Source organism: Lachnospira eligens, assembly GCF_009680455.1.
GTDB classification, from domain to species: domain Bacteria; phylum Bacillota; class Clostridia; order Lachnospirales; family Lachnospiraceae; genus Lachnospira; species Lachnospira eligens_A.
Window position 1 is genome coordinate 115,344 of sequence record NZ_WKRD01000009.1, and the last position, 57,671, is coordinate 173,014.

Here is a 57,671-nt window from a genome sequence, read left to right on the forward strand (position 1 = left end):
GGAGAATCTGAGCCAGTAAGAAGAGGTGAGGGAACTTCTGTATTTGCAGGAACTGTAGTAGAAGAGGGCGAGATAGTATTCAGAGTTAAGCGTGCCGGAGGCTCAAGCAAATATGACAAGATTGTCAGGATGATTGAAGAATCTGAGAAGTTAAAATCAGGTCTTGAGTCAAAAGCAGAGCATCTTGCAGATAAGCTTGTACCTTATTCACTTGGTGGAACTGCACTTACATATCTGTTAACACGCAATACTACTAAGGCATTGTCAATACTTATGGTCGATTTCTCATGTGCATTGAAACTTGCTATGCCTATTACGGTACTTGCAGCAATAAGACAGGCAAGTCAGGCGAGTGCAACAGTCAAGGGCGGTAAGTTCTTAGAGGCAATTGCTGAAGCGGATACTATCGTATTTGATAAGACAGGTACACTTACAAAGGCCAAGCCAACAGTAAGCAGGGTATATTCATTTAACGGAATGCCGGAAGATGAGCTGTTAAGAATAGCTGCGTGTCTTGAGGAACATTTTCCACATTCAATGGCTAAGGCCGTTGTTAATGAAGCTGGCAGAAGAAACCTTATGCATGAAGAGATGCATTCTAAGGTTGAATATATTGTTGCACATGGAATATCAACATTTATCAATACAAGCAAGGTTATCATAGGAAGCCATCACTTTGTATTTGAGGATGAGGCATGTGTAATTCCAGCGGGAAAGCAGAAGTTATTTGACAGTCTTCCAGATGACTGCTCACATCTTTATATGGCAATTAACGGTCAGCTTGCAGCAGTTATATGCATAATTGATCCATTAAGAGAAGAAGCACCGGAGGTTATTGAAGGGCTTAAGAAGGCTGGAATATCAAAGGTTGTCATGATGACCGGAGACAGTGAAAGAACAGCCGCCTCTATTGCCAGAAAGGTTGGCGTTACTGAATATTATTCAGAAGTTCTTCCAGAAGACAAGGCTAAGTTCGTAGAGAAAGAGCGGGCAGCCGGACGAAAGGTAATTATGATTGGTGATGGAATTAATGACTCACCAGCGCTTTCAGCAGCAGATGTAGGTATTGCCATAAGTGATGGTGCTGAGATTGCAAGAGAGATTGCAGATATCACTGTCGGCGCAGATGATCTTAACCAGATACTTATGCTTAAGAAATTAAGTGACAGTCTGATTAAGAAGATTAACAGAAATTACCGTGTGATTGTCGGATTCAATTCCGCACTTATTGCACTTGGTGTAACGGGCGTCATACAGCCTACAACTTCAGCACTTCTTCATAATACATCAACACTTGTTATAAGTCTTGAGAGTATGAAGAATCTGCCGGTTTAAGACTATGAAACGGACTCATCTTCGGGTGGGTTCGTTTTTTATTTGAAGGCAAAAAGTTCTGAATGGATAAATATATACTATACCCATAAGGCACAATATAAATTAATAATCGCAGGATATTATTTTATTACAACAAAATGAAATTATGTAACAAAAGAAAATTGACTAAGCCGTACGGCTTATATTATAATGCTTTTATCAAAACAAAGCCGCTCGGCTTTATTTATGAGAGAATATGTATAATAGAGCCGTACGGCTTATTTTAATGCTGGAGTGATTATCATGAAAATAACTGATTCAGAAGAACTGGGAAATATAATCAGGAACAGGAGAAAAGAATTAAAGTATACGCAGGCATTTTTGTCAGAATATACTGGTCTTAGTGTAAGTTTTATATCAGATGTAGAAAGAGGTAAAACAACTGTTGAGATTGGCAAAGTAATGCAGTTAATTTCAATTTTGGGACTTGATATTAATATTAATGTAAGGGGGAGATAATGAGAAATTTAGAGGTATATATTGAATGTAATGGAAATATGATTAATGTTGGCAGTATTACAGGGCATAATTCTGACGATGCTGTATTCTAGGACACCAGATAGTTTTATTATTAATCTTAATGATAAAGAAGATGATTTTTTATTTGCAACTGAAAGATATGACAGAAAGATTTTAGATACATCCAAAGAATTAATGGGAAGAAAGTTCCATTAAGACTTCATCAGGAGGATTTTGCACAGGCACTTGGAATTACAGCGTCACAAAAATATGAGAAAAACGGGAAAGATTATTTAGCAGATGCATTTGAACTAATAAAAAATTATATATGATTTATTAAGTACTGTTATATATGACAGCAGCACAGAGAAAATGTCGCTTAACATAGATGGCGAATATGATATAAGGAATATAAATCAGAAGTCGTTTGAGAATGAGGCAAAGAAACTTGGTCTTGGAAAAGGAATAGCAACGCAGCATTTTTTAAGTATGGTTGAAAAATTTGAGATGGCACTTGAACAATCAACATATGAACTTGAGGAGCAGGGATATGGAGTTGCAGTCGATATACAGAAACAAATATTAAAAAAAGCAGGAATTCACAACTTTAAATTGACTAATCCGTAATTTAATTATATCATAAGTAACTAGGGACACTTTGTTTCACTAAAGTATAATGGGAGGAAGTTATATGTATTCATTTGATGAAGTATTAAACTATGATCCAGACCTTGCTAAGGCTATGGATGATGAACTTGGAAGACAGAGAAGCCACATCGAGCTTATCGCTTCTGAGAACCTTGTAAGTAAGGCAGTTATGGCTGCTATGGGAAGCCCTCTTACTAATAAGTATGCAGAAGGATATCCTGGAAAGAGATATTACGGCGGCTGTGAGTATGTCGATGTTGTTGAGACACTTGCAATTGAAAGAGCAAAGAAGCTTTTTGGTTGTGAATATGCAAATGTACAGCCACATTCAGGAGCACAGGCTAACTTAGCTGTATTCTTCGCACTTGTTAATCCTGGAGATACAGTTATGGGTATGAGCCTTGACTGTGGTGGACATTTATCACACGGTTCACCAGTTAATATTTCTGGAAAATACTTTAACATCGTTCCTTATGGTGTTACAGCAGACGGATTTATTGATTATGATGAAGTATTAAGAATTGCCAAGGAATGCAAGCCTAAGATGATTATTGCAGGAGCTTCTGCTTATGCAAGAACAATCGACTTCAAGAAGTTCAGAGAAATCTGTGATGAAGTTGGCGCATTACTTATGGTAGATATGGCACATATTGCAGGTCTTGTAGCCGGTGGTGCACACCCAAGCCCAATTCCATATGCAGATGTTACAACAACAACAACACATAAGACACTCCGTGGACCAAGAGGAGGTATGATTCTTGCTTCAGCAGAGGCAGCAGAGAAGTTCAAGCTTAACAAGGCTGTATTCCCTGGAATCCAGGGCGGACCTCTTATGCATGTTATTGCTGGTAAGGCAGTGTGCTTAAAGGAAGCGCTTGACCCAAGCTTTAAGGTATATGCTGAAAATGTTGTTAAGAATGCATCAGCACTTGCTAACGGACTTATGAACAGAGGTTTTGATATCGTATCTGGTGGAACAGATAACCACCTTATGCTTGTTAACCTCTTAAGCAAGGGAAAGACTGGTAAGGAAGTTGAGAAGCTTCTGGATGCAGCTAACATTACATGTAACAAGAATACAATTCCTAATGACCCGGCTTCTCCATTCGTAACAAGCGGTATCAGACTTGGTACAGCAGCCGTTACAACAAGAGGCTTCAATGAGGCTGATATGGATGTTGTTGCAGAAGCAATTGCTATGCTTGTTGATGATGTAGATGCTAACCAGGCTAAGGCAATGGAGCTTGTTAAGGGACTTACAGATAAGTACCCACTTTATGAATAAAGATTTTTTCTTATAATTACATTAATAATTAAAGAAAAAATGCATATTTTTATTATTGCAATTTCAGGCACTTGGTACTATAGTTAGTGTCGAAGTGCAAAGGGGCACGAAGGTGAAAGCTTTCGTGTCCTTTTTTGTATTCAGGAAACTAAGAAAGGTGCGTGGCGTTATGGGAAAGTTAGAAGGAAAAGTTGCAGTAATTACCGGAGCATCCAAAGGCATCGGTGAAGGAATCGCCAAAGTGTATGCAAAGTATGGCGCAAAATGTGTGCTTGCAGCAAGAGGACCTAAGGTACTTGAACTTGCAGAGCAGTTGAAAAGCGAAGGGTATGAGGCAACAGGTGTTCAGGTTGATGTATCTGATTACAAGAGTGTTGAAAGAATTGTTGAAGTTGCTGAGAAAACATATGGAAAGATTGATGTACTTGTATGTAACGCAGGCGTATGTGTTCTTGAAGACTTTCTTGAAGATGACACATTTGAAAATAGGGACTTACATCTTGATATTAATGTCAAAGGTGCATGGAATGTGGCAAAAGCTGTTATTCCAAGCATGATAGCAAATGGTGGTGGTGCAATCGTAGTTACAAGCTCTGTAACAGGAGATATGGTTGCTGATCCTGGAGAGGTTGCATATGCAACATCTAAGGCGGCACTGGTAGGATTTACGAAGGCACTTGCAAGAGAATTTGCAGATAAGAATATAAGAGTTAATGCAATATGTCCGGGATATGTAAGGACACCGCTTGTTGAAGGAATGGCAAAGCAGTCAGACCCGGAGAATCCGGAGAGAGCAATACAGGCAATTGCAGATGCAGTTCCTTTGAAGAGGCTGGCTGACCCTGAGGAGGTTGGAGAACTTGCAGCATTCCTTGGATGTTATGAATCAAGCTACATAACCGGAACACAGATAGTTATTGATGGCGGAAGCACATTGCCGGAAACAACATCTATGGGACAGTAATTAAATATAAGAAAAGTACAAAGGCGTACATGAATCGGATAGATTTGTGTACGCCTTTTCTGATTGGAGGATAATGACATGGCATTTGAAAATGTTGATTTATTTGATGCGGTTGCAAATGCTTCGCTTGAAAAATACGGATGGCAGGACAGATGTGAGGCGAAACTTATAGTGCTGTCGGAGAATGCAACCTATATGGTCAAGAACAAAGAAACAGGTGAAAAAGAGGGAGTGCTTAGAATAAGCAGACCGGGTTATCACACATTGGATGAGCTTAATTCAGAGATGAAGTGGTTAAGACAGATTAATGACTACACACCGCTTCTTGTAGCTAATCCTATAAAAGGGCTTGATGGTAAGAATATACAGGAGATTACAGGACCGGATGGAAATGTATATTTCTGCGTTATATGTGATTTTCTTCCGGGAGAAGCACCTGATGAGAATAACGAGGAGCAGATGGTAAAGCAGTTCAGATATCTCGGTGAGACAACAGCTTATCTTCACCGTCAGACAGAGATATGGAACGGAACAGACAAGCTTGACCGTATGGTATGGACTTACGACACGATAATAGGTGAACATGCTGCATGGGGTGACTGGAGAGCATTTCCAGAGATGACCCCGGAGGCAGAAAATATATTGTCAGAGGTTTCAAGAATTGTTAAGAGAAGACTTGAAAGATATGGAACTAATGAGAATAATTTTGGACTCATACATGCAGATTTAAGATTAGCTAATCTGCTTATTGAGGGCGACCAGATTAAGGTTATTGATTTTGATGACTGCGGTTTTGGATGGCACTTACATGACCTTGCGTCAGCACTTAGTTTTATTGAGGACAAGCCAATTGTTCCAAAGCTTGTAAATGCATGGCTTGCAGGATATAAGAAGGTTCTTCCGTTCACTGATACGGATTTTGAAGAAATAGACACATTTATAATGATGAGAAGATTACAGCTTACAGCATGGCTTGCATCTCATCAGGAATCAGGTCCGGTAGCAGAATTAAGTGTTGACTGGATGGATGGAACCATGGAATTAGCCGAAAGGTATCTTAGATTATTCGGCTAGGCACATAAGAAATCTTCGTGACAACAAATCATGAACAACAATAAGGGAGGAAGCTATTATGGGCGAAAAGAAAACAAATGCATTATCTAAATCAATGAAGCTGATTTATGTATATGCGATGGCAACGGGAGCAATATTTACATTTATGTGTTACTGGGATGGTATATTCATGTCATATACAGGTCCCGGAACGTTCTTGGCATTTGCACTTATGACACTGGCAGTACTGCCAACAGCATTTGTGTATGCTGAATTCTCGACAATGTTACCAAGTACAGGTTCGTGTCTGGTATTCAATACGGTAGGTATTAACAAGCATGCAGGTTTCTGGTCAGCGTGGCTTATCATGTGTGCATGGATAGCCGTTCCTGCAGCAGGTGTACTTGGAATTATTGAATGGTTAAATCATCAGTTTGGTCTGGGACTTACAGGTGGCAAGGCAGTTATTGTCGGTTCATTAGTACTGTGCTTCTGGTGTGTACTCAGTCTTTATAAAAATGTTGTAGCAGGCAAGGTTCAGTCATTCATGCTTATGGCAGGTATCGCAGGTATTCTTATCTGTTCATTACTTTTCCTGTTCAGTGGACACTGGAGCATTGCTAATTTCGCAGATTTCTTTACAAGCAGCAATGAAAAGCAGTGGGGTGGTAACTTTGCAACCGGTATTGCATGGGTTGTTGGCTGTTCATTTATGATAACACCATATTTCGGATTCGAGACAGTACCGGCAATGGTTGAGGAGGGCGACTTCCCAATTAAGGACCAGAAGAAAGCTATTCTTGGTTCAGTTATAACATGTGGTGCTATATATACAATTTTCTACTTCTGTCTTGCAGGTGCAATGCCTTGGGCAGAGCTTACTAATGGCGGTGACTGCCACCCATTCATCACATTTGAAGCATTACAGTACTGCTTCGGTGATAAGATTGCATGGTTTGTCCTTATAATGGGTATTGTCGGAGTTGTATTCCCAATTGGTACATCAGTACTTGGTTTCTGGTATTCAGGTGTTCGTATGATATACGCTATGGGGCGTCAGAATTTCCTTCCAAAGCAGTTCTCATACACTAATAAGTACAACCAGCCAACACTTCCTAACATACTTATTCTTGTTGTAAGTATTGGATTCATTGCAATGCAGAGCATTACAGCATTCTTTGACCTTATGGCATTCGCGTGTGCATTGTGTTATGTGATTACTTCAATATCTTCACTTGTTCTTTTAAAGAAGCATCCTGAATGGGAGAGACCATACAAATGTGCAACAGGACTTAAGATAGCCTCTCTTATAATTATGGCAATTATCGCATTCTTCTGTACTATCGGTATCGGAAAGGCTAAAATGGAGTACAGTTTATAGTAGTGTATAGCGTGTACCAAGTTATAATTATGGGGTTGAAAATAACAGTATACACAGATAATGTGGAAAAATGTGTATGACGTTTATATAGAAAATAACATTGAAAAAGAAATTCAAGAATGGGTAAATTCATTAAATTTAAAATAGAATAATAATTACATGAGTGACAGAAGATAAGAATCTGAATTCCCTGTCACTTTTATATTATTTGATAAGAAAAAAGAACTGGTTTATATCCGATAAGAATATAGACTGGTTCTTATTTTTAATATGCTATTATATACACAGGGAGTCGGGGAATGTCGAACTATAGCAAGCCGGAAAAGAAAGCATTGATATCGGTATGAAAGAGTTTTGCAAGTGCAACTAATTCAGATGCCTTAATGTTCATGCGATTTGTTTCCAGTTTGGCATAGGTACTTTTGGTGATGGAGATACCCATAAGATTTAATTTTGCAACTACTTGGTCTTGAGTCATATTGTTTTTATATCGAATTGCTTGGATATTTTTACCAATATCCATATCTGGTCTAATCTTTTGCATAATGATGAACTCCCCTTATAAAATAAAAAGATTCGTAATACAGAAATATATATATTGATTCTAAAGAATTTAAATTTTATAATGTTTCGTAATAAGGAATTATTTTTAACAGGAAGAGGTAAAAGTATAATGGATGTGGAGATGGAAAAGAGAAAATTTTTAAATCTATGTGGCAAAAGAGATCGAGCATTATTGTCAGGTGAAAAAAGAATGACATTGGGGGATATGGAACGATTGACATATCTGACAGAATTTTTTGAACTGGAGAACTATGGAATCGCCTTATGGAAAGAATTTGGTGATGATGTAAAAGAGCCATTTGAAGCGATGATGAAAATGTTAGATGAGCCGGAGTGCATAGAAGATCGATGGCTTGATGACGAAGCAAAAGGGGAAAAGTGGTTGTTAGAATTTCAGGAACTGGCATTAACGGAAGAATACAGGGAATGGATTCGAAATTATATCGATAAAAAATATGAAGAAAGAGGATTACCATATCCGACAGGAGCAGACTTCGATTAAGAGGTCTGCTTTTTTCTGGTCTTTTGGGAGGTGATAAGAGGTGGAAGTAAGTATTTATGAACTCTTGGCGGCAGCAAGAGAATCGGCTAAATCTGATTATATAAAAGGGGACAGCATTTTGTGTGAGAAGAGATTTCATCCAGATACCCATTACATGGTAGAAATAGAACTGCTGAAAAATGATAACAAGCTGGGAAAAAAGGGCAATTATATACGGAAGTTTTTGACAGAACCGGAGTATCTTCCCATTTTACAAAAGCAGGAAAAACATCTCATAAAAATAAAAAGACAGGCAATTGTTCAAAAAGGAAACTTGCGATATATCCCTCCCCCGGACAGGCTGGACCGCCGCCGGGAGAGGGATCTTTTATAACCGGCTGGGAAGGAACAGTAGTGTTCCTCTGGCGATAGTGGTATAAAAAAACCAGATTTTCCGCAGGTTTTGGGACGCTGGAACATAGAAAAGTGTTCACGAATGGCACTTTTGCAACGATCCGTTGCAGCAGTGACAACATTTTTGACCTTACGTTAAACAGAAAAAATGAAAGGATGTGATTGCGATAATCATAGGAATTGATCATGGCTATTATGCCATTAAAACAAGACAAGTGTCTTTCCCAAGTGGAATTATTGGGTATGATTACGAGCCGTATACCATGCAGAATGTTCTGCAATATCAAGGAAAGTATTATGTCTGCGGTACGGGAAGACAGACGCTGGTAAAAAATAAAACGTCCAATGATAATTATTATCTGCTGACGTTGGCAGCCATTGCAGAAGAAATCAAGCATCGGAAAGCGGAACGAAAGACAGAGGTAATTCTGGCTGTTGGACTTCCGCTTTCAAGTTTTGGAAGAGAGAAACAGGGATTCAGGGAGTATCTGTTGCGGAAAGAGCAGCCAGTGCGATTTTTATATGAAAGTGAGTTATATGAGATAACAATAAAAGATGTGAAACTGTTCCCACAGGGATACTCTGCGCTTGCTCTGCATCCAGAGTATCTGAAGAATGAACCGTCTGTTCTGCTTGTTGATATTGGTGGCTGGACCGTTGACCTTATGAGGCTGGACAATGCTGTTCCGAATGCAGCAACGTGCAGAAGTCTGGAACTTGGAGTAATCCGATGTATTGATGAGACAGCAGAACAAGTGCGTAGAAATACCGGACTGTCTGTGACAGAAACTCAAATTGAGCGTGTGCTTCGGAGGGAATCTTGCAGTATGGCAGAGGAGGCCAGACGGATCATACAGGAAAACGGACGGAAATATATAGAAAGAATACTGTCTGCGGTGACAGAATCCGGGTTTGATCTCCGGGCAGTACCCACCGTATTTATGGGGGGAGGCTCCGCAATTTTAAAACGCCACGTGACCGCACAGGACGCGATTTGCCGCCCCGTTTTTATAGAGGACGTCCATGCCAACGCAACAGGGTATGAACGGATTGTAGAGCAGATGTGGACGAGATGACACGCCCGGTATATTCGTTCCGCCCGAACCTGAAAAATCCAGAACACCAGAGGGCATGGGAGAAATTTCAAAGTGTTCCAGAAGGGCAGAAAAGCCAGTATCTGGTTCAGGCAATTCTGGAAAAAGAGGATCGGAAATGGATGGAAGAAGTCATTCAAAAGACGATAAAAGAAAGTGTTCGGGAATTAGGAATATGTGGCACTACGGAACAATTGAAAACGAAACCATCATCGGAAGAAATACCAGATCAGATGATGGATTTTCTATCTCAAATGGAAAATTTGTAAAGGGGGTGAGGCCTATGATTGCACGATACATACATTGTTGGATCTGCTAGGGGTAAGGCAAGAAATGCATCGATATCTTTGGTGGGTATTGTGAATAGCTTTCCATGCGGCTTTGGAGTATGTTGTGTGTAGCAAAAGTGAAAGGAGAAAGGTTATGGCAGAGATGAAAAATATCTGCGGAAAGATCCCGATGGACTTACATGAGAAAGTAAGAGAAGAGATTGAACTCACAGAAAGCAGCACACAAAAATTTTTACAACAGGTCATTGAAGAACATTTCAACAGAGTGGAAGGAAAAGGAGAAATAAGCATGGGAGCAGTAAGAACAGTAGCAGTACAGGTATCAGAGGAATTATTCCAGAGATTAAAAGTAGTCATCGGAAAGAAACACATGAAACAGAAAGACTTCTTAATTCAGATTATAGAAGAAGCACTGGAAAAGGTAGAGGTCGAATGGCAAAGCAAAGAGCAGCCTGAAGAATCCGAACAGACAACTGGAGAATTGGGAACAGAAGAAACTCAACCGGAAGAAAGAACTGAGCCGGAAAGGGAAAGTGAACCAGAAGAGGAAGCCGAACCGGATGGAGAAAGTGAACCGAAAGAGGAAAACAAACCAGAAGGGGAAAGTGAACCGGAAGAGGAAACTGAACCAGAAGGAGAGACTGATCCGGAAGAATCCAAAGCAGAAGAACCAACAGAATGGTAACCAATTGATACAGAATAACGAAGGGCGGTATGAGAGATCATGCCGCCTGTTTTTATCAGCAAAAAGGAGGTTGATAGCCGCAACCATTCAATTTTTTGATCTCTTTAGCGGAATCGGGGGATTTCGTGAAGGCTTAAGACGGGCAGGAAACTTTGTCTGTGTCGGACATTGCGAGGTGGATACTTATGCGGATAAGAACTACCGATTGCTGTTTGATACGGAAGGGGAGTGGTATTGTAATGACGCAAGAACAATCGAACCAGAACGAATGCCAGATTTTGATTTACTCTGTGCAGGATTTCCTTGCCAGGCATTCTCTATCGCCGGAAAGCGAGAAGGATTTGCAGATGCAAGAGGAACTCTCTTTTTTGAAATTGCCCGGATTCTTGAAGCTAAAAGACCCTCGTATTTTATCCTTGAAAATGTTCCCGGTTTGTTATCGCATGACAAAGGCCGGACGTTTTGCACCATCCTCAGTACGCTTTCTGAACTGGGGTACCATGTCGAATGGAAAGTGCTTAACAGCAAGGATTTCGGAGTCCCCCAAGCAAGAAAACGGGTGTATATTGTCGGATATTTTGATTTCCGATGTGCCGGAAAAGTATTACCTGAACCAGAAACAAATGGAGCAGCTCTTGTTCAAGTCCGGGCAGGAAGTCAGGGGAAAAGAGTCTACAGTCCCAAAGGACTAAGCTGTACCCTGACATCACAGGCAGGTGGAATGGGCGGCAAGACAGGATTATATGATGTAGGTGTTCCAATCAAAGAGAATACAAAGCTCGGCTACAAACTTGCAAGAGAAGGGGACAGCATCGATCTGGGTTATGCGAATCTCAACAGCAGGAGAGGAAGAGTCGGACACCAGATCGCACATACCCTGACAACAGGTGTTCAACAGGGAACGCTGCACTTTGTCGATCTTTCACCTCCGCCGGTGGTAACGGAAGAATGCAGAAGCCTGAATACCAGACAATGCGGTGTCCACAAATACAAAGGAGAATGTTCTGGTGTATTAGCAGAGGATGGAGCAAGAGCAGTCTTAACACCAGCAAAAGAGAATGTTCGTCAGAACGGCAGACGTATGAAAGAACCCGAAGAACCGATGTTTACAATTACTGCAACCGATCGTCATGGCATCTTGTATCACGGCAGAATAAGAAGGTTAGTTCCGAGGGAATGTCTGCGACTGCAGGGTTATTACGACTGGCAGATTGATAAGATCATAGACAGCACTTCTGACGCACAGCTTTATAAACAGGCTGGAAACGGAGTAACTGTCAATGTTATCGAGGCAATTGGCAGATTGTTACAAAAGGCAGACTCCGAACTTAACACACAGAAAGTGTCTGAGAAAGGAATCCATTAGGCATGATCGGAATAAAAGACCAATACTTTGGCACAGAAATCGAAATGACAGGGATTACCAGACAACGTGCTGCAGAAGTTGTTGCTGAAATGTTTGGAACAGAAGCATATTATGACGGCACTACTTATGGAGTCTGGTCAGTGATAGATCTGGAAGGAAAAAAGTGGAAATTTATGTCTGATGGGAGCATTTATACACAACGGAAAGTATACGGTCGAATTGTAGACGCAGGTGGAGAATATTCAACAGAAATGGTATCACCGAAATTATCCTATGATGAAATGGGAAAGTTACAGGAAGTAGTACGATGTCTGCGACAGCATGGAGGTTTTGTAAATGAGTCCTGTGGTCAGCATGTTCATGTAGATGCATCGAATCATACACCGCAGAGTCTGAAAAATGCACTGACAATTATGTATGCAAAGGAAGATATCCTGTTCAAAGCACTGAAAGTGCAGGAGAGAAGAGCAAATAGTTATTGTCAGAGGGTGCGACCGGAGGTATTGGAGAAAATCCGAAAAATACCAAATAAATCAATCACAATGGACCGAGTAAGAAATGTCTGGTATGGAGGCAGGGATGGAAGTCATACCCATTATGATCATACCCGTTATTATGCTCTGAATCTTCATGCTGTGTTTTCCAAGGGAACTTTGGAATGGCGTTGTTTTGAAAGCACACTACATGCAGGAAAGGTGAGAGCAAATATTACACTGGCATTAGCCATTTCCGCACAGGCAATCAATCAGAGATCGACACAGATGAAAAAGACACTGATATCAGAAAACCCGGCATTTACATTTCGTACATTTTTATTGAGACTTGGGTTAATTGGAGACGAATATAAAAATGTTCGAAAACATCTGCTGGCAAATCTGGATGGTGATCTTGCGTGGAGATATGATAAAAGCACGTATGAGTGTCTGAAGAAAAATCAAAGGACAGAAGGAGTCAGATAGAGGTGAGAAAAAATGAAAGATAGATATTACTTCGCTTATGGCAGCAACATGAATCTGGAGCAGATGAAGTACAGGTGTCCGGCTGCGGAAGTTGTGGAAAACGTCCGGCTTGAAAATTATCGGCTGGCATTTCGGGGAAGGGCTCCGGGCAATGGGGTAGCAACGGTTCTGCCGGAAAAAGGAAGCTATGTCGAAGGAGTCTTATGGAAAATCACAGAAGCGTGTGAGAAGAGTCTGGATTTTTATGAAGGATTCCCAAGTTTTTATGGGAAAGAATCGATTCGGGTAAAAAATCAGGATGGTGTGGAGAAAGAAGTGTTTGTATATATGATGAACGCTCCGCACAAAGATGTTCCGGCAAAGCCATCGAAATTTTATCTGGATGGAATTCTGGAAGGATGTAAGGATAACCAGATTCCAACGGAGTCTGTCATGGAAGCGGTAAAACGTACCAGACAGGAAGTAAAAAAAGAAAAAAATCGATATGCAAGATAAAACGTACCGCAGAGGAAACATCTTCTGCGGTATTTTACTGAAAAAATCTATTTATAATAGGAAGGAAAAGCACATGAAGGTTAGAAAATTAAAGACCAGAATTGCTGCTTTTGGACTGGCTGTCCTGATGGGCATCAGTACCTTGAGCAGTGCGAATGCGTTTGCGGCCGAACAGACAGGCTCGGAACAGCAGACGGAAGTACAGGCATCTGAACAGGCGGTAACAAGCCAGAAAGATACATCAGTTACAGCAGATGATATCACAAAAGCAGTTTCAGATGATACATTTGCAGTGGAAACCAGTATGGAAGGAATCCATTATGATGCAGAAAAAGAAGATGTTACGCTTGTAAGTATCAAAGATGAGAATGGTGGAGAGTATCATTCAGACAAAGCAGGAACATATATTGCCACTTATATGGTCGTTCCAAAAGATAAGAGTGACAGCTATACCATCACCCGTAAAATGACTCTGACGGATACCGAAGGACAGGCACATTCCGAAGAAAATGGTGGAGAGAAACAGAAGTCAGATACAGAATCTGAAGATGATTCGGATTCGCCTGTGCAGAACTACACAGATGTAGAAATTGAAACATCCGAAGAAGATGCATCTGCACAGGCAATCAAAGAACTGAAAGAGGACATCGAAGAGGGAAATGTCATGGTACTGTCTGCGGCTGAAAGAGCCACAAGCAGCGGTTCCACAGTTACATTGACAAAGGGGCGAACCATTTATTATCCAAGCTATATTGGAAATTATCTTACTTGCCTGTTCACAGTCAATGGAAAGATCGCATACTGTCTCCAGTCCCAGAAAGCATCCCCACCGAGTGGAAGCTATGTAGCACAGGTACTGGACAGCAATAAAAATTTGCAGAAAGTTCTTTATTATGGTTATGGCGGGGCAGGAGATCTGACAGGAAGTTATCTGGCTGGAAAAACGGAAGATGAAAAGTATGTGTATACACACATTGCAGCCAGCTACGCTTATGCAGGAGAAGCCGGATTTACCGGATGTAATTATAATGACCTTGTAAATGCAGGGGTGATCGCATATATCAATTACCTGTTCGGACAGGAAGAACCGCCAAAAGGGGAACTGAGCCTTTCCAGTACGAAACTGAATGCAGTAAGAGATGGAAATCTTCAGAAAACACCGAATATCACATTGTCCGGAGATCACAGAAATTATGTGACACTGAGTGTACCGGAAAATGTCACCGCACATGACCTGACCAAAGGAACAAGTGTAACAAATGGAAAGATCCAGATTTATGGTGGCGATACCTTTTATCTGTCGGCAGATCTGTTGCTGACAGGCAGTTATGCTTCCGGCAACTTATACGGTTCAGTCGGAAAGACATGGAGAACGCTGGTGCTGACGACCGGAGATTCCAAACAGGATATCGGTGTATTTGAAAGCGAAACAGCAGCTCCGGTAAGCTTCAGCGTACAGTGGCTGAACATGACACGTATTGAGTTGACGAAGAAAGATATCAATACACAGAACCCACTATCTGGAGCAGTTTACGGTATTTACACCGATAAGAAGTGCGAAAATCTGCTGATGACAATGACTGCAACCGGAACAGACGGAAAAGCAGTCAGTGATTATTTTGATGCCGCACTCAAAATTGTGTATGTAAAAGAAGTGACTGCACCGACCGGATATAAATGGAATCAGGAAGTCTATCAAGTGGACGTTGCAGCCGGAAAGACATTGACGCTAACAGCAACGGATGAGAGGGTCACCGGAAAAGTAAAGATCGCAAAGATTGATAAGGAAACACTTGCATTCCAGCCACAGGGAGACGGCGCTCTTCGAGGTGCGGTGTATGGTCTGTATGCCAAAGAAGACATCGTGCATCCGGATGGAACAACAGGAGTTCTGTATAAACAGGACAGCCTGATCGCGCAGGGAGTCATCGGAGATGATGGAACACTGGAGTTCTCAGAATTATACCTTGGAGAAATGTATGTAAAAGAGATCACTCCACCGGAAGGATATACACTGGATACTACAAAATATGAAGTATCCGTAACTTATGAAGGTCAGGATGTTGCAGAAGTGACAAGAGACCTTACGGTAAAAGAGCAGGTAAAAAAACAGGCATTCCAGTTAATCAAGATCAGTGAAGATGGAGAGCAGACAGAAACAGACCTGGTCGCAGGAGCAGGATTTCAGGTATATCTGATCAGCAGCCTGTCACAGGTGAAAAATGGAAAGCTGAAACCGGCCAATGGAGAAAGCTATACGGCAAGTGATTTCAAAAATTATGATTTCAGTAACGAGAAGGTGGCAGTCACCTATGAGAATGGAACAGCCGTACCAGTGCCGGAACTGATCACAGATACAAAAGGATACGCAGTCAGCCCGGAACTGCCGTATGGAAGTTATGTTGTAGTGGAAAGCACTACCCCGGAGAATCTGAAAACCATTGATCCATTTGTTGTAAATGTGGAAAATGACAGCAGAGAACCTATGCAGTGGAGAGTGTTTGATGACCGTCCGTTTGAATTCTTGTTGAAAATTGTAAAGAAGGATGCACAGACTGGAAATACGGTTTTAAAGGCTGGTGCTTCTTATAAGATTTACGATGTGACAAATAAGAAATATGTGGAACAGGTTGTTCAGTATCCGAAGAAAGAAAAGATCAGTGTATTCGAAACAAACGAGGAAGGATATCTGATCACACCGCAGGAACTGAAGTGCTCTACCTATCGAATCGAAGAAGTGAAAGCACCGGAAGGATTTGTAAGACAGGGAAGCGAAGAGTCCCTGTATGATGGAACAACGATTATTTCACCATTAGAGCAGACTACAAAAGGAACATATAAAGAAAATCCACAGAGCGGTATTGTAATTACAGTATCCTCAAACACTGCACATCAGATTGATCCAGATACAGGAGCAGCGATTGTAGAGGTAGAACAGAAAAACGATGAACAGGTAGGAAGCCTGCTCCTGACGAAAAAGGGAGAACAGCTTACCGAAGTAACCGGAGATTCTGTTCTGGCAAAAGTAAAGACGCTTGTGTCAAAGGTAAAAAATGCGGTATCCGGGAAAGAAGAAACAGGTATCTATAAAGATTTTAAATATGAAGAAACCGGAGTAGAAGGTGCCCAGTTTGAAGTATATGCCAAGGATACCATTTATTCACCGGATGGGGCAAAGGACGAGGAAGGAAATCTGCTTGTCCGTTACGAGAAAAATGACCTGGTAGCCAAACTGACTACAGACGAAAAGGGAATGGCAGTCCTTAACAATCTGCCACTGGGAACTTATTATCTGAAAGAAGTTGTGGCAGGAGAGAATTTTGTCCTGAATACCGAGCAGAAAGAATTTACCCTGACAGCCGAGGATGATACACAGGCAGTTGTTTATGAAGGAGTTACTTACAAAAACGAGAGACAGAAGGTGTCCGTATCGGTAGAAAAGAAGGATTCTGTTACAGGAGAAAAGCTGGAAGGAGTCATCTTCGGACTGTATGCCGGGGAAGATATTGTTTCTAATCAGGGAGAAGTTCTTGTAGAGAAGGATACTCTGCTGGAAAAGAAAGCAACTGATAAGAATGGGAATCTGACTTTTGACAGTGACCTTCCACATGGAAAATATTATGTCAAAGAGGAAGTCAGAAAAGACGGATATCTTCCGAACGAGGAAGTATGGAAAGTAGATGCATCCTACGAAAACCAGAATCTTGAAAAGATTGTACTGAGTAAAGAAGTTGAGAATCAGCCGACCGAGACACGGATCACCAAGACAGATGCGACTATCGGAAAAGAGATGGAGGGAGCAAAACTTCAGGTGATCGACAAAGACGGAAATGTCGTGGAAGAATGGACCAGTACCAAAGAAGATCATGTGATTTATGGTCTGCCGGAAGGAACTTATACTTTGCATGAAGAACTGGCTCCTTATGAAGACGGCTATGTGTCTGCCAGCGATGTGACCTTTGAAGTCAAAGAAGATGGAAGTGTGACAAAGGTTGAAATGAAAGACGAATATTCCAAAGTGGAAATTTCCAAAACAGACATTACCACAGGGAAAGAACTGGAAGGGGCGAAACTTCAGGTCATCCGAAAAGACGGAACTGTTCTGGAAGAGTGGATCACGGACGGAAAGCCGCATTCTGTTGCGAAGCTTCCGGTCAATGAGGAACTTACCTTGCGTGAGATCACAGCACCGGATGGTTATGAGATTGCCGAAGATGTTACATTTACATTGAAAGATACGATGGAAGTGCAGAAAGTGGAAATGAAAGATGCCAGAACACCGGAGAAAACAACCGAAAAGACCAATGCACCAAAAACAGGGGATAACCAGAAAGTATGGGGATTTGTCCTGCTTGCACTGGCATCTGCCGGAACAGTTACAGGGATGACTGTGTACCGCAGAAAGAAGTCAAAAATGACGGAAAACAAAGAAGAAACAGAAGAAAAATAAAAGAAGAATAACTGGATAAATCAATCCGGCAGGGCAGGAGATGTGTATCAGGCAGCTCCTGCCCTGTTTATCTTACCATGCATTCGTAAGTAAGGATTTGCCAGTGGCAGGACTTGTAGATATAAGGAGAAGAAAAATGAAACGTTATTATACAGCAGAATCAGTAACAGAAGGACACCCGGATAAAGTATGTGACCAGATCGCAGACGCAATCTTAGACGAATGTCTGAAACATGATCCGTCTTCAAGGGTTGCATGTGAAGTGCTTGCGACAAGAGGAAATGTGTTTGTGGCTGGAGAAATCAGCAGTGGATATGAGCCGCCAGTGTTTGATGTGATCCGAAAGGTTCTGGGAGAATGCGGATATTGTACGGATGGAATAGAAATGGATACGTTTGTACACCAGCAGAGTCCGGATATCGCAAAAGCAGTGAGTGTATCAAAAGAATTCCGGGACAACAATGGAAAAAAGGGAAGAGACAGAAGCAGGGGAGCTGGAGATCAGGGCGTTATGGTCGGTTATGCGTGTGATGAAACCGCACAGCTTATGCCAATGCCTATCGTTTTGGCACACCGGATCACCCGTGAACTTTCGGCTTGCAGAAGAAGCGGATATATCAAAGATATCTTTTCGGATGGGAAAGCACAGGTAACCGTAGAATATGAAGATGGAAAACCAGTGAGACTGGAAAGTGTTGTTGTTTCCTGCCAGCATGGTGCAGAAAAGAGCCTGAAGAAGTTAGATGCCGAAATCAGAGAGAAAGTGCTTCGTTCAGCACTCAGATTACTGCCGCCGGATGAGGATACGAAGATTCTGATTAATCCGTCAGGAAAATTTGTGTGTGGAGGGTTTGATGCAGATACCGGACTGACGGGAAGAAAGCTGATGGTGGATACTTATGGCAGTATGATTCCGCATGGCGGCGGTGCATTTTCGGGAAAGGACTGTTCGAAAGTAGACCGTTCGGCGGCTTATATGGCAAGGTATATCGCCAAAAATATAGTAGCTGCTGAGTTTGCAAGCAAGTGTCAGGTGTCTCTGGCTTATGCAATCGGAGTAGCAGAACCGGTTATGATTGAGGTAGATACCTTTGGTACAGGAAAAGTGTGTGCAGATGATTGTCTGGCGGCAGCAATCCCACTGGTGTTTGGAGTGACACCCGTTCAGATCATGGAATCCCTTCGACTGAATCGTCCGATTTTTCGGCAGACGGCAGTTTTTGGTCATTTTGGAAGAAAGGAGTTTCCTTGGGAGCGGACAGATAAGGTACTGGCTCTTCAGGATGCGATTCTGTAATGCCTTGGGTAACGGAAGAAGAGATTCAGGCGGCAAAAAATATGACTGCGTATGAGTATTTGCGAACGCATCAGGCACAGCGGCTGCAAAAGACAAGGACCAGAAATGAATGGCAGTTGACGGACCATGACAGTTTTAAAATCAATGAACTGTCCAGTAAATGGCATTGGAAATCCAGAGATATCGGTGGCGTGTCCGCATTACGGTTCTTGATTGAAGTAGATGGAATGAAATTTACAGATGCCGTAAAACTGCTGTGCGAAGAGAGTCCGTCTTTTATTCCGACACAGTCTGTGGAAAGGGAAAAACTGCCATTTAAGCTGCCGGAGAGGTATTGTAATTGCAGACGAATCAGGGCTTATTTAAACCACAGAGGAATCAGCGATGAAGTGATCACGTATTGTATTTTGCATGAAATCCTTTATGAAAGTGTCCCGTATCATAACGCTGTTTTTGTTGGGAAAGATGAATCCGGAAAAGCCAGATATGCATTCTTGCGAGGAATCTATGAAAAAAACGGGAAGGGATTCAAGATGGAGCAGACCGGGAGTGAAAAAAAGTACAGCTTTTGTATTCCACCTGAAAGAGAAACAAAACGAGTTGCCGTATATGAAGCGTGTATTGATGCACTGGCACACATGACACTGGAAGAAGGAAAGAGGGATAAATATCGTCTTTCCCTTGGGGGAATCGCTGCTCCGAAAGAAAACGCACAGATACAGAGTGAACGTTTTAAAAAGCCGCCGGATGCACTGGAAGAGTTTTTGAAGAACCATCCGGAAATCAAAGAAATTGAAATCTGTACCGATAATGACTTTGCAGGAAGATGGGCGAAAGAACAGATGAAAAAACATTATGAGGGAACGTATCAGATTATTTGCAATCTGCCGGAAAAAGAAGGGGCAGATTATGCAGACCTTGCGAAAGAAAAAAAGCAGGCAAATAAATGCAGGGATAGACCATTGGAAAGAAGGTGATAGAGAATGGAAGAAAAAGGAACGATGCACGTACATCTGTTGACGGAGCTGACTGGAAATCTTTATTCAGAAGAATCCGAATGGGAAGAAGATTGGTCGGAGAGTGATGAATATGGAATGCCGTTAGATGGAACAGAACTTGCCGATTATGAAGAAGTCATCCGAGAAGAACTGAAACGCTATGGGGAAGATGACCTCATGCAGTATTTTGATGGAAGTGAGTCCATTCAGGGAAAGATACAAAGTGCAGTTGTTACGATAGAAAACAAAGACGGAATCCTGTACGGATGTACCAAACTGGAATTAAATGAACTTTTAAGTCAGGAAGAACTACAGGAATTCACTGAATACATTACAGGACAGTACAGTGACGGTTGGGGTGAAGGATTTGAGCAGAGGGATATAAAGGTAGATGGTGGAACGCTGAATGTGCATTTTTGGCATCCTAATATGGAACAGCCGAAAATGTATGAAAAGAAAACAGAGCAGATTCCGACAAAGCCTGAGAAACAACGTCCCAAGTTACAGCTCCTTGGACATGATGGGAATATTTTTTCCATTATGGGCGATGCCTCAACTCTTTTGAAAAAGAATAAACAGACAGCAGAAGCAAAAGAAATGTGTAAAAGGGTATTGGAAAGTGGGGACTATTACAAAGCACTTTTGATTATCAGCGAATATGTAGAAACTGAGTTGAGTCCGCCGCCCAAAGAAAATAAAAAGACAAAGAAGAAAAATCAGCCGGAACGCTGAGAAAAGAAAGGATGATGCCTATGACAAATGGCCTGAGTTTGGAAGAACTTATGAAAGAGGGAACATATCCGGAGGAATATGCTGAAGGGGAAAAATGGAAAATATTACATGGAGATACATTAAAACTGGTCAAAGCATTCCAGCCGGGAATCTTTGATGCAGTCATTACCGATCCACCGTATGCGTCCGGTGGAACAAAACAGAATGAAAGAAATCGTACTACAAATCAGAAATACAGCAGTATGAGTGCTGCAAATGCACTTCCGGATTTTGATGGGGACAATAAAGATCAGAGATCATGGACTCACTGGATGGCTGAGTGGCTTTATGATGTGCGGAAAGCCTGTAAGAAAGGTGCTCCGATCTGCCTGTTTATTGACTGGAGACAGTATCCATCCATTACGGATGCCCTGCAGTGGCAGGCTGGATCTGGAGAGGAACTGCAGTGTGGGATAAAGGAAACTCCCGTCCGCAGAAAGGGCGTTTCCGCCAGCAGGCTGAATATATCGTGTGGGGCAGTAACGGACCGATGCCGATCAACCGCCCGGTCTCCTGTCTGCCGGGTGTTTTCCGATATGGAAATCCGCAGAACCGTATCCATGTGACAGAGAAACCATTGCAGCTTATGAAAGATGTGATCCAGATCTGTGAGCCGGGAGGTCTGATCCTGGACCCGTTTGCCGGAGCAGGAACGACTGTCCTTGCAGCGGTTGTGACAGGTTATCGTGCAGTGGGAATTGAGGTAACAGATGCCTACTACAAACTGGGAAGTGACAGAGTGAGAATTGCATTAGAAGCAGAGCAGAAAGAGGATGAAAAGTAGTCGGGATGTCCAATAGGACATCTTGTTTTTATAGAGAAAAAGCAGTGGCATCCAACTGGATGCAGGAAGGAGATGGAGCGTATGGAACAGGCGCTGGCTTATGTGTGCTGTTCAGCAGAAGAAAGCCGGGTAAAAGTGCAGAAATATTGCAGAAAAATCTATGAACTTGGGTATGTACCAATCTGTCCGAGATTTGTATTCTCACCATTCTTGGAAGAGTCCGATGCAGAAGATATGCAGGGATATGGAAGGATGTCTCATATCCTTTTACGGAGATGCCGGATGGTCGTTGTATGCGGAAAAGAAGTGACAGGGACGATGAACACGGAAATCAGCATGGCAGACAGACTCCATATCATTTGTACGACACTCGATGGACTGGTACAGATCAAAGAATCGAAATAAATCAGAGGCGGGTCTGTCGGGTGATACAGAGACTGGCGGTACTCGTTTTGCAAGCATAGCGTTTGGATATCCAAACGCACTTTGGGGAGAACCCCAATCCCCCAGACACAGACGGAAATGGAAAGGAAGGATCAAGTCATGTTAAGAAACGGAGTAATGATTGTAATCGCATTGATGAGCGGAGGATTTATAGGAGTGGTAGTAACCTGTTGCATGGTTGCAGCGAAAAAATCCGATGAGGATCTTGGCGGTATGATGAAAGAGGAAGAGAAAAAAGAAGGGACGGTGATGCAATGCGAAAACGAAACCATGTGATCCCGGTACGGCTTAATGCAAGGGAAGTCAGGGAACTGAATGAGCAGGTCGAAAGAAGCGGTCTGAGCCGGGAAGAGTTTATGCGTTCGTTGATTTTAGGAGCACAGGTACATGCGAAACCCTGTGAGCATCACCCCGAATTGCTCCGAAAGATTGCAGGCTTATGCAACAATGCCAATCAGCTTGCCCATGTTGCTAATGCTTCTGGAATGGCAAGTGAGCAGAGCATTCAGGAAATGCTGCGTCTTACCAAAGAAACATGGTATCTGGTAAAGGAAGAGTGGTAATGCCGGATGGCTTATACAAGTGTTATCCCCGTCCACCGCCTGGACCGTTCCATTGAATATGTGAAAGACAAAGAAAAAACCACACAAAAAGCAGACTCTCTGGAGGCTGCCATCGATTATGCCATGAACCGGACCAAGACGGAACAGGCGGTCTTCGAAGATACCATCGGATGTATCAATGAAAATGCGTATGAAGATATGCTGACAACGAAAAAGAGATTCCATAAGATGGGCGGTGTGGAAGGATACCATCTGGTACAGAGTTTTGCAGAAGGTGAGGTGACACCGGAACTGGCACATCTCATCGGGCAGGAACTGGCAGACCGGCTCTTAAAAGGACAGTTTGAAGTAGTCATAACAACACATCTTAATACCAGACACTATCATAATCATATTGTCTGGAATTCTGTAAGCATGGTGGACGGACATAAGTACCATAGTAATGCTAAGAGTTATTATACGGAGATCCGTAAGATTTCCGATGACCTGTGCAGAAAATATGGTCTGTCTATCATTGAATCCAATCAGAAAAAATCAATCCCTTATGTACAGTGGAAAGCAGAACAGGAAGGAAAACCGACATGGAGAACGGCGATCCGTTTGGATATCAGGGAATCGGTACAGGAAAGCTACTCCTGGTCACAATTCCTAAAAGAGATGGAAAAGCGGGGTTATACATGGAAACTGAACAGGAAATACATTTCTTTAAAAGCTCCGGGAATGGAGCGGTATATCCGTCTGCGTTCTCTTGGAAAAAACTATTCCGAAGAGGAAATACGTGGGCAGATACTACAGCCAAAGGTGAAACGAGTCTATCAAAAGGCAGTGCAGATTCATCCAAAGAAGAAACTGACCGGGATTCAGGCACTGTATTATTCCTATTTATATCAAATGGGGGTACTGCCAAAAAGACCGAAAAGGAGTCCATACGCTGTCAGAGAGGATATCCGGAAACTGGATCGCAGGATTGAACAGATTGAATTTCTAATGAAACATGACATCACAACCAGAGAGCAGCTTGCTGCATACCGAGAACCATTGCAAAAGCAGATTGCGGAACTTATGAAAGAACGCAGAGGATTGTATCGGAATGGGGGAAGCAAGACAGGGGAAGAACGATTGTCCGAAATCAATGAGGAACTGAAGCGACTCCGTAAGGAAGTCCGTATGACCGTTCAGATTGAAAAGCATTCCTTGGAAATCGAAGCGAGACTTCAGGAAGCAGAAGAACAGAGCCAGAATGAAAAACGTGTGGAAGATAAAGAAAGAATGCAGAAAAGTCAGGAGGTGAGATAAGTATGAATTATGGAGCAGAACCGGCTGATCAGGTGGTGCGGTACAGTCTGGAAGGAATGGAATACTCTTTGAAGATTACCGGAAATGTGGCAAAGCATGTGGCAATCTTTATTGCAGCCGCCCTGAAAGATCAGAAAAAGACAAGAGGGAAAACAAGGCTTACCAGAATGTTAAAGGAACAGCGCCCAATGAAATTTTTTACTGTTCCGGGCGACCGTCTGAAAGAATTTGCAAAAGAAGCCAAGGCGAGAGGTATCTTATATGTAGTCATCAAAGATAAGGTGAATCCGGACCAGACAGAGGTCATGGTATTTGCAGATGATGCCGCGAAGATGAACCGGGTATTAGACCGGATGAATCTGGATTTTGTAAAAGCAGAATCAGGTTCTATGGTTACAGAAGCAGTGGAAAAAGAGACTGCACAGGAAAAGACAGAAAACCAGATGGAAAAAGAATCAAGGGAGAATGTACGGACAGAGACCGTTGTCCTGCCGGAAGGCAAGATAGAATTTGAACTGGACGATGCGGAAGAAATGTTCCAGATCGGGGATGAGGCTTTCCCGGAAGGAAATTTTACACAGGCGCAGGAGGGAGAAGAAAAGAATCCATCCGAACCTTTCTCGCGCAACAGAAATACTTCTTCCGATCGGGAAACTAGCTGGAAAGAAAAGAATGAAAAACCATCTGTGCGGAAAGAACTCGGAGATATCCGCAAGGAGCAGGAAGAGAAACGTAAACGGCCGGACAGACGGAAAAATGCCAGAGAGAGCAGGAAGAAACGTAAGAATATGAAAACGAAAGGCAGGTAATGTATATGGATTTAACAGATATGATTTCAGGTGGAACGGAAGAACAGCAGATTCCTGAACAGAAATTGACCAAGGAAGAATATGCAGCCAAGAAGCAGCAGGAAAGAGAAGAAGTATGGGCTGAAGTAGATTCACAGGCACAGGGAGTTTTTCAGGATGGAGAAAAGCTGAAAGGTTTTCTGGACTTTATGGCAGAGTGTAATACACAGAGAACACCGAATCTGCTTTTGATTTACGGACAGCATCCAGATTTTAAGGTAGTAAGGTCTTATGAACGCTGGAGAGAAGAACACCGTTCAGTAAAAGCAGGGGAGCATGGCATTACTTATATGATTTCCACTGAATACGAAAAAGACGGTGAAATGCGGAGAGGGTATACGATCGGAAAAGGATTTGACATCAGTCAGATGTCAGGAAAGCCATTGGAAGAACGCCCTCAGCGAAGTCTGACAGAACTGATAGGAACTGTCTTAAAAGACCAGTCGGTACGTGTGCAGATTGAGGATGATCTGCCAGACAAAGTGCAGGCCCAGTACAATCCGAGATACCGTACCATTTATATCCGCAACGGAATGAGTGAAGTAACGACATTCCATGCACTGAACAGAGAACTGGCGTGTGCAGCACTGGACCAGCATACCGGAACCTACAGCCGACAGAAAGTCAGTGCACAGGCTTATTGTGCAGCCTATGTGATTGCGAAACGTTATGGTGTGGATGTTACCGGATTCAATCTGGAGTATATTGCACAGAGGAATGAATGCGGAAAGAAAGATCCGCAGGAACTGAGAGACTTTTTAAATGATGTCCGTCAGGCTTCCTACAGTATACGAAACCATATCGAACGCAATTTTGGTGCAAAGGAACAGGAGTATATAACCGATGAGTTCGCAATCGGAGACCCTGTAAAAATACCGGAAACCAAGGATGAAAAACCATCTGAAAAAGCATCCGGAAAAGAGAAAAAAGCAAAGAGCCAGCCGGAACGATAAAAGTGAAAAAGTTGGACGGTTGGAGTAGCTATTACGGAGGTCTTGTGATATGGTTGGTGTAACAAAAAAGGAGGTCAGCCAGATGACAAAATACTATTTGAAGATGGATAACATTATGAAAAATATGTTCGTGGTGGCACTGAATGATGAGCTGCAGGCACAGAGTGAGCAGGATGAATGTTTGGAAGAAACGAAAGCTCTTCTGAAAAAAGTAAGTGAATACGACCTCGCCCAGAAACGGCTGCAGATTACAGCTGGGGAACAAAGGCAGATCCGTAAGGCACTGAACAGGCTTAGAAGTAAATATCTTGCAGCCGGAAGATACAGTGATGGAATAGATAAAATCATTATTCAGGTTGCAAAACCGAATACCACCAGACACATGTTCTGGTAGAGAAAGGAGTGGTTGATTGGTCATTTATTCAAGAGAAAAAGTGGCAAGACTTAGAGAACAGTATCCGGCAGGAACAAGAATCTGTCTGAATTCGATGGACGGAGAAGCGGGTATGCCGCAGGGACTGGAAGGAACTGTGCAGTATGTGGATGATGCAGGCCAGCTTGGTGTTAAGTGGGACAACGGCAGAAATCTCTCACTGATACCGGGAGTGGATTCCTTTCATAAGAAAGAAGGACAGGGGCATCCAGAAGAAAAGCCACGCAAGAAAAGAGAATCTGACTTGCAGAGATAAGTACAAAAAAGCAGGACTGGGTTCTGTATCTTGTCTTTCTGCCATTTGTCTGGTGGGCGGCAGCGATTACCGCTTGTGCCATTACACCGGATAAGAATTTTATTCAAATCTTAGAAACGCTGAGCGAAAAACTCGAACAGCCGTTTTTTATCACGTATACACCGTATACGTTCAAATGTATTCTGATATTCACAGCAGCCTATTTCTTAGGCATTGGTATTTATGAATCCCAAAAAAGAAATTATAGAAGAGGCGTGGAACATGGTTCCGCAAAATGGGGCAATGTGTCCGAAATCTGCAGACGTTACTGCGAAAAGCAGTACACGAATAATTTGCTTCTGACACAGCATTTCCGCATGGGACTGGATGGATATAAGCATAAACGAAATTTAAATGTGCTGGTAGTCGGAGGTTCCGGGGCAGGAAAGAGCCGGACCTATGCGATTCCGAACATCATGCAGTGCAACTGCTCGATGGTGATCACAGATCCGAAAGCGGAACTTCTGCGCAAAACAGGAGGTGTTCTGGAACGGAATGGATATGAAGTCCGGGTTTTTGATTTGATCAATCCGGAGACTTCCTGGTGTTATAACCCGTTTGCGTATGTCCGGGATGATAAGGATGTACTGAAGCTGATCAATAACCTGATCCGCAACACAACACCGAAGGGAGCGCAGAGCTCAGACCCGTTTTGGGAGAAGTCCGAGACTGCACTTTTACAGGCACTTATGCTGTATTTGCTGCATGAAGCTCCACCAGAAGAACAGAACTTCCCGATGATCATGGAAATGCTTGGCAGTGCACAGGTCAAAGAAGATGATGAGGATTACCAGTCACCATTGGACATTTTGTTTGAAAGACTGGAAATGCGGGACCCAGAGAGTATTGCGGTCAAGCAGTATGCCATTTATAAGCAGGCGGCCGGCAAGACTGCGAAATCTATTTTGATTTCTGTTGGTGTCCGTCTGGCAGCGTTCAATCTGAAACAGATCGCCAATCTGACCTGTACAGACGAACTGGACTTATACAGTATCGGGGAGAAAAAAGTGGCACTGTTTTGCTGTATTCCAGATGCGGACACCAGTATGAATTATCTGGTCGGCATGATTTACAGCAATCTGTTTCAGACACTGTATTATGTGGCAGACCGGAAGTACGGAGGAAGGCTTCCGATTCCGGTACACTGCATTATGGATGAATGGCCAAACGTAGCCTTGCCGGATGATTTTGACAAGATTCTGGCAACCATGCGTTCCAGAGGGATTTCCTGCAGTATCATCATCCAGAACATTGCACAGATGAAAGCCTTGTTTAAAGACTCGTATGAGAGTCTTATCGGTAACTGCGATGAATTTTTATATTTGGGTGGAAATGAAAAAGAAGGACATAAGTATGTCTCGGAATTATTGGGAAAAGAGACATTGGATACCAATACCTACGGACAGACAAAAGGGCGTAGCGGTAGCTATTCGGTGAATTATCAGCAGACTGGAAGGGAACTTTTAACACCGGATGAAATACGGCTTTTAGATAACCGCAAAGCGATTTTGTTTATTCGTGGGGAGCGTCCAATCATGGACGATAAATATGATTTAAAAAAGCATGTGAATTTCAGATACACAGAGGACGGTGGTGCATCGCCTTATGATTATGCGAAAACACCACTGGCTCACGACGACCTAAAGATTGACATTAACAGATTAGACGACTACGAACTGCTGTCTACCGAGGACATCCTTGGTGAATAGCAGTTTTTTGATGGATTGGAGTGATGTGTATTGAAGAAATTTCTCACAGGAGAAAAAAATAGAACAAAAAAGAATACAACTGAAAAAATGACAACCCCGATGCCGATGGGGAGAAAACAGAAAAAGTGGATGAGCCTTTACATGGCGCTGGTACTGACCGTAACGGTTGGAGCAACGACCGCATTCGCAGCCGGAGATCCGTTGTCCGTTATCAATAACTTGTCTACATTTATTTTTTCTCTGATTCGTGCGATCGGTTTGATTTTGCTTGGATTTGGTGTTGTGCAGGTTGGTCTGTCTTTAAAAAGCCATGATCCAAGCCAGAGGGCAAATGGATTTCTGACACTGGCCGGAGGAGTAATTATTACGTTTGCCAAAGAAATCCTCGATTTGATTATGGCGTAAGCCTCTTTGAAAAAATATATCAGGAAACAGCAGGAGTGCCGGAAGGTACTCCTGTATTCAAAAATATGTTCAGGGAGGTGAGAATATTTGAGTGACAACTGGATTGTACAGAATCTAAACTCAGCACTATCCACATGGAGTGAAAAGATGGCAGAACTGTGGACTCTGCTGACTGAAAATCCGGCAACTTTTAAGGGTGGCGGCATCTGGCGGATTATGACAAATATCAATGATGCACTGACAGCCATTGCCTATGGATTACTGGTGTTATTTTTTGCAGCCGGAATCATAAAAACGTGTGGCAGTTTTACAGATCTGAAAAAGCCGGAACATGTGCTAAAAGCATTTATCCGGTTTGCTCTTGCTCAGGGAGCAATCACATACGGAATGGAACTTATGCGGGCACTGTTTTCCATCGTGCAGGGAATCGTGACAACCGTAATGAGCGGCTCCAGTATGGCAGGAAGCGTGACGGAACTTCCAACGGAGATTGTAGATAAGATTGAGAGCGTGGGAATGCTGGAATCCATTCCGTTGTGGATTGTCACACTGCTTGGCAGTCTGCTGATCACTGTATTGTCATTTGTGATGATTCTGACAGTGTATGGCAGAATGTTCAAAATCTATATGTATACGGCAATCGCCCCGATTCCGATTTCCTCATTTGCAGGAGAACCCACGCAGTCCATTGGAAAGAACTTTATCCGTTCTTATATAGGCGTATGTCTGGAAGGGGCAATTATTGCACTGGCATGTATTATCTTTTCTGCTTATGCAGCAAGCCCTCCGGCTGTCGGAGATACGGAGTTGAGTGCAGTTACAATCGTGTGGAACTATGTAGGAGAACTGGTATTTAATTTACTGGTGTTGGTTGGAGCAATTAAGGCATCTGACCGTATTGTCAGAGAAATGATGGGACTTGGAGGTTAAAAATATGGATACAAAGAAAACATTAAGATATAACTGGGAATTCGGACGTGAGACAGTAGCGATACGAGTGAGCTCTTATCGGAACAATGGAAATTTATATGTAGGACTCTGCCATAAGGAAGGGAGAGAATGGGAAGATTTTGGAGATGTAACCATTAATCTGCCCTATCAGTTCTTAGAGCCAAATGAGGCTTTTATAACAGGAGATTTTACCAAGGATATGCTTCATTTTATCAAGGAACATAAACTAGGAAAAGTGTTGAATGAAACAGGAAGATCAGGATATGCAACCTATCAGAAGGTAGCGTTTGATCTAGCAAGACTTGCGGAATTTGATCCGGAAGGCGTTGCAGAACACTGTAGATTTGCCGGGATAGAAGTACCGAAAGAAAAACCACAGAAAACGAAGAAACAAAGCAGAGGAAAGGAGCGATAAGTTATGGAAGTCAAGATGAATAAAGAAATCCGGGACTATCAGGAATCCATGTTTATGGGACTGGACCTGAGACAATGTGTGTGTTCTGTTCTTGCGATTCTTACAGCAATCGGAATTTACTTTGGAATGCGTGAAATTACCGGACAGGAAATAACCGGATGGCTGTGTGTGCTTGGTGCTACTCCATTTGCTGCCTGTGGCTTTTTCAAATATCATGGTATGACAGCCGAACAGTTTTTATGGGCAGTGATCAAATCCGAATTGCTGTATCCGAAGAAACTGGTGTTTCAGTCGGAAGATATCCACTACTCCTGCATGCAGGAGACCATCTCGCTGGGAGAAAAGAATCAAAAGGATGGAGCGGAAATCATAAAAGAGCGGGAGCAAAGAGCAGAAGCAAAACAGAGAAAGAAACGCAAGGGAAGGAGTGATGCCTTTGATTAAAACCTTAAGTCAGGCACTTCGGATGGATAAGGAACGCTTCAAAGTTCCGAAATCAGTCCAACAGGCAATTCCCATCCAGCGAATCTGGCCGGATGGAATTTTTCAACAGGGAACGAAATTCTCAAAAACATATCGTTTTACAGATATCAACTATTATATTGCGAGTAAGGACAATAAGACAGAAATGTTTCTGGATTATTCCGAACTCTTAAATTCACTGGATTCCGGCATTTCTGCCAAAATTACCATCAATAACCGGAGAATCAATAAAGAAGAATTTGAAAAATCAATCCTGCTTCCAATGAAGGAAGATGGACTGGACCACTATCGGGAAGAATACAACGAAATGCTCCTGTCTAAGATTACAGGAACAAACAACAGCATCTATCAGGAACGGTATCTGACTGTCAGTGTACATAAAAGATCGATTGACGATGCAAGAACCTATTTTGCACGTATCGGAACAGACATCGTAACACATCTGGCAAAGTTATCGTCCACAGCAGAAGGACTGGACGCAGAGAGCCGGCTCCAGATTTTCAGGGACTTCTTCAAGGGAGATGTCCCACAGGCATTTCCGTTTGATCTGAAACAATTTGCCAAGAAGGGAACAAGTTTCAAGGACTGGATGTGTCCGGATTCTATGGAATTTGAACGTGACCATTTTAAAATCGGTGACAGGTACGGAAGAGTCCTGTATATGCAGGATTATGCAAGTTATGTTAAAGATGACATGATTTCAGAACTGTGTGACTTCAGCCGGAATCTGATATTGTCGATTGATATCCTGCCAGTCCCTACGGATGAAGCGGTAAGGGAAATCCAGAACCGACTGCTTGGTGTGGAAACCAACGTGACCAACTGGCAGAGAAGGCAGAACGCTAATAATAACTTCTCGGCAATCGTACCATACGATATGGAACTTCAGAGAAAAGAAACCAAGGAAATGCTCGATGATCTGACAACCAGAGACCAGCGTATGATGTTCGGAATTTTGACAATGGTACATCTGGCAGACAGTAAAAAACAGTTGGATTCCGATACGGAATTATTATTGTCGATAGCAAGAAAGCATCTGTGCCAGATGGCAACATTAAAGTGGCAGCAAGTGGACGGACTCAATACAGTGCTTCCTTACGGACTGCGAAAGATCAATGCCCTGCGTACATTGACAACGGAATCAACGGCTGTTTTAATCCCGTTCCATACACAGGAAATCCTGCAGCCGGGCGGTATCTATTATGGGCAGAATGCAGTCAGCAAGAACCTTCTGGTAGCCGACCGGAAGAAACTGATGAATGGAAACAGTTTCCGGTTGGGCGTCAGTGGATCAGGAAAGAGCTTTTCGGCAAAAGAAGAGATTGTGCATCTGGCATTGAGTACCGATGACGATATCCTGATTCTTGATCCGGAGTCCGAATTCACAAAATTAGTAGAGGCTCTGGGTGGACAGGTTGTAAAAGTATCTGCGACATCAGACAATCACCTGAATGCAATGGATATGGACGCAGCCTACGGCAATGAAAAGAATCCACTGATTGAAAAATCGGAGTTTATTCTGTCTGTATTTGAACAGTTGGTTGGAGCAGGAAACCTGTCAGCAAAAGAAAAGTCAATCCTGGACCGCTGTGCTGCAGATGTGTACCGGGATTATATCCGAAGTGGTTATACCGGAGAAGTTCCGACATTGAAAGATATGTACCGACAGTTGATGTTACAGCCGGAAGAAGAGGCAAGGGGACTTGCACTGTCATCCGAACTTTTTATCAATGGAAGCCTGAACACCTTTGCACAGCCGACCAATGTGAATAAGAAGAACAGGATCATGGATTATGATATCCGGGAACTGGGGGAACAGCTTATGCCACTGGGAATGCTGGTTACCTTAGACAGTATTTTCAACAGGGTAATTCAGAACTGGAAAGAAGGAAAAACGACATGGATATTTGCCGATGAGTTCTATCTGTTATTCCGCTATGAATACAGTGCAAATTTCTTCTACCGACTGTACAAGAGAATCAGAAAATACAATGGATTCGTGACAGGTTTAACCCAAAATGTTGAGGAACTTCTGAAATCGGACACTGCAAGACTGATGTTGGCAAACAGTGAGTTTTTGATTCTTTTGAATCAGGCAAGTACAGACAGGGAAGAATTGGCAGCTCTTTTGAATATTTCCGAAAACCAACTGTCCTATATTACAAATGTATCGGTTGGCAGTGGCCTAATCCGTTGCTCTGGGAATATCGTACCATTTGAGAATACGTTCCCAAAGAATACAGACCTTTATAAACTAATGACAACAAAACCGGGAGAATCATAATGAAGAAAAAAGAAGAAGTAACGATAACTTTTTATGCTGCAGAGTGCGGTGAGTTCCATGATTTAGGAGAATATACAAAATGCAGAACGCTGGAAGAGGCATATAAAAAGTACCAGAAATATTGTAGAACATCTGCCAATATGTGTCCGGCTATTGAGTTTTCTATTCATGATCCAGAATCAATTTATTCAGACATGGAATATCCATTACCGTTGTCATCAAAAGACAGGGGAGACTTGGAACTTGTGCCATATTACAACGAACATCCACTGGTAAATGAGGCAATCAGACAGGTGGAGCAGTTGCAGAAACAGCAGGAAAAAAAGAAACATCGGGATGTTGCCCGATGAGATAAGAGATACGGAAAGAGGGTGACCGGATGAAAGATATCAAGGAATGGGTAAGGGATAAGAATCCGAAGATTCGAAATCCGGCTGCCCGACTTCCGAAAGAACTGGTTCGCTCAGCGGTTCTGGAAGCAAAAGAAAAGCCAAGGGAACTACATGAAAAAAGCAGTGGGCAGTCAGAATCCCCAACACAGTATGGAACTGAAAAAATAGAATCCGTACAGTACAGAGCGGCGAGTGTGGCAGGAAAAAGTATAGGGAAAACCACATATCAAGGTGGAAAAAAACTTGCTGGAGTGACCTACAGGAAGATAAAGGAAAGAAAAAGCAGACAGGAAGAAGCGAAAGCTGCCGAAGAAGCAATGGAGCAGGGGGCAGAAAGCGGAAAGAAATTAATCAAGTTGAAACCGGAGCAGGCAGCACTTGCCAAGGAGAATGGTAAACGGCAGGTGAAAGCAGCACCGAGAGTGGTAAAAGTATCCGGTCTGTCTCAAGAAAAAATAAAGACACAGGCATCCATGCAGAAACAGCAGATGGAAAAAAGTCTTCAGGCGATGCAGAAAGCAAGAGCAGCCCAGATGGCAAGAAAGTCAGCACAGGCATCGGCAGAAAGTGGAAAAGCAGTCCTTCAGGTAACTGGAAAGGGTTCAAAGTTATCCGTACAGGGAATTACAGCAGCGATTCAAAAAGGGGTAGTAGCTCTTGAAAAAATGGGAAAATGGATTGCTGCCGGAGGTAGTGCATTTCTTCTGGTATTTATTCTGATTGTGGGAATCATTGCAGGAGCAGCTTTCAGCAGTAATTCGGAAAGCTCCGAATCCCTAAGTGAAGAAGTGCTTGCGTATACTTCTGTGATACAGCAGTATGCATCCCAATACGGCATTCCGGAATATGTGTCTGCGATACAGGCCATCATGATGCAGGAATCTGGAGGCAGGGGAACAGACCCGATGCAGTGTTCGGAAAGTCCATATAATACAAGATTCCCACACACTCCTGGTTCTATTACTGATCCGGATTATTCGATAGAGGTTGGAGTACAGACCTTTGCAGACTGTATCAGACAGGCAGGATGCAGCAGTCCACAGGATCTGGACAAGCTGAAACTTGCATGGCAGGGATATAACTATGGAAATGGCTACATAGGATGGGCATTGCAAAGAGGCGGTTATACAGAAGCCAATGCATTGCAGTTTTCACAGGAACAGGCAGCTTCGCATGGATGGAGCAGTTACGGAGATCCCCAATACGTTCCCCATGTGATGCGGTATTATTCCGGTGGCAGCCTGTTTGCTGGTTTGTTTGGTAATCAGCAGATTGTGTCGGTTGCAATGGGGCAGCTTGGAAACAGTGGCGGTCAGAAGTTCTGGAGCTGGTACGGATTTGACAGTCGGGTAGAATGGTGTGCCTGTTTTGTAAGCTGGTGTGCGGATCAGAGCGGTCTGATTGCAAGTGGGAATGTTCCTAAATTCTCATTGTGCAGTGATGGAGTGTCCTGGTTTCAGGGAAAGAATAAGTGGCAGAGTGGCGGAACAACTCCGACAGCTGGAATGATCATCTTTTTTGACTGGGATCATGATGGAACATCGGATCATGTAGGAATAGTAGAAAAGTGTGAAGGTGGAAGAGTTTACACGATTGAGGGAAATTCCAGTGATCAGGTACGGCAGAGAAATTATGCAGTAGATTACAGTTCTATAATGGGATATGGGGTGATAAATTGATGGTTTCTTTCATAATTTGTTAAGGATTTTATAAGGGAGTTAATGAATCCTTTGGAAAATAGTCACAAAATAGGCACAGTTGATTGATAAATTGTTATTGTAACTTTTAGTGATAGACATATAAAGAGTTAGAAATCTTTATAATTGACTTGAATTAGGAGGTAGTGAATATGAGTGATCAGAATGTAAAAGCAGCACAAAAATATTTAAATGCGATGTTTGGTGGACATAAGGATTGGGTAAAACTGGATGAAGATGGAAAGACCGGAACAGCCGTGATGCAGGGAATCATTCGTGCATTTCAGATTCAGAATGGAATCTCAACGATTACAGGAACGGTTGGACCACTTACTATTAATACCATGAAGAAGTTAGCCATTATTACAAAAATGGATCCGAATGATACTCCGCAGGTTAATGTATGCTTGATTCAGTGTGCTCTGTTTTGCAAAGGATATGCTGCTGGAGGAATTACTGGAATTTATTATACATCAGGAGTAAATGCAGTTAAAAAGATGCAGGAAAATGCAGGACTGGAAGTTACGGGCAAAATTGATTGGAAAGTTTGGTCTGGATTGTTATCCCTAAACTGGTTTACAAAGGTTTCTGGTGGGGATTCCAATATTGTTCTTATTCAACAGCAATTAAATAGTGACTGGTCAGATGTTATTGGTGTTGGACCTTGTGATGGAATTGCCTCAAGACAGACAATTTTGTCTTTAGTTGGTGCATTGCAGGCGGCTGAAGGAGTTACAACTGAATTAATTACAGATTTGAATTCAGTTAATTTTGGCGATGCAACAACAAATGCGTTTCCGGGTACATTACAGAACGGACAGAACTCGACGAAATATGTTCCATTTAATAAGATTGCTCAATACGGACTATATTTTAACGGATATAATCCGGGAAGATTCGATGGCGTGTTTGATTCGACTACAGAGTCAAAGGTGTCAGAATTTCAGGAGTTTTATGGTCTGACAGGAATTGGACTTGTAACAAAAGGAAAAGTAAATGTTTCTACTATGAAATCATTGCTTACGAGTAAAGGCGATACAAACAGGGCAGCAAAAGCGTGTGACTGTGCAACAGTATTAAATAAACAACAGGCATTAGATATAAAAAATGCAGGGTATACTCATGTAGGACGTTATCTGACAGGTTCTGTTGGAAAAGAACATACACCGAAATATTTGACATCAACAGAAGTGAAAAACATTGAAAATGCAGGATTATCGGTATTCCCGATATATCAGGATGGAGGATATGAATTAAACTATTTTAAGGATCCGTCCCAGGGAAGTGTTGATGCACAGACAGCAATTTTAGCAGCCGAGAGAATCGGTATACCAAGTGGAACGACTATATACTTTGCAGTGGATTTTGATTGTTATTCATATCAGATTGATACATTTATTATACCTTATTTTGAACAGATTCACATGATCTTTTTCAGTTCGACAAATGATAAAAATTATAAAGTCGGCATTTATGCACCAAGATATGTATGTACTAAAGTTTATGAAGCAGGATTGGCAAGTAAATCATTTGTGGCAGATATGTCAACTGGATTTAGCTGTAATTTGGGATATTCGATGCCGAAGAACTGGGCATTTGATCAATTTTGTGAGTTGAACTCATTTTCTTCATCACCTTCGTTCCCACTGGATAAAGATGCATATTCAGGGAGAGATACTGGATTTAAAAAGTTCGATGCCGTATCGACAAAAACAGATGAGGAAATAGCGCAAGAAAATCTTCGGGCAAAGGTAAAAATAGCACGAAATCAATATGTCTATAATGTAATGGAGCCGCTTGGTTATCTGAATAAAATTATGGATGTGGGTGTGGAGTATGATAAGGAAATTTCACTGGGAACAATGATGAGTCCTCAAGGAGCAATTGATATTTCTACTAAAATATCCACATCGCTTGAAAGTTCAACTGGTAAAATTTATAATATAAAAGTGGATATAGGAAATGATGGAGAATTGACACAAACTTGCAAAAATCAAATTATGGAGATTTCATCAAATTTATCAGATACAGGTATAGAGGGAGCAGATAACTTTGGAAATACGATAGAAAAAATTGCTTTATCGGTTAAATCTGGTAATATTGCTTTTGAAATAAATAATGTTTTTGCCAATAGTGTAGAGTTTTCCATTGTATTTAGTACATCAGATTTGCTGCCAGAAGAGGAAAAAGAGTGGACAATATCGGTTGCTTTGATTTTTACAATGACATTAAATTCTAATAGTGGTCTTGAATTTAATGTTGTAGAATTCACAAAAGAGCATAGTAATATACTGGCAGGAGCCGTAATATTAGTTCTTGCGGGTGCATTAGTTGTAAATGCAATTCCGTCAATTATTGCTTTATTTTCAGCTGGAGCAGGTACTGTTTTTGGTTTGTTGATTCAAGCGCTGTAAATTGTAAAAGAATAAAAGAGACAATGGCCAGAGGTTCGATTTTATAAAGAGGACCTCTGGCAAAAGGGGGATTAAGAAGAATGCATATTAAATCAATTGTGTCAGATGAGGATAGGGAAGAATTAGAAAGAATGCTTTCGCTTGGGTTTATAATTCCTAATCAATTATTTAAAACAAGACAGAAAAGTAGAATGATTATCTATATTTTTACACCTGTAGAATTTTTACTGTCGATTAATTGTTATCTGTCGGAAAGTTATTTGATGTTTGGAATAGGGATTGGAACTTGTGTGGCTTGTGTGGCTTGGATTATTTGGTATCAAATGATTGGTAAAAATTTTGAAAAAAATGTTCATGAATTTGTCTGGGGTAGATCAGGATATGAAACGGTGGATATCGATGAAAACGCAATTAAAATAGATGAAGATCAAATTTATGAATTTAAAAATATTGATAGAATGTTCTTATATAAAAACTTCTTTTTTTTCATAACAAATGAAAAGAAAATATTTATATTTAAAACGACAGATATGGAGTCGGATGAACTTATAAAAATTATTAAAACAACAGGGATTTTATTTGAAAAAAAAGAAAAACCATTTAATATTTATAAGTATTGTAAAAAAGGAAAAAGTTTTTAAAAATAAGCAGAGGATGGTGGATTTATCATCCTTTTAGAGAAGAGCATGTATTTTAAAGGGAATCTGGTTTTGCAGGTTCCCTTTTTGCCATCAAAAACGTTGATGTTTTATCAAATGACGCTAAAAATAAAAAGAATAATGCAGGGGGTGACATTATTAGTTATCGCTGTAATATTTGGATAAAATATAAATAAAACATAAAAAATATAAATAAATTATAAAATGGCGACAGTTTTTTCTTGTTCAAGTGTTTATTATATAGAGGACAAAATAAGACAGCAAAGGAAGTGGTGCTGTTGCACCAGAAAAATGACACAAAATTAGTGATGTCCATTCGGGAAAAGAATTGAAGGGGATTCTTTTCCCTATTTGTCGCGTTACGAAAGACTGAGGGTGAGAAAATATGCTAGAACTTGCAATCTGTGATGATGACATCATTCTATGTAATTGGTTAGAACAGAAGCTGCTCCATTATGGGAAAGCGAATGACTGTCAGATATCTGTAGAAATATACTATTCTGCGGAGCAGCTTCTTAACAGGCTGGAAGAAGAATCCTACGATATGTTATTCCTTGATATTTGTCTGGAACATGAGAATGGAATTGATATCGGAACGGAGATACGAAAGAAAAATTATGGAAAAGAACTGCGCATTACCTATATTTCAACATATCAGGAATATGCTATGAAATTATTTCGCATTCATCCATTTGATTTTCTTGTAAAGCCAATCCGAGAGGAAGAACTTTTCCGGGTGATAGGTGAATTACGGGAACTGTTAAAAGAACGGAAGAAGATATTTGAATATACGGATACAAAAGGAATCCACAAAATTTCTTATGACAAGATCCTGTATTTTTATAGTCTGGGAAAAAGAGTACATATCGTGACATCGGAAAAAGAATATGAATATCGAGGAAAATTAAAGGATGTAGCGGATATAACAGAAGAATATTTCTTACTGATCCACAAGTCCTATCTCATCAATATGGAACACGTGGAGCATTACGAATATGACAACGTGGTTATGAAAGACAAGACACGTCTCAGTATCAGTAAAGCAAATCGCAAGAAGGTTAGAGAAAGACTATTACAAACGGAGAAGAAAAGATTATGAATATACATTTGATCACTTATCTGACAAGTAAATTATTCTGGATTTATATTGTGTTCCGTTACAATACCATCCTGTATCCTCAAAATGAGGATACACAAAAGCTATTTGCATATTTTTGTGCATATCTGCTTTCCTGCTGGGGAAGTATGCAGTGGGGAACGATGTACGGAGATCTGATCTTTGAGCTGATCGCTCTGTTAATTATAACAGTGGCATATCAGGCAGACTGGCAACATCATGTCTGGAATACACTTATGGTATATATTATGGGAATTTTATGTAATGGGATTCCAATCGTGTTCTTTCAACGGTATGCGGTAGCAAGAAATCCGGTACATCATCACATGGGACCGGGAACTATCGTAATGGGAAATTTTATATTCTTTTTACTGGAAGTCATTATTGAAAGAAAAGTGGATGTAAAGAGAAGTTATTATATAAAGAACAGTCATTGGCTGGCTATGCTTTCTGTCCCGGTGATCAGTATTATAGTCTGCATCAGGATATTGCTGCCAGACAGAAGAGGTGTGCGGTCTACGATTGTATTATTCTTACTGTTTATCAATGTATTTATTTTCTATCTGCACGATGAGGTTCAGAAAAGTTATATTGAAACAGCAAAACAGGAAGAGATGAAGATTCAGATGAGCCAGTATGCAAAAGAACTGGAGATGATGATGAAATCACAGGACAGGCTGAATAAGATACATCATGATTATAAACACCATCTTACAACGATAGGTGCAATGGCAAAAACGGGAGGAAATGAAGAGATTCTATCGTATCTGAAACAAATGGAGAATATAGCCGGAACAGCCTTATGTCATCATTTATATACAGAAAACCGTAATATGAATAATCTGCTGAATTATATTTTGGAAGATGTGAAATCAGTAATTGAAAAGCCAGAGATTTCTGTGGAAATACCGAATCATATAGGGAAAGAATTATTTGACCTAAGTATAGTTGTGGGAAATCTTATGGATAATGCCATTCGTGGGGCGGCAGCTTCAGACGAACGGAGATTATCGTTTCAGATGTATTATGGAAAAGGAATCATGAATATCCAGATTGAGAATAGCATAAAAGATACACCAAAAGTGAGGAATGGAATTTATCTGACAACGAAAAGCAGGAAAGAAGGACATGGAATAGGATTACAGAATGTGAAACTTGTAGTAGAAAAGTATCATGGTCAGATGGAGATCTGCCATACGGAGAAATCCTTTCAAGTGAAAATATTATTATATATGAAATTAGATGAAAAATAGTAAGGCGATGGTGTCTTACTATTTTTTTCGACCGATTTCGTCTATTTTTGCCACCTCAAGGGTCATTTTTACCATTTGTGAAAATTTTTTGATTTTTTAGATTATAGTAGTGCCAAAGTCAGAAAAAAAGGAGGGTAGCGGTTATTTTTTTAAGGAATTATAGAAAAAGATTACAAGAGGGAGAAAGAGACTATGAAGAGATTTCGAAAGTCGGCTATAGCCTTAGTACTTGCACTCCTGATGGCACTACAGGGAACAGAACCTATCTTTGTACAGGCAAAAGAGGCCATTGAGGATGTACAGAAGAATGCAGATTTCTCCAGACCAGAGGCTTTGACTGAAGAGGAAGCCGGGATAACAGATTCCACATCTGGAGAACAAGATAAGAGTCAGCAGTCTGATGCGGACGTACAAAATGAAACGACGCCATCAGAAGATACAGAGATTCAGGAAGAACAGACAACTCCAGCGGAAGAAACAGAAGAAAATCCGCAGGAAAAAGAAGTGGAGTTGAAAGAACCTCAGGATTACTATCCGATTCCGGAAGAACCGGAAGGTGAACTGATCGATTATGATGCCATTTCCAAGACTTATAAGACAGGAGACAAGCAGTATACAACCGTTTATGGAGGTTATGTCGGAACTTATAAGAATGAGGATGGAGATACCGAGCTGGTTGATAATACACTTGTAAAACCAGAAGAAGCAGATACTCCGGCATCCGAAGAAGCACAGGAAGCCAGCAGTGTAGTGGCAACTGAGGAAAAGGAAGAGAAAACAGAAGTTTATCAGAACAAGGCAAACGATTATGCCATCCTTCTTCCGGAACAGATGTCAGAAGAGAATGGTGTAACGATTGAAAATGGAAAGACCAGAATCGGAATCATTCCAGTAGATGGAGATTATACACATTCTGTTATTAAGGATAATGCGATCCTTTATAATGAAGTTTACGAGGGCGCAGATGTTCAGTATACAGTACTGGATTCCAGTATCAAAGAAGATATCGTACTTCAGCAGCCAACAGACAGGGAAGTCTATGAATACGAGCTGCAGATTCCGGGGTATCAGGCAGAAGTAAAAGACAATCAGGTCTATATCTATCCGGAAGGGAAGACAATCAAAGATGCAAAGTATCTTCTGGAGACTCCATCAATGGAAGATGCTGCCGGGGAAATCAGTTTCCTGATCACATTGGAACTTCGGGAAGAAGAGGGAAAAACAATCCTGACCGTAAAACCAGACAGGGATTGGCTTTCGGCAGAAGAACGTCAGTATCCGGTCAGGATCGATCCGACACCAGTGGAAATCCAGAAGAGTTCCTTTAACATGATTGGTGTGGAAGAGGGAAGTCCAACCAGCCAGATTGGAGATAACAATTATCCGTATGTTGGATTTGATGATGGTATTAAGTCTGGAAACCTTGCAGGATTTGGAACAGCACACCAGAACTGCCGGACTTATATCAAAGTAAATTCAAATTTTAGTCAGATTCCGAAAGATTCCAAAATTGACAGTGCAACATTTGCAGTCAGTCAGAAAACTGCATACAGTGGTGGTGCATCCCAGTTTGGACTTTATCGTGTAGATCAGTCGTGGAACACCTCCATCACATGGAAAACAAAACCAGTAAATCTTACGTTCCAGGATGTACAGAATGCAAGTACCAGCAGGAACAGCTATATCAATTATGACGTTAAAGATCTGGTTAATGACTGGGTGCAGGGAACTCATGCGAATAACGGATTTGCACTGGTAGCCATTGCCGAGGCAAATAACCTTGGAGCTTCTATGCAGTGTGAGGTACTGAATAACAGGGCATCCGTTTATGGACCGAAACTCAGTATTCAGTGGTCACCGGCTGAAGATCCATATCTGCGAGATATGTCACTGGATGAAACAACGATCCTGCTTCGCCCGATGACAGAAAAGAATACCAATGGAAAACTGAAATTTGATGCCGTATTTGCAGACGGAATTGCAAAGAGCAAATCTACAGTAGAGTATTATCTGCTCCCAGATGAGGAAAAAGAAGAGCATCACGAAACAGATGCAAAACCATTGTATTCCTATCCAGACAGCACGGAATACAATAAGCAGTTCCCGGAGGCGAATAAGTATTACAGCAAAGATTCCAACTGGCAGAGTGCTTTGTATTCAGGACTGACAAAAGATAAACTCTATAAAATAAAAGCAAAAGCATCAAAAGAAATCGATGGCAAACTGGAAACGGGAAAAGAAGTGACCAGTGACAGCTTTGTGATTTATGAAGTGAAGCAGTTTGATACATTCCCGAAGATTGCAAAATATTATGGTGTTCCGCTTAAGAACATTATGAAAGACAATCAGGTGATGGACGCACTGGTAGTTGCAAATAATACGATTTTTATCCGTAACCCACAGACAAATGTTCCATATAGTCCTGCACCGCTTACCGATCAGGATAAGATGCGGATTGACGGAGCATTGATGGGAAGAGGCCTGCACTGTGAATTTGGATTTGAGCCGGTCAATTTAAATACCGGTAACTTCTATATGGATCAGTCCGATGCGACGATGAATGAGCTGAATGGGGAATTCTCCATTACAAGAAGCTACAATTCCAAAGGAACAGACCAGCATTCCATGTTCGGACGTGGATGGAGCTTTAACTATGACCAGTCACTTTCTCAGATGGAGGACGGAAACCTTCTGTATATGAGAGGGGACGGAAGTTATCTGATCTTTGATAAGAATGAAGATGGAAACTACACTGCTCCGGATGGTTATGTATACGATTTAAAAACAGTCAGCTATAAAGATACAGACCATGACTACATCGGATGGGAACTGACAGATGCGGATCAGAGCGTCTGGTCATTTGATAAATACGGAATCTTACGATATGTAACGGATGTGAATGGATTTAAGACAGTATTAGATTATGACGATGATTATAATCTGAGCAAGATTACCACACCATCCGGCAAGACGTTTGGGGTAAAACAGGATAAATTCGGTCATATTAAGGAACTGTCCCTTCCAGACGGTGGAAAAGTTTCTTACAAATATGATGAGCAGGGAAATCTGGTATCTGTAACAGACCCGAATGGAACAACAAAAGAATATCAGTATGATGATGACAGCCGTATGACAAGCTGGAAAGATGAGAATGGCAATACGGTTGTAAAGAATACTTACGATAAAGAAGGAAGAGTCGTAGAGCAGACCGATGCAGAAAAAGGAACGGCAACTTTCAAGTACGGAAAGAATTCTACTACAACAACGGATAACGAAGGAAATAAGACCGTTTATCATTATGATGATCAGTACCGCACGACCTCCATTGAATATCCGGATGGAACAACCTGTGAAAAGACTTATAATGCAGAAAATCAGCTTGCTTCCGAAACGACAGCAGCCGGAACAAAAACTTACACTTATGATGCATTTGGTAATGTAGCAACGGAGACAAGAGAGGATGGAAAGACAGCCTCCTATACTTATAATGAGCAGAATAAGCTGACCAGTGCAACTGGATATAACGGAGCAACGGTTACTTACAGTTATGACGGTAATGGAAATATGGTCACATCTACAAAACCGGATGGAACAGCCATTACCTATACTTACGATGACAAACATCGTATGGTATCCCAGACAGACGGCAGAGGTGTCACAACAACGTATTCGTATGACGGACCGAACATGACCGGATATGTGGATGGAAATGGAGCAGCATGGGGATTCACGTATGACGCGATGAATCGTGCAGTTACCATGACAGATCCACTTGGACATGTAACCTCGAACAGTTACGATGCGAATGGCAATCTGACTTCCAAGACAGCAGCCGATGGCGGTGTGACCGCTTATACACTGGATGGTGTGGGAAATATTACAGCAAGTACTGATGCACTGGGGAATACCACCACTTATACTTATGATAAGATGTACAACATGACCAGTGGTACAGATCCGAAAGGAAATCAGATCAGCTACGCTTATGATAAGAATTATCAGCAGGTCAAAGCAACCGATGCAAAAGGAAATACAATTACTTATAAGTATGACAGCATGGGACGTGTCATAGAAGAGAGTAATAAAGATTTTGGAACAAAGCTCTATGAATATGACAAAGCAGGAAATCTGAAAAAATATACCGACGGAAATGGAAATGCAACCGTATCCAAGTTTGATTCCCTTGGACAGGTGCTTCAGTCCAAAGATGCAGTTGGTAATGTAACCAAATATGAATATGACGCATTAGGAAATGAAACAAAGATTACCTATGGAGATGGAAGCAGCCATTCCAAGGAATATGATAACTGCGGAAGGCTCGCTAAAGAGACAGATGAATTAGGTGCAGTTATCACTTACGCTTATGATGCGGCAGACAATCTGGTATCAAAATCAGATGACAGTGGAAGAACCTGGACTTATACCTATGATAATACAGGAAACCGCTTAAGTGAAACCAACCCAGAAGGTGGAACTACCACATATACTTATGATAAAGCAGGAAATCTGGTATCTTCTACCGATGAAGAGGGAAGAACAGATACTTATGCTTACGACAAGGCAGGAAATCTTACTACATCCAAAGATGCCCTTGGATATACCGTATCCATGAAGTATGACTTAAATGGAAATCTGGTATCCTCTACCGATGAAAATGGAAATACCAGTACCATGACTTACGATGGTAATGGAAACATGACATCGGTAACCGATGCAAAGGGCAACATTACAGCAATGAAATATGATTCCACCGACAATCTGGAACAGACGGTGGACGCCCTGAAAGGAAAGACCACTTACGAATACGATTCACAGGGCAACAGCACAAAGATGACAGATGCCCTTGGTAATGCGTATGTTTATGCGTATGACCATGAAGGAAATAACACATTGATCACACTTCCGACAGGAGATAAAGTCCAGATGGAATATGATGCCATCGGACAGCTTATCAAGTGTACGGATGCACAGGGACTTGTCATTACCTATCAGTATGACGGAGCAGGCAACCTGATCCATTCCTCCGACAATGGTGGAAACAGCATGGATTATACTTATGATGGTGCCGGAAATGTACTGACACAGACCGATGAACTTGGCAGGACAGCAACATACAAGTACGATCAATACGGCAGACTCCTGAAACTTACTGAAGCAGACGGAAGTACCACATCTTATGAATATGATGTTATGGACCGCATTACAACGGTAACGGATGCGGAAGGTCATAAAACAACCTTTACCTACGATAAAGTCGGCAACCAGTTATCCATGACAGAAGAAGAGGAAGCCACATATAAATACGCTTACGATAAGAAAGACCGGGTTATCTCTCAGACAAATCCACTGGGAGCATCCAGCACCTTTAAGTATGACGGAAATGATAATGTGATGGAATCTGTCGATGAAAACGGTACGGTTACCAAGTATACTTACGATAAAAATGACAACCTCGTATCCCAGACAGACGGAAATGGAAATACGACAACCTACCAGTATGATGAACTGGACCGCAAGATCGGTGAGACTTCTCCGTTAAAAGAAACAAATGAATACCGTTATGATGCCATTGGCAATCTTACCAAATCAAAAGATCCGATGGGACTCATTACCGAATACAAATATGACAGCCTGAGTAACATGACGGAACAGATTTCTCCAAAGGGAGCAGTTACCAAATATGATTACGACAAGCATGGCAATGTCATTTCTGTAACGGATGCAAAGGGAAATGAGACACAGTACAGTGTTGACCTGAATGACAATGTCACAAAGATGACACAGGCGAATGGCGGAGAGTATACCTACAGTTATGATAAAGCCGGACGTCTGAAGAGTATGACCAGTCCACTGGGTTATACCAAGAATTTCGCTTATGATAAAGTGGACAACGTGGTAAAAGAAAGCGACAGCTTAAAGAGTACCACAACTTATACGTACGATAAGCTCCACAACATGAAGTCTTCTACCAATGCACTGGATGGAACAACCAGCTTTTCTTATGATAAGTATGGCAATCTGGTGAAGGAGACAGATCCACTTGGACGGAGCAATACCTACAGTTATGACCTGGCAGGCCAGATGACTTCTGCAGCCGATCCGCTTGGTAAGATAACTGCTTATACTTACGACCCGGCAGGAAATATTACTGAGATTACCAAACCGGGTGGAAGAAAGACCAGCTATGGATATGACAAGAATTATAATGTGACATCTGTAACAGACCCGATGGGCTATGTTGCAAAGACAGTCTACGATAAAGACAATCGTGTAACAGAAGAGACCGATGCACTGGGGCAGAAGGAATCCTATACCTATGATAAGGACAGCAGGGTAACTTCTATTACAGACAAGCGAGGATTCACAACAGGATTTGATTACGATGCACATGGTAATATTCAGGTTGTTACAGATAAGACCGGATTAAAGAGCCATCTGGAATATGACAAGAATGACAACCTGACCAAAGTAACTGATGCCCTTGGCGGTGTAACAACTTATGGTTACGACAACATGGATAACCTGGTGACTTTCACCAATGCAGCAAATAAGACAACGAATTATACTTATGATCTGGAAGGCAACCTGACATCCATCAAAGATCCGACAGGAAGAACGGAAAAATTCGACTATGATGAAAAAGGCAGACTGACCGGACATACACAGGCAAGCGGCAAGAAAACCACGTATGATTACGACAAACTGAATGACCTGTTGGAGAAATCTTATCAGGACGCAAAAGGCGAGACATCCGAAAAGGACGTGACCTACGCATATAACAGTGCCGGGGAACGGGTATCCATGAAGGATCAGACAGGCCAGAGCAGTTACGAATACGATGCGCTCGGAAGAATCACCAAAGTGACAAGCGGTTCGAAAAAGAATGTCAGCTACGTTTATGATGATGCAGATAATCTGCAGGCAATCGTATACCCGGATGGGACAAAGGTCAGCTATGAATATGACTTAAATGATAATCTGGTAAAACTGACAGATCGTAATGGAAAAGTAACCACTTACAAGCATGATGCACTGAACCGTGTGACAGAAGTCGTTAGAAGCAACGGAACAAAGACGGAAGTGTCTTACGATGCAGAAAATCATATCACAAAGATTGTGAATACCTGTGGTTCCTGTGGCAAAGTAATCAGCACTTATGAGTACAAGTACAATGATCAGGGATATGTAGTCAGCGAGACAGCGACCGAACTGGAAGCCGGAACAAGAAAGACGCCAAGCTGGGAAGACTGGTATAACTGGGGCGATACACAGAAAGAGACAGACAAAGCAGACTGTGAGCATCAGGAGAAAGAGATCCAGACGACACGTACCTATGAATACGATGACAACTGGGAACTGACACGCTGTACGGAAAAAGCAGAAGGCGGTAAAAAGACGGTTCATAATTATACTTATGACAAGATTGGAAACCGGACCTCTTACGAGAAGATCGAAGATGGTGTTAGCAAAGCAAAATATAACTATAAGTACAACGATTCCAACCAGCTCATCAAACGCACGAATGCAAAAATCTGGGGCGATCCGGGAACAACCTACAGCTATGATAAAGATGGCAATCTGATCCAGGAATGTGATAAGACAAACAGTGCAGATCCGGTTACTTATGAATACACAGCAGAGAATCGTCTGGCAGTAGTAAAACAGGGTGGAACAGTCCTGATGGCAGCCATGTACGATGGAGATAACAACCGGCTATTCGAACTGGATAACACTTATAAATGGGAAGACTGCTATGGCGATGAAGTCCTGATTCCGGAGAACCAGCGTACCGAAGATGGAAACAGCCCGAAAGAACAGCTTGCATCTCTGGTAAAAGGCGGTTCAAATGCCAAAGGTTACACATTGACAGAGTATATCAACGATATCAATCGTGAAAATACAGAAGTCCTCGCAGAGTATGGGGCAGACGAGAAAGTCCGTCAGGCTTATACTTATGGAGAAAGTGGAATCGGAGAACGTATAAGCGTTGATAAATCCACAGAAAGCAGTTATTATTTATATGACGGAAGAAACAGCGTGACCGGAATCCTGACCGAAACAGCTAATCTGACGAACAGTTATCAGTATGATCCATACGGTAACCTTACATCAGGAACAGCAGACGGTGTCAATTACTACGGTTACAATGGGGAGTCCACAAATGTAAAAACAGGACTTCAGTATCTGCGGGCAAGATACTATAACGCAGAGAACGGAACCTTTACAACTGAAGATAGTGACCTTGGAACGACAGAAAATCCACTGACCAGAAACAGATATGCATATACATCCAATAATCCGGTAAACTATGATGATCCGACAGGACATTCATGGTGGAAAAAGGCTGCAAGTGCAGTGAAACGTGTTGGAAAGAAAATTGCTAATACTGCAAAAAAAGTAGTTAAAAATGTTGTAAATACAGTTAAAAATGTTGCTAAGACGGTGGTGAACACTGTTAAAAAAGCTGTTGGCTGGGTTCAGAATACAGCAAAGAATCCTAAAAAAGCGATACAAAAGGCAAAAAATGCAGTACAAAACAAATATCGACAAGCACAGAATAAACTTAATAATACTTATAATAAAATAGTATCAAAAGGTTCTCAACTTATAAGATATGCTAAGCAAAAATATGCGGAAAAGAAACAACAATTCACAGATTTTGTTTCTTATGTATCGCAAAGGACAAAAGAAATTCGAGCAAATGTTAGTAGAGAACTTTGTAGTGTAACAGAAAGAGCATTTGATAAAAAAATAGTAAGTAATGAAAATGGGAAACTGCAAGTTACATCACCATTAAAGAATGCAATGGATGCATTTAAAGAAGCAACAAAAGAAGGTGAATTAGATTACACAATTGATTTGGCAATAGGTGCTGAAAAAGATAAAGATGGAAACTATCACATCAAGCAGAATTATTGGCAAAGTAATAAATTCGTCGGATATAATGATTTATATGATGATGTCTTTAAAGCAGCTGGAGTAGTTAATGGATCGGTACCTGATATTTATAAAAAAGAATTCATGATGAATGGTGAAACCTATATTATATGGGCTTGGAAAGGAGATTATATTAATTTAGGAGCAGGTGCTGAAACTGGAATCTATAAAAAAGGCATCGGTAATCATTATTTTACTGCAACAGGATTGTCACAAAAAATGCAATTAAGTTTAAAGGATACCAAAAATAATAATACAATTTTTGACTATAATCCGACAGAACGTCAATGGTGGGTAAATGGATTTAATCCTAATCATCAAGGTGTACAAGCTAAAGAGTTAGAGTCGATTACAGTAATTCAGTTTTCTGATTCTAAGGAAGATCAAGATTTGTTCAAGGCATTAGCAAAAACAATGGAAGGAAAAAAAGAATGGAATATAGATGAGGAAAAGAAAACAGCAACATTAACGTGGTAGTTTGATTAATATCCTCCAGTTAAAGAAAAAGTTAACTGGAGGATGAAATAAAAAGAGGCTATTTGCATGACTAAAAAGATTAAAATAATAGGTTTTTTATGTGTAATAAGTTTTTTATTAGGAGGATGTGGTATTAAAGATAAAATTAAATTATATTTTATGAGCGAATTCGATAAATCTAATATAGAATGTGAAAAAATAATCGATGCAATAAATACGCATGATGAAAGTGCAGTTGAAAAATTATTTTCAGAGAATACACTTGAAAAAGTTGATGATTTAGAAAAAGGATATGAGTATCTTTTTGATGAATATCAAGGTGAAACAGAAAAAATCAAACGTATAGATTATAGTAGTATGACTCATTATGGAAATAAGTTTGATTTGACCAGAGAAGTTTGTGCAGAGTTTTTAGTTACCACAAAAGAAAAAAAATATGATTTTTATGTAGAATATACGATTGTAGAAGGAAGAAAATCAAAAGATAAAGGAATATCTAAACTAGTAGTAAAATCGTTTGAAAATGAAGATAAACCAGTATGTAAGACGTATGAAAAAAATGGAATATACTGGCCTGGTTGGGATGAAGGAGGAAAGGAAGAGTGAAAAAAATGATTTGGACATTAGGAATCGTATTTTGTATTGTGGTATTAGTAATAGGATGTTCGAAAAAAGATAATTCAAGAAAGGAAAATATAGAGGAGCAGAAATATATCAAAACGTTTGGTGAATATTGTGTTTCTAAACAATGGATTGAAAATAAGGAACATTCAACGGATGATATGTTTTTCTATGTAAAAGAAGGAACAGAAAAACAGAGACAACCAGATAATATAGCAGTTAGTATCGGAGAAAATAAATACAGTAAAGAAGAAAGTGAACGTTTTAAAGAAGCAATTCAACAACAAATTTCTGAACAATTATCAGGATATTCAGATGTGACATTAACAGCATCGGGTTTTCAGAGTGGAGACAATACAGTATATTTATTTACAGTAGCAGAAAATGATACGGGATTAATAACGAATCAGTATTATATAGTCGGTGAAAAAAAATATTGTCTAGTACAGGAAAGCAATTTTGATGAATCAGGAGAATGTGATGAAGTTGCTAAAAATCTGATAAAAAGTTTTAAGTGGAAATAATATAGGTGAAAGAGTGAAAAATGTTAGAACAATTGTTGGAATTGTTATGTTAATAATAATTAGCTTGACAGCTTGTTCATCCCCAAAAGATTTCAATGCTAAATCCTATGTCCAATCTTCTCTTGATGCAGAGTATCATAGAGAGTATACAGATTATGCGAATCTGATGGAAATCTCAGAAGAGGATGTGAAGAAACAGGTCGAAGAAGATTTCAATGAAAGTATCCGTCAGCAATTTGCTTCTTCCGATAACATCACAGAAGAGGAGATTGCAGCTTACACAGAGAAGATGGCAGAGGTTAAAAAACTGGCGAAGTACAAGGTGCAGGATGAGAAAAAGGATGAGGATGGAAATTACACGATCAGTGTAAAAGTTGAACCGTCCGATGTATTTCAGACATTGCAGCAGAGCTCTGCAGAAGTCAGCAAGGAAAAGATTGCACAGGGAATGAAAGAAACAGATCCGGGTGTATTTGCATCTGTTTTAACGGAAAGTGTGCAGAAGAGCATTGACAAGAACAGCTATGGAGCTCCGGTGACAGTAACTGTAAAAGTGGAAAAGAATCATTCTGGGACGTATGATCTGTCTGAAACCGAAAGAAACAAGCTGGAGACAGTGATGTTTCCAACAGAATAACTGAATATGGAAAAAGTGGACTGCCGGGGTAAAATCCTGGCAGTTTTTATATCAAAGTATGCAAGAGAATCTGCCAGTGGCAGGGTCTCTGTATCGCCATGCGTTCGGAAGGAGCTGCCAGTGACAGCTCCTGTAGATGAAGGCTCTGAAAATGATTTAGAGAATGCAAGATAATTCCGAAGGAACGAAAGAAGGTGAAAAATTATTTGGATATTAACGGACTTAGAAGAAATGTCGAAAGATGTCGGATAATGCGAAAAATGACTGTTAAGTGACTGTTATATAACATAGTTTTGACAGCCTTTTTTTATATACTTTTCTTTGTGGTGTTTTAAGGAAAGGCATAGCAAGGAGAAGAATTATATTTGTATCAAAGAAAGTGCTTAAGACAACAAAATGGGAATAAAAAGCAAAGTGTTGTGATCGAACTGGTTGCAGCACTTTTTTATTCGACATTTTTCGAGAATCGTGGGACACCACATATCCGATCACCGCCATACTTCGATTTGATTTCTATACCAAAAATCAGATCGGAGGAAAGATAAATGGCTTATAACAAGACAAGTGAAGAACGAAAGTGGAATTATTGGAAAGAACAGGAAGAAAAGAAACTGCGTGAACTGGGAATGGAAGAAGAGAAGATCCAAAAGTTGCGCCAGATGGACAGAGAAGATTTTCTGGAAGAGCGCAGATACCGGGAACATCTGGATGAAATGATGCAGGATATGGATTCCATAAAACAAAGGGACAAAGGACGGTTTGCACAGGATATCCGGGAACTTTTAGACAACATTGGAGATCGACGGATCTATGAATTATTAAAGGGCACAGAACATCAGACATTAGAGATACTTTTACTTAGTACATGGGGATATTCGGGAAGAGAAATCGCTAAGATCATGGGACTTGCAGAGCAGACTGTTTACACAAAGAGAAACCGTTTGAGAAATAAATTAAAAAATTTGTTGAAAATTGAATAATTATGGCGGTTTTCGTCGGCTATTTAATAGGCAGGTAAATTTTGCCAGTGTACTTTGACAATTCTATACCAGCATTACAGGTACGTTCCCGTAAGTAGAAGCGTGTCAGGAAGGCGCGAGGACAGATGAAAATGACAGGAAAGAATATAAAAAATTCTTTGCTGGTGTTTTTGTTTCGAGCGAATCACCTTTAACTGAAACAGGACCGTGGCGGTCTTTTGCGAGGATCACTTACGAGGGGATAATGATACATAGGAACTGCCAGTGAGCAGAGGATGGACTTTGGGTTGTAATCAGCAAGACCTTTAGAAAATCCGTGAGCGGTGCAATGCCAAGCATCCGCCTGTAATGTTCCCGTAAGGCAATGGGGGAGTCGAGGACAAATACAACGCCAAAAAACAAAAGTATAAGAAATCAAGGAAGAATGTGTCGTTGATATCAGATACATACGGCTGTAGGGAGAAATCCTTTACAGCCGTATTGATGTGATATCAGCACGCATATCAGGTAACAAATTATGTATTACACAAGAGAATATCTCAATAGAGCGCATCGAGAAATTGATACTATTTTCCGAGTGCTGTTCCCGGAACATGGAATGGCAGTAAGGGAAGAACAGATTATGTTATGCCACGAAATGCTGGATAACCTGCTGGGAAGAAACATAGCACTGTGTGACGCGGGTGTCGGTATCGGCAAGACGTATGCTTATCTGGTGGCCTGTGTTCTGATGAGAAAATATTCCCTCCTTGCAGAAGGATGTTCCCCTTATGAGCAGCGTCCGGTCGTGATATCCACTTCCAGCATTGCACTCCAGAAAGCAATTCTTACAGAATATATCCCTTTTCTCTCCCGGATTCTTCAGGAGAACGGAACGATTCAGGCTCCCATCAAAGCGGTAATACGGAAAGGGAAAGAGCATTTTGTCTGCGATGAGAGATTAATGCAACGAATCGTTGCAATCGAAGGAAAAAACAAAAATGCGATGCAGAAAGAAGCTCTGCTGTCGTTAAAAGAACATTATGATATGGACGAGGTGTCTAATTTAAGTGGGTTTGACCGAAGGCTGGTGAATGTGCCAAAGTTCTGTTCGGGAGACTGCCCGAAAAGAGGCTCATGCAGGTATCAGCAGTATCTGGAGCGTTCCAGAGATCATGAAATGTTCATTCAGATCTGTAATCACAATTATCTGCTGGCTGATGGTTATCACAGGCTGCAGGATTACCGCCCGTTATTAAAAGACTACAGGGCATTGATTGTAGATGAAGCACACAAGCTGCCAGATGCGGCAAAGCAGATGTTCGGGAAGAGCCTCTGTTATGACGATATCCGGGAAATCTGCTTTTATCTTGGGAAAGAGTACCAAGGTCCGGAGATAAGAAAACTGTCCGGGACGATCCGGATGGTGCTGGATATCATAGGAGAAAACCACAGAACCAGATATGGGATAAAAGAAGAATTCCACATGACAGAAGAGTGTGCAATGTATTTATATGAGGGGATACAGACCATGAATAAGATCATAGAAAAATTAGAAAAGAAGATTCCAAAGTGGATCAGAAACAAGCTGGAAGAAACCAAAAGTGTGCTGGAATGCTTTTTCCATCAGGATAAGAAGTATGTGCTGCATCTGAAGCAGGACCATGATCACAGGATTATATTGTGTGCATCCAGCAGACGGATTCCACAGTATCTGGATCAGATGTTGTGGAGCAGAGGAATGGGAGCGATTCTTACAAGCGGAACTTTAAAAACCGGACAGGGATTTTCCCATATTCGGAAAATGACAGGACTACAGGGAGTACGGAGAGTCCGGGAATATGTGGCAGACTCCCCGTTTGAATATCAGAAGAACTGTCTGTTATATCTGCCAAAGAATTTGAAGACATGCAGAAGAGAAAGTCAGGAAGAGGCAGAGATGATAGCAGGACATATCCATTCACTGATCTGTTCGACTTACGGGCATACGCTGGTGCTGTTTACATCTTATCATTTGATGGGAAACGTTTACCAGATGTTAAGGGATGAAATTCCGTTCCCGATGATAGAGGTGTGGAGACATTCACCGGAAGAGATCACAAGATTTAAACAGATGGACAATGCTGTCCTTTTTGCAGCCGGCTCCTGTTGGGAAGGAGTAGACTTACCTGGAGATATGGTATCTTCGCTGATTATAGTAAAACTGCCCTTTGCTGTTCCTGATCCCATCAGTGAAGCACAGAAGAAGGAATATGCCAGCCTGAAAGATTATATTCAGGCAGTGATTGTTCCAGACATGCAGAAAAAACTAAGACAGGGATTCGGACGTGCTCTCCGCACCGAGACAGATACTTGTGTCGTGTCCATTTTAGACGAGCGTGCAGGAGAAGGTGGCAGGTATCATGAGGAAGTAATGTGTGCGCTTCCGAGCTGCAAGATGGCAAAAGATATCAAGGATGTCCAGCACTTTATCCGAAACCGAAAAGGCGTGGAATACTACCTGTAACCGTTCGTGGTTCTGCTACAGAAAAAGCAGATTTTGCACGAAAAGTTTGGTGGTATTTCAAGGGCGTTTTCGGTGAGATTGTTGGTATTGATGAATAGCTATTTCGGCATGAAGTGGGTATACTGTGTATAGCGTTAGAGGAAAGGAGGCAGCTTATGATATACAAGGTGGAAACGATAAAAGATGGAACAGAAAAATATTTTTTCATCAGAAATCTGGAAACAATGAGTATTGAAGAACTGCCAAGTAAATATCTAATGCATAAGATTAAATGTAAACGTTCACCAAATACAGTGAAACGCACAGCATTTTCAATCTGCTATTATATGAAATATATGGCAGAGAAAGAAATGGAACTCACAGAAGTCTATCAGTTAGATTATGAAAAACAGACAGAACACTTTGTGGAATTTTTATACTGGCTTAAAGCCGGAAACCATACAGAGCAAACGGCTGGAGAAAAGAAGTGTCCGAATGAAGGAACCTGCAACGCATACTTAAAAGATGTGTTCAGGTTCTATTTATTTATAGAGGCAGAATATGAACAGTACGGAAGTCTCAAAACCTTATCGTATAACCAGATTATAGCGGTTAATCAGGTGGGAGTAAAAAAGGTACTGCGGAATCATTCTTTTAAAGCCTATCTGAAGGAAGAGGAACATCGTGGGAGAACAGCAAAAGAAAATCAGATTATTACAATTTTACAGGCCTGTACGAACCGAAGAGATCAGCTTCTGTTACTTATGTTAGCAGAAACCGGATACAGAATTGGGGAACTACTGGGAGTAAAATATGTCAAAGATATTGATTATAGGAATCACATGATAAGGGTATGCTTCCGGGAAGATAATGAAAATGAAGCGAGAGCCAAAAATGCGGAATACAGAAGTGCCAAGATAAGTAATGATACGTTTGAATTTCTCATGGATTATCTGGCAAAATATCGGAAAATCCTGCAACATCAGGATTACCTGTTTGTGAATATCATGGGTGAGAACATTGGAAAGCCATTAAGAGTGGACAGTGTATATGATATGTTGGACCGAATGGAAAAGAAAACCGGAGTTAAAATCACACCCCACATGTTACGTCACTATTTTGCAAATATGCGAAAGCAGGCAGGATGGGAACTGGAAATGATCAGTCAGGCATTGGGGCATAAACATTTGGATACGACTATAAAGTATCTGGACTGGCTGGATGATGAACTGATAGAAGCAAGTAATGAGTTTTATGCACAACACACTGCTATTTATGGGGCGGAACGTCTGCTGGAGTAGGGAGGTGTGAGAAATACCTATATATTTATTGCAACAGGCAGAACACATAACAGAATCTGAAGTAGATATTGAGAAGAAAAAGCAGGAACTATATTCAGAAATTGATGCACTTGGAATAAAAAGCGATTCAAGAATTAACAAATTGAAAAAGTTCTTGGCAGATAGAAAAATCTGGCATCTGGAAGAAATGGATTATCCTTTGCGAAATTCGTATGAACAATATTTAAGAGGACAGATACGATCACAAATTGTATCTTTCTATTTGAAAATATATGATACGGTAAAACAACAACATATCTATCAACAGATGCAGACGCTAAATGGAAAGCGGATATATGAATGGAAATATCAAAATAAAATTTATTTTCTGAAGTATTATCCGGAAAAGGAAATAGCTGAGACCTTTGAAACTTCTTATAAAACAAACCTATTGGTGTGGGATTTTACACAAAATTGTTCAGAAGTTTTAAAGAAACAAATTTTTTATACGTTGAGTCGTATCATTGCAAATACTTCAATGTCTAAGGCTTATAGAAATGTCAGGTTAAAATCCTTAAAACTTCTTTATGATTCTTGTGTTCAGTTAAATATTACGGATATTGGATTGCTGGAAATGGAACAAGTGGAAACTATTTTAAAGAATTTTCCCGAAACGAGTCAACGAAGTATTTTAGGTGAATGCAGAAGAGATGCGTTTATGCAGCAGGAACAGATCCAATGGGAAGCAAATGTATGGTATCTGGAACGATTACATCTTGGAAAACATCGGATAGACGAAAGTAAATCCTTAATTAGCATTTCTTTTATGGAAGTCAAGGAAATACAGAATCGAGAAATTTTACAGGCATACATGAAATATGAACTGGGAATTACTGGACAGGCAGTCAGCACGATTGTACGAAGATTTGTATGTATTAGAAATTTTATTGAACTGCTGGAACAAGAAAAGATACTGGCGATTCATGCAACTGTCGCAGAAGTAAAAAAGTATGCAGACGGCTTGCGAGAACGGGGAATGCAGGCAAAGGGATTTAATGAAAGAATTTTCGGTATCGGTCATTTTTATAAATTCATGGAAGTTAAACAGTATATTACAAGAATGCCATTCCGAATTGAATATTTCCAACAAAAAGAAGTAGTAGTACATCATGATCGTAGCGTTGAGGAAACAGTATATATGGAAATTTTGAAAAAATTATATCTTTTTCCAGAGCGATTACGATGTATGTTCCTACATCTGTGGTGTCTAGGATTACGGGCGAGTGAAGTGTGTACATTGAAAGGAAATGCTTATTATCAGCAGGGCG

At 41.1% G+C, this 57,671-nt stretch carries 49 protein-coding genes and 1 pseudogene (2 of these 50 cut by a window edge); 49 read left to right on the forward strand and 1 reads right to left on the reverse strand.

The genetic code is table 11. From position 1 onward, the window contains the following. The 8 genes from GKE48_RS12055 to GKE48_RS12090 form a co-directional block, all read left to right on the forward strand. Positions 1 to 1,335, forward strand: the 3' portion of a protein-coding gene (locus tag GKE48_RS12055) for a heavy metal translocating P-type ATPase (RefSeq protein WP_154301172.1). The gene continues 741 nt to the left of window position 1, outside the view; the window shows 1,335 of its 2,076 coding nt (coding positions 742-2,076); its start codon lies beyond the left edge, outside the window; it ends in the stop codon at positions 1,333 to 1,335. A 282-nt stretch (positions 1,336 to 1,617) separates the two neighbouring features. Then, the gene (locus GKE48_RS12060; protein WP_022097594.1) at positions 1,618 to 1,833 is read left to right on the forward strand and encodes a helix-turn-helix transcriptional regulator; all 216 of its coding nucleotides are present in this window, start codon (positions 1,618 to 1,620) and stop codon (positions 1,831 to 1,833) included. Positions 1,834 to 1,911: 78 nt separating this feature from the next. Beyond that, on the forward strand, positions 1,912 to 2,049 hold the full coding sequence (locus tag GKE48_RS12065; RefSeq protein WP_154301173.1) for a hypothetical protein: 138 nt from the start codon (positions 1,912 to 1,914) through the stop codon (positions 2,047 to 2,049). Between the two features lie 156 nt (positions 2,050 to 2,205). After that, on the forward strand, positions 2,206 to 2,460 hold the full coding sequence (locus GKE48_RS12070; RefSeq protein WP_154301174.1) for a hypothetical protein: 255 nt from the start codon (positions 2,206 to 2,208) through the stop codon (positions 2,458 to 2,460). Between the two features lie 64 nt (positions 2,461 to 2,524). Continuing rightward, positions 2,525 to 3,766: a serine hydroxymethyltransferase gene (glyA, locus tag GKE48_RS12075; RefSeq protein WP_022097500.1), complete on the forward strand. Its 1,242-nt coding sequence runs from the start codon at positions 2,525 to 2,527 to the stop codon at positions 3,764 to 3,766. 169 nt (positions 3,767 to 3,935) lie between these two features. Next, positions 3,936 to 4,730 carry an SDR family oxidoreductase UcpA gene (ucpA, locus tag GKE48_RS12080; RefSeq protein WP_041687974.1) on the forward strand — a complete coding sequence of 265 codons (795 nt, stop codon included), beginning with the start codon at positions 3,936 to 3,938 and terminating at the stop codon, positions 4,728 to 4,730. Positions 4,731 to 4,808: 78 nt separating this feature from the next. Further along, a complete protein-coding gene (locus GKE48_RS12085) occupies positions 4,809 to 5,804 on the forward strand; it encodes a phosphotransferase enzyme family protein (RefSeq protein WP_055216765.1) in 996 nt (331 codons plus the stop codon). 58 nt (positions 5,805 to 5,862) lie between these two features. Next, positions 5,863 to 7,164, forward strand: coding sequence for an APC family permease (locus GKE48_RS12090; protein ID WP_154301176.1), 1,302 nt, complete (start codon positions 5,863 to 5,865; stop codon positions 7,162 to 7,164). Positions 7,165 to 7,471: 307 nt separating this feature from the next. On the opposite strand, the gene GKE48_RS12095 is transcribed toward GKE48_RS12090, so the two are convergent. Then, entirely contained in the window at positions 7,472 to 7,708 is a 237-nt protein-coding gene (locus GKE48_RS12095) for a helix-turn-helix domain-containing protein (RefSeq protein WP_005341369.1), read from the reverse strand. Positions 7,709 to 7,762: 54 nt separating this feature from the next. Here GKE48_RS12095 and GKE48_RS12100 point away from each other — a divergent pair, with 54 nt between their 5' ends. From GKE48_RS12100 to GKE48_RS12300, 41 genes and pseudogenes are all read left to right on the forward strand, one after another. Beyond that, positions 7,763 to 8,230, forward strand: a complete 468-nt coding sequence (locus GKE48_RS12100) for a hypothetical protein (RefSeq protein WP_243138504.1) — start codon at positions 7,763 to 7,765, stop codon at positions 8,228 to 8,230. Between the two features lie 40 nt (positions 8,231 to 8,270). Continuing rightward, positions 8,271 to 8,603 (forward strand): DUF5720 family protein, encoded by a 333-nt coding sequence (locus GKE48_RS12105; protein WP_005341391.1) that lies wholly within the window; start codon positions 8,271 to 8,273, stop codon positions 8,601 to 8,603. 187 nt (positions 8,604 to 8,790) lie between these two features. Continuing rightward, positions 8,791 to 9,699: a ParM/StbA family protein gene (locus GKE48_RS12110; protein WP_044912250.1), complete on the forward strand. Its 909-nt coding sequence runs from the start codon at positions 8,791 to 8,793 to the stop codon at positions 9,697 to 9,699. After that, a complete protein-coding gene (locus tag GKE48_RS12115) occupies positions 9,696 to 9,986 on the forward strand; it encodes a hypothetical protein (protein ID WP_006426993.1) in 291 nt (96 codons plus the stop codon). The genes GKE48_RS12110 and GKE48_RS12115 overlap by 4 nt, the downstream gene beginning before the upstream one ends. Positions 9,987 to 10,140: 154 nt before the next feature. Further along, positions 10,141 to 10,692 carry a hypothetical protein gene (locus GKE48_RS12120; protein ID WP_007884604.1) on the forward strand — a complete coding sequence of 184 codons (552 nt, stop codon included), beginning with the start codon at positions 10,141 to 10,143 and terminating at the stop codon, positions 10,690 to 10,692. A gap of 70 nt (positions 10,693 to 10,762) precedes the next feature. After that, positions 10,763 to 12,058, forward strand: coding sequence for a DNA (cytosine-5-)-methyltransferase (dcm, locus tag GKE48_RS12125; RefSeq protein WP_055247004.1), 1,296 nt, complete (start codon positions 10,763 to 10,765; stop codon positions 12,056 to 12,058). A 2-nt stretch (positions 12,059 to 12,060) separates the two neighbouring features. After that, entirely contained in the window at positions 12,061 to 13,017 is a 957-nt protein-coding gene (locus tag GKE48_RS12130) for an amidoligase family protein (RefSeq protein WP_006426990.1), read from the forward strand. Between the two features lie 12 nt (positions 13,018 to 13,029). After that, positions 13,030 to 13,512: a gamma-glutamylcyclotransferase family protein gene (locus tag GKE48_RS12135; RefSeq protein ID WP_006426989.1), complete on the forward strand. Its 483-nt coding sequence runs from the start codon at positions 13,030 to 13,032 to the stop codon at positions 13,510 to 13,512. A 73-nt stretch (positions 13,513 to 13,585) separates the two neighbouring features. Continuing rightward, a complete protein-coding gene (locus GKE48_RS12140; RefSeq protein ID WP_154301177.1) occupies positions 13,586 to 17,962 on the forward strand; it encodes a SpaA isopeptide-forming pilin-related protein in 4,377 nt (1,458 codons plus the stop codon). Between the two features lie 136 nt (positions 17,963 to 18,098). Further along, positions 18,099 to 19,259, forward strand: coding sequence for a methionine adenosyltransferase (gene metK, locus GKE48_RS12145; RefSeq protein WP_154301178.1), 1,161 nt, complete (start codon positions 18,099 to 18,101; stop codon positions 19,257 to 19,259). After that, a complete protein-coding gene (locus tag GKE48_RS12150; protein WP_154301179.1) occupies positions 19,259 to 20,236 on the forward strand; it encodes a DUF3991 domain-containing protein in 978 nt (325 codons plus the stop codon). Before metK ends, GKE48_RS12150 begins: the two co-directional genes overlap by 1 nt. A 6-nt stretch (positions 20,237 to 20,242) precedes the next feature. Continuing rightward, positions 20,243 to 20,989 (forward strand): hypothetical protein, encoded by a 747-nt coding sequence (locus GKE48_RS12155; RefSeq protein ID WP_154301180.1) that lies wholly within the window; start codon positions 20,243 to 20,245, stop codon positions 20,987 to 20,989. 20 nt (positions 20,990 to 21,009) lie between these two features. Then, positions 21,010 to 21,812, forward strand: a pseudogene (locus tag GKE48_RS12160) (DNA-methyltransferase). An 81-nt stretch (positions 21,813 to 21,893) separates the two neighbouring features. Continuing rightward, positions 21,894 to 22,217 carry a DUF7768 domain-containing protein gene (locus GKE48_RS12165; RefSeq protein ID WP_015513330.1) on the forward strand — a complete coding sequence of 108 codons (324 nt, stop codon included), beginning with the start codon at positions 21,894 to 21,896 and terminating at the stop codon, positions 22,215 to 22,217. A gap of 138 nt (positions 22,218 to 22,355) precedes the next feature. Continuing rightward, positions 22,356 to 22,532, forward strand: a complete 177-nt coding sequence (locus GKE48_RS12170; protein WP_118463598.1) for a DUF3789 domain-containing protein — start codon at positions 22,356 to 22,358, stop codon at positions 22,530 to 22,532. Next, positions 22,511 to 22,819, forward strand: a complete 309-nt coding sequence (locus GKE48_RS12175) for a plasmid mobilization protein (RefSeq protein WP_154301181.1) — start codon at positions 22,511 to 22,513, stop codon at positions 22,817 to 22,819. The genes GKE48_RS12170 and GKE48_RS12175 overlap by 22 nt, the downstream gene beginning before the upstream one ends. Before the next feature lie 6 nt (positions 22,820 to 22,825). Continuing rightward, positions 22,826 to 24,115 (forward strand): relaxase/mobilization nuclease domain-containing protein, encoded by a 1,290-nt coding sequence (locus GKE48_RS12180; protein WP_154301182.1) that lies wholly within the window; start codon positions 22,826 to 22,828, stop codon positions 24,113 to 24,115. A gap of 2 nt (positions 24,116 to 24,117) precedes the next feature. Then, positions 24,118 to 24,924 (forward strand): PcfB family protein, encoded by an 807-nt coding sequence (locus GKE48_RS12185; protein ID WP_154301183.1) that lies wholly within the window; start codon positions 24,118 to 24,120, stop codon positions 24,922 to 24,924. A gap of 5 nt (positions 24,925 to 24,929) precedes the next feature. Beyond that, positions 24,930 to 25,916, forward strand: coding sequence for an ArdC family protein (locus GKE48_RS12190; protein ID WP_055172977.1), 987 nt, complete (start codon positions 24,930 to 24,932; stop codon positions 25,914 to 25,916). An 82-nt stretch (positions 25,917 to 25,998) separates the two neighbouring features. Next, on the forward strand, positions 25,999 to 26,310 hold the full coding sequence (locus GKE48_RS12195) for a hypothetical protein (RefSeq protein WP_004614509.1): 312 nt from the start codon (positions 25,999 to 26,001) through the stop codon (positions 26,308 to 26,310). A gap of 16 nt (positions 26,311 to 26,326) precedes the next feature. Beyond that, a complete protein-coding gene (locus GKE48_RS12200; RefSeq protein ID WP_154301184.1) occupies positions 26,327 to 26,605 on the forward strand; it encodes a DUF4314 domain-containing protein in 279 nt (92 codons plus the stop codon). Between the two features lie 23 nt (positions 26,606 to 26,628). After that, positions 26,629 to 28,353, forward strand: a complete 1,725-nt coding sequence (locus tag GKE48_RS12205) for a VirD4-like conjugal transfer protein, CD1115 family (RefSeq protein ID WP_154301185.1) — start codon at positions 26,629 to 26,631, stop codon at positions 28,351 to 28,353. Positions 28,354 to 28,440: 87 nt separating this feature from the next. Further along, complete coding sequence (locus tag GKE48_RS12210; protein WP_006426976.1) at positions 28,441 to 28,758, forward strand: hypothetical protein; 318 nt, start codon at positions 28,441 to 28,443, stop codon at positions 28,756 to 28,758. Between the two features lie 87 nt (positions 28,759 to 28,845). After that, positions 28,846 to 29,688 carry a VirB6/TrbL-like conjugal transfer protein, CD1112 family gene (locus GKE48_RS12215; protein ID WP_173016937.1) on the forward strand — a complete coding sequence of 281 codons (843 nt, stop codon included), beginning with the start codon at positions 28,846 to 28,848 and terminating at the stop codon, positions 29,686 to 29,688. A 4-nt stretch (positions 29,689 to 29,692) separates the two neighbouring features. Continuing rightward, on the forward strand, positions 29,693 to 30,124 hold the full coding sequence (locus GKE48_RS12220; protein WP_139009963.1) for a DUF4313 domain-containing protein: 432 nt from the start codon (positions 29,693 to 29,695) through the stop codon (positions 30,122 to 30,124). A gap of 3 nt (positions 30,125 to 30,127) precedes the next feature. Beyond that, positions 30,128 to 30,568: a PrgI family protein gene (locus GKE48_RS12225; protein ID WP_007884640.1), complete on the forward strand. Its 441-nt coding sequence runs from the start codon at positions 30,128 to 30,130 to the stop codon at positions 30,566 to 30,568. Next, positions 30,561 to 32,891: a VirB4-like conjugal transfer ATPase, CD1110 family gene (locus GKE48_RS12230; protein ID WP_199596345.1), complete on the forward strand. Its 2,331-nt coding sequence runs from the start codon at positions 30,561 to 30,563 to the stop codon at positions 32,889 to 32,891. Before GKE48_RS12225 ends, GKE48_RS12230 begins: the two co-directional genes overlap by 8 nt. Then, positions 32,891 to 33,241, forward strand: a complete 351-nt coding sequence (locus tag GKE48_RS12235; RefSeq protein ID WP_006426970.1) for a hypothetical protein — start codon at positions 32,891 to 32,893, stop codon at positions 33,239 to 33,241. The genes GKE48_RS12230 and GKE48_RS12235 overlap by 1 nt, the downstream gene beginning before the upstream one ends. Positions 33,242 to 33,270: 29 nt before the next feature. After that, positions 33,271 to 34,962, forward strand: a complete 1,692-nt coding sequence (locus GKE48_RS12240; protein WP_154301186.1) for a lysozyme family protein — start codon at positions 33,271 to 33,273, stop codon at positions 34,960 to 34,962. Positions 34,963 to 35,132: 170 nt separating this feature from the next. Continuing rightward, a complete protein-coding gene (locus GKE48_RS12245) occupies positions 35,133 to 37,394 on the forward strand; it encodes a glycoside hydrolase domain-containing protein (RefSeq protein ID WP_007884642.1) in 2,262 nt (753 codons plus the stop codon). 80 nt (positions 37,395 to 37,474) lie between these two features. Continuing rightward, positions 37,475 to 38,035, forward strand: a complete 561-nt coding sequence (locus GKE48_RS12250; RefSeq protein ID WP_006426967.1) for a hypothetical protein — start codon at positions 37,475 to 37,477, stop codon at positions 38,033 to 38,035. Positions 38,036 to 38,438: 403 nt separating this feature from the next. Next, a complete protein-coding gene (locus GKE48_RS12255) occupies positions 38,439 to 39,152 on the forward strand; it encodes a LytR/AlgR family response regulator transcription factor (protein WP_154301187.1) in 714 nt (237 codons plus the stop codon). Next, positions 39,149 to 40,423 carry a sensor histidine kinase gene (locus GKE48_RS12260; protein WP_154301188.1) on the forward strand — a complete coding sequence of 425 codons (1,275 nt, stop codon included), beginning with the start codon at positions 39,149 to 39,151 and terminating at the stop codon, positions 40,421 to 40,423. The genes GKE48_RS12255 and GKE48_RS12260 overlap by 4 nt, the downstream gene beginning before the upstream one ends. Positions 40,424 to 40,615: 192 nt before the next feature. After that, a complete protein-coding gene (locus tag GKE48_RS12265) occupies positions 40,616 to 49,837 on the forward strand; it encodes a DUF6531 domain-containing protein (RefSeq protein ID WP_154301189.1) in 9,222 nt (3,073 codons plus the stop codon). A 66-nt stretch (positions 49,838 to 49,903) separates the two neighbouring features. Further along, entirely contained in the window at positions 49,904 to 50,443 is a 540-nt protein-coding gene (locus GKE48_RS12270) for a DUF5104 domain-containing protein (protein WP_154301190.1), read from the forward strand. Beyond that, positions 50,440 to 50,982 (forward strand): hypothetical protein, encoded by a 543-nt coding sequence (locus GKE48_RS12275; protein WP_154301191.1) that lies wholly within the window; start codon positions 50,440 to 50,442, stop codon positions 50,980 to 50,982. The genes GKE48_RS12270 and GKE48_RS12275 overlap by 4 nt, the downstream gene beginning before the upstream one ends. Before the next feature lie 13 nt (positions 50,983 to 50,995). Continuing rightward, on the forward strand, positions 50,996 to 51,619 hold the full coding sequence (locus GKE48_RS12280; RefSeq protein WP_330583133.1) for a hypothetical protein: 624 nt from the start codon (positions 50,996 to 50,998) through the stop codon (positions 51,617 to 51,619). 545 nt (positions 51,620 to 52,164) lie between these two features. After that, positions 52,165 to 52,599, forward strand: a complete 435-nt coding sequence (locus GKE48_RS12285; RefSeq protein WP_118188558.1) for a helix-turn-helix transcriptional regulator — start codon at positions 52,165 to 52,167, stop codon at positions 52,597 to 52,599. Positions 52,600 to 53,116: 517 nt separating this feature from the next. Further along, the gene (locus GKE48_RS12290; RefSeq protein ID WP_154301192.1) at positions 53,117 to 55,084 is read left to right on the forward strand and encodes an ATP-dependent DNA helicase; all 1,968 of its coding nucleotides are present in this window, start codon (positions 53,117 to 53,119) and stop codon (positions 55,082 to 55,084) included. A gap of 155 nt (positions 55,085 to 55,239) precedes the next feature. Beyond that, positions 55,240 to 56,364, forward strand: a complete 1,125-nt coding sequence (locus tag GKE48_RS12295) for a tyrosine-type recombinase/integrase (protein WP_006426957.1) — start codon at positions 55,240 to 55,242, stop codon at positions 56,362 to 56,364. A gap of 28 nt (positions 56,365 to 56,392) precedes the next feature. Beyond that, positions 56,393 to 57,671, forward strand: the 5' portion of a protein-coding gene (locus GKE48_RS12300) for a tyrosine-type recombinase/integrase (RefSeq protein ID WP_055261955.1). The gene runs 452 nt beyond the window's last position; 1,279 of the gene's 1,731 nt are visible here — the first part of the coding sequence; the start codon lies at positions 56,393 to 56,395; its stop codon lies off the right edge, out of view.

Bases quoted from the DNA above. Each gene is read 5' to 3' on its own strand.
- GKE48_RS12225 (WP_007884640.1), top strand. From the start codon at position 30,128: ATGGAAGTCAAGATGAATAAAGAAATCCGGGACTATCAGGAATCCATG.
- GKE48_RS12240 (WP_154301186.1), top strand. From the start codon at position 33,271: ATGAAAGATATCAAGGAATGGGTAAGGGATAAGAATCCGAAGATTCGA.
- GKE48_RS12150 (WP_154301179.1), top strand. From the start codon at position 19,259: ATGCCTTGGGTAACGGAAGAAGAGATTCAGGCGGCAAAAAATATGACT.
- GKE48_RS12250 (WP_006426967.1), top strand. From the start codon at position 37,475: ATGCATATTAAATCAATTGTGTCAGATGAGGATAGGGAAGAATTAGAA.
- GKE48_RS12140 (WP_154301177.1), top strand. From the start codon at position 13,586: ATGAAGGTTAGAAAATTAAAGACCAGAATTGCTGCTTTTGGACTGGCT.
- GKE48_RS12185 (WP_154301183.1), top strand. From the start codon at position 24,118: ATGAATTATGGAGCAGAACCGGCTGATCAGGTGGTGCGGTACAGTCTG.
- GKE48_RS12165 (WP_015513330.1), top strand. From the start codon at position 21,894: ATGGAACAGGCGCTGGCTTATGTGTGCTGTTCAGCAGAAGAAAGCCGG.
- glyA (WP_022097500.1), top strand. From the start codon at position 2,525: ATGTATTCATTTGATGAAGTATTAAACTATGATCCAGACCTTGCTAAG.
- GKE48_RS12090 (WP_154301176.1), top strand. From the start codon at position 5,863: ATGGGCGAAAAGAAAACAAATGCATTATCTAAATCAATGAAGCTGATT.
- GKE48_RS12130 (WP_006426990.1), top strand. From the start codon at position 12,061: ATGATCGGAATAAAAGACCAATACTTTGGCACAGAAATCGAAATGACA.
- GKE48_RS12290 (WP_154301192.1), top strand. From the start codon at position 53,117: ATGTATTACACAAGAGAATATCTCAATAGAGCGCATCGAGAAATTGAT.
- metK (WP_154301178.1), top strand. From the start codon at position 18,099: ATGAAACGTTATTATACAGCAGAATCAGTAACAGAAGGACACCCGGAT.
- GKE48_RS12235 (WP_006426970.1), top strand. From the start codon at position 32,891: ATGAAGAAAAAAGAAGAAGTAACGATAACTTTTTATGCTGCAGAGTGC.
- GKE48_RS12265 (WP_154301189.1), top strand. From the start codon at position 40,616: ATGAAGAGATTTCGAAAGTCGGCTATAGCCTTAGTACTTGCACTCCTG.
- GKE48_RS12070 (WP_154301174.1), top strand. From the start codon at position 2,206: ATGTCGCTTAACATAGATGGCGAATATGATATAAGGAATATAAATCAG.
- GKE48_RS12295 (WP_006426957.1), top strand. From the start codon at position 55,240: ATGATATACAAGGTGGAAACGATAAAAGATGGAACAGAAAAATATTTT.
- GKE48_RS12120 (WP_007884604.1), top strand. From the start codon at position 10,141: ATGGCAGAGATGAAAAATATCTGCGGAAAGATCCCGATGGACTTACAT.
- GKE48_RS12170 (WP_118463598.1), top strand. From the start codon at position 22,356: ATGTTAAGAAACGGAGTAATGATTGTAATCGCATTGATGAGCGGAGGA.
- GKE48_RS12065 (WP_154301173.1), top strand. From the start codon at position 1,912: ATGCTGTATTCTAGGACACCAGATAGTTTTATTATTAATCTTAATGAT.
- GKE48_RS12175 (WP_154301181.1), top strand. From the start codon at position 22,511: ATGCGAAAACGAAACCATGTGATCCCGGTACGGCTTAATGCAAGGGAA.
- ucpA (WP_041687974.1), top strand. From the start codon at position 3,936: ATGGGAAAGTTAGAAGGAAAAGTTGCAGTAATTACCGGAGCATCCAAA.
- GKE48_RS12285 (WP_118188558.1), top strand. From the start codon at position 52,165: ATGGCTTATAACAAGACAAGTGAAGAACGAAAGTGGAATTATTGGAAA.
- GKE48_RS12220 (WP_139009963.1), top strand. From the start codon at position 29,693: ATGGATACAAAGAAAACATTAAGATATAACTGGGAATTCGGACGTGAG.
- GKE48_RS12135 (WP_006426989.1), top strand. From the start codon at position 13,030: ATGAAAGATAGATATTACTTCGCTTATGGCAGCAACATGAATCTGGAG.
- GKE48_RS12060 (WP_022097594.1), top strand. From the start codon at position 1,618: ATGAAAATAACTGATTCAGAAGAACTGGGAAATATAATCAGGAACAGG.
- GKE48_RS12210 (WP_006426976.1), top strand. From the start codon at position 28,441: ATGACAACCCCGATGCCGATGGGGAGAAAACAGAAAAAGTGGATGAGC.
- GKE48_RS12270 (WP_154301190.1), top strand. From the start codon at position 49,904: ATGACTAAAAAGATTAAAATAATAGGTTTTTTATGTGTAATAAGTTTT.
- GKE48_RS12155 (WP_154301180.1), top strand. From the start codon at position 20,243: ATGGAAGAAAAAGGAACGATGCACGTACATCTGTTGACGGAGCTGACT.
- GKE48_RS12190 (WP_055172977.1), top strand. From the start codon at position 24,930: ATGGATTTAACAGATATGATTTCAGGTGGAACGGAAGAACAGCAGATT.
- GKE48_RS12180 (WP_154301182.1), top strand. From the start codon at position 22,826: ATGGCTTATACAAGTGTTATCCCCGTCCACCGCCTGGACCGTTCCATT.
- GKE48_RS12115 (WP_006426993.1), top strand. From the start codon at position 9,696: ATGACACGCCCGGTATATTCGTTCCGCCCGAACCTGAAAAATCCAGAA.
- GKE48_RS12245 (WP_007884642.1), top strand. From the start codon at position 35,133: ATGAGTGATCAGAATGTAAAAGCAGCACAAAAATATTTAAATGCGATG.
- GKE48_RS12085 (WP_055216765.1), top strand. From the start codon at position 4,809: ATGGCATTTGAAAATGTTGATTTATTTGATGCGGTTGCAAATGCTTCG.
- GKE48_RS12255 (WP_154301187.1), top strand. From the start codon at position 38,439: ATGCTAGAACTTGCAATCTGTGATGATGACATCATTCTATGTAATTGG.
- GKE48_RS12095 (WP_005341369.1), bottom strand. From the start codon at position 7,708: ATGCAAAAGATTAGACCAGATATGGATATTGGTAAAAATATCCAAGCA.
- GKE48_RS12260 (WP_154301188.1), top strand. From the start codon at position 39,149: ATGAATATACATTTGATCACTTATCTGACAAGTAAATTATTCTGGATT.
- GKE48_RS12195 (WP_004614509.1), top strand. From the start codon at position 25,999: ATGACAAAATACTATTTGAAGATGGATAACATTATGAAAAATATGTTC.